Here is a 55,420-nt window from a genome sequence, read left to right as displayed (position 1 = left end):
TTGAAGCTGATGGAGGAGGCCTCCGGGAAATAGCGCACGGGCACCGGGACGTCGCCCATGCGAAAGCCCATGCTGGCGGCCTGGATGAGGAACTGCTGGTCGAAGACGAAGTCGTCCGAGTCGAGCTCCCAGGGGATGGTCTCCAGGACCTTGCGCGAGTAGGCCCGCAGGCCGGAATGCCATTCGCCCAGGTTCTGGCCGGTCATCATGTTCTCGAAGATGGTGAGCGCGCGGTTGCTGACGTACTTGTAGAAGGGCATGCCTCCTTCCAGAGCCTCCCAGCGCGTGCGGATGCGGTTGCCGCAGACCATGTCGCAGACCCCGGCGGCGATGAGGCCTATCATGTGCGGGGCGAGCCGGGCGTCGTACTGGTAGTCGGGGTGGATCATGATGACGATGTCCGCCCCGCGCTTGAGGGCCTCGGCGTAGCAGGTCTTCTGGTTGCCGCCGTAGCCGCGGTTCTTGGGATGGACGAACACGGTGAGGCCCAGCTTGCGCGCCAGCTCGGCGGTGCCGTCCCGGGAGGCGTCGTCGACGAGAATGACCTCGTCGACGCAGCCGGGCGGGATGTCCCGGAGGGTCTTCTCCAGGGTCTTCTCCGCGTTGTAGGCCGGCAGGACCGCGATGGTCTTCATTTCCGGCGCTATTCTACAAATTCCGGCCGGCTTAGAGGTCGTCCTCCACGCCGCTGAACGGCACCCACCAGCTCTTCTCCGTCCCGATCATGGTGCTGTAGCAGTGGAGCATGCCGAAGTTGGCGCAGCGCACGGAATAGAAGTTCAAGCCCCGGTCCGCGGCCAGCTCGCTCTTGATCTCGTCGACCATGACCACGCTGGTCTTGCGCTCGGAGTGGATGCGCTTGATGACCGCCTCCTGGTCCTTCTCGGTCAAAAACGAGTAGAGCGGCGTCACCGCATGCCGGTCCACGAGCTCCACCAGGTCCTCCGGATAGACGTCCTTCTTGGACTCGGTCTCGATGGTCACCACGCTGAGCTGTCCGAACAGCCCTCCGCTCTTCTGCGCGTCGGAGGCCGGGTAGGTCGTGATGCAGGGCACCGCGATCTTGAAGAACACCTTGGGGTCCTTGTCCAAAGACGGAACCTTGGCGGAATAGGCGCAGCTGTAGCGCACCAGGCACTTCTCCTTCGCGACCGGCGTCCTCTTCTCGACGAAGAAGGGGTACTCGAAGTTGACCTTGACCGTGGTGGCGTTGAGCTCCGAGACGTAGTCGGCGATGTTCTGCCTCAGGGTCTTGGTCCCGATGCGTTCCCGGTGCGCGTGCACGACCTTGATGAACCGGTCGATCCAGCCGGCCTCGAACTCGTGCATGATGCGCGCCTCGATCGAGATGACGGCCACCGTGGCCTGCCCCTCGGGGTCGGCCTTGGACAGGGCCCGGATCGGGAACGGCAGGTCCTTCATGCCCACGTCTACCATGAATCTCTTCTCTGTGTCCATATCAAACCTCCTTTGCGGCGGATCGGCTCAGGCGCGACATGACGCGCCAGATATCGTACTCCAGGACCGCGATTTTGACCCCCGGGCCCAGGCCGCCGAGGTCGCGGCAGATGTCCCGGATGAAGCGGCCGCTGGCCGGTGGGTCGTCGACCGAGAACACAACGGCGTCCGCGCCTCCCAACAAAGCGGCGAAGGCGCCGACGCTCTTGACCGTCTCATAGCGCAGGATCCGGCGGGCCCGGGCCGGCCCCGCGCCGGCGCCGGCCAGCAGTTCCGCGAAGCCGCAGCGCCGGCCCACCAAGGCCCGGATCCCGCTGCGCGCGGACAGGAGCTCGTTGATCTCGCTCAAGGCCAGGCCGGAGGACTGCAGTTCGAAGACCACGGAGGAATCGATGTCGCCGCAGCAGGTGTCGGACAGGATGCCTTCGACGGGAGTGAAGCCGATGGTGGTGTCCTTCGCCCGGCCGGCGGCCAGGGCGGCGGCGTTGGTGCGGTCCCCCAGGCGGATGGAGACCACCCGCCGCGCCGCGGGCCCGAAGAGCTCCTCGGCCCGCAGGCCCGCCCATTGGTGCAGGAGGCCGTCGCCGCCGTAGCGCCGCACGCCCCGACGCCGCAGCTCCGCGGGCACCGCATAGCCGCTGGCCGCGTCCGGCATATCCCAAAAGAAGGCCGTGTCGCAGAGGAGCAGGTGCTCGGCCCGGGGCAGGCGCGACTGCAGCTCCCTCATCAGGGACACGGTGAGCCCGTTGTACTCGGGCGAGTAGCGCACCGCCGCCTCGGCGGCGGCCAGCACCTGCGGCGTCACGCGGCTGACCGGCTCGCGCAGAAGCTCGCCCCCGTGGCGCAGCCGGTAGCTGACCGATTCCACCGCGCCGCCTTGCAGGGCGGCCGGCAGGCCCCGGCCGACCCGCCGGCCCGCGGCCGTCTCCTGGCACCAGCGCACGGCCGGCGGTTCAGGGTCGAGCATGAGGCGCATATCGTCCTCCCAGGAGCCGCAGCCCCTCCCAGCAGATGACCAGCTCCTCTTCCGTGGGCACGGCCAGGACCCGGACCCGCGCTCCCGGCCGGCTCAGGACCGAGAGCTCGTCTCCCACGGCTTTCCGGTTGGCCTCGGCGTCGAGCTCGACGCCGCACCAGCCCAGGCCCGAGCAGACCTCCTGGCGCAGCAGCCAGTTGTGCAGGCCGATGTCGTCCGTGAAGACCAGGACGTCGAGGCCGCCCAGCACGGCCACGTAGCTGCCGATGTACTTCTTGAGCCGGTGCACGTACATGTCGAAGGCGAGCCGCGCCTTGGGGTCTTGGTCCAGGCGCGGGATGAGGTCGCGGATGTCGCTGGAGAAATCCGACACGCCCAGCAGGCCGGAGCGCTTGTTGAGCAGGTCCACCAGGTCGTCAGCGTGCTCGCCGTAGACGCCCATGATGTAGGTCGCCAGCAGTGGGTCCACGTCCCCGCTGCGGGTGCTCATGACCAGGCCCGGCAGGCCGGTGTAGCCCATGGAGGTGTCGCAGGAGCGGCCGTCCTTGACCGCCACCACGCTCGAGCCCCCGGTGCCCAGATGGCAGGCCACGATGCGCGAGCCGGCTAGGGGCAGGCCCAGATGCTCGGCCGCGGCCTTGACCACGTATTGGTAGGAGAGCCCGTGGAAGCCGAATTTCCGGAAGCCGAACCTTCGGATGACGCTCTTGGGCAGGGGATAGGTGTAGGCGTGCGGAGGCAAAGACGAGTGGAAGCTGCCGTCCGTGGTGACGAACTGCGGGGTCTGCGGCAGAAGCTTGCGGCAGCGGCGGATGACGCTGAACATGGCCGGGTGATGGATGGGCATCAGGGGTATCAGGGCCCGGAGCTCCTCGATGAAATGCTCGTCCACCCAGGCGGTCTTGAAATGCCCGCCGCTGTGGCCCCAGCGATGGCCGACGTAATCGACGCGCAGGCCCCATCGCGCGAGCTTCTCCACGACCAAGGCGGCCGCCTGGCCGTGGGAGGCCAGAGGGGTCTCCACCCGCTCGTTCCGGGGCCCGCCGTGATACTCCAGGAAGGACGGCGCGCTCCCCTTGACCCCGACCCGGTGGGCCTTGCCGGAGAACACCGGCGCGGCGTCATCCTCCGAGCCCGCCGCGAAGACCTTGAAGGTCAAGGACGAGCTGCCGCAGTTGAAGACCAGCATGTTCACGGCATCCTGCCTTTTCATGGTCTCACCCTTGCTCTATCCGGCCTTCCACCAAGCGCACGATGGCGTTGCGCAGTTCCCCGGGGGCGAACGGCTTGGCCAGGACCGCGTCGCCCTGGCCCTCCAGCAGGCGGCGCCAGGCTGCCTCCTCATTCATGGAGGTCAGGAACAGGACCGGGATGTGCCGGAACTCGGCGCGGCTGCGCAGGCGCCGGGCCAGGCTGACGCCGTCCTCTCCTGGCGCCTGCGGGTTCAGGATGACGAGGTCGGGCTCATAGGCCTCCACGGTCTCCATGAACTCGGAGCCGTCCGGCAGGGCGATGAGCCGGTAGGACCGGGGCATGGCCGCGGCCACCTCCGCGCGCACGGACGCGTCGTCGTCCACGGCCAGGACCACCGTCGCCACCGAGGGCAGGCTGCGGATCTTCACACCCATAGGATAGCGCGGCACCTGGTATTTGTAAAAGCGATATTTATGATATATCCTATCGGTTATGTCGATGATGCCTTTCAACTTCAACCAGCTCTACTATTTCTGGATCATCACCAAGGCGGGCAGCATCTCCGCGGCCACGCGCCAGCTCCTGCTCAACCAGTCCACGCTGAGCCAGCAGCTCCAGCAGTTGGAGCGCTCCGTGGGCCGGCGCCTGCTGCTGCGCTCCCGGCGCGGGGTGACCCCGAACACGGAGGGGCGGGTGGTCTTCGAGTACTGCGAGCGCATCTTCGGCCAGGCCGAGGAGCTGGCCGGCCGGCTGCGCGGCGGCGAAGCCGCGGCCACGCGCTATCTGCGGCTGGGCTTCTGCCGCTCCATCTCGCGCGAGAAGGTCCTGGCCGTGGCCCAGGCGGTCAAGGAGCGCGAGCCCGGGATGATCGTGAAGATCGCCTCCGGCACCCCCGAGGGGCTGGAGGACAAGCTGCGCCGGCGCATGTTCGACATCGTCCTTTCCAACGTGGACTTCTCCCCGGCCTTGGGCCCGGATTTCCGCAGCCGCTTGGTGGCGAGCATCCCGCACTTCTTCGTGGCCACGCCCGCGCTCAAGGCCCGGGGCCGGAGCTTTCCCCGGATGCTGGAGGAGCTGCCGCTCATGGTGCGCGCCGAGGACAACCCGCTGCACAAAGACGCCATGGATTTCCTGCGCCGCAACGGGGTCCTGCCCAGCATCCAGGCCGAGGTGGAGGACCCGGACCTCATCCTGGCCATGGCCCTGCGCGGAGAAGGCGTGGGCTTCCTGGACCCCTTCACCATCCAGCGCCACCTGGAGCGGGGCCGCCTCGTGAAGCTCCACGAGCGGTCCTTGGGGATACGCGAGAACCTGTGGCTGCTGTGCAGCCGGCATCCGCACTCCAGCGCGCCGGTGCAAGAGGCGATGGACGCGCTCCTGGGCGGGTTCCGGCTGGACTGGCGCACTCTGCGCTCCGGGACCAGCGGCCGAGACATATCTTGACAGCGCCCCCTTCCCGGGGCTATATCCATTGTTGAAGCTCCCTAATTCAGGAGGTGGGGATGCCCCTCTGGCCGGCCGCCTTGCTTCTCCTTTCCGCCACGGCCTTCGCGGACCAGGCCCAGGACGCCCTGTGCCGGCTGGCCGGCGGGTCCTGCGACAAGGTCCGCGCGAAAGTGGCCGCGGTCCCGGGGGCTCTCGTGGCCACGGCGAAGCTTCCCATATCGCCGGAATGTCCGCAGGCGGCCGCGCAGCAGCTCGCTCAGGCCTCTGAGCGCGCCGCGGATGCCGCGTCCTCCTGCCTGAACCGGCTCAATCCCGCCATGTCCGGCAAGATCCAGAAAGCCCTGGCCCGGAATAAACTGCGCCTGCTCTGCGGCGACGAGACCGGCACGGAGGGCGGCCGCATCGAGCGCTATCAGGACGGCTCCGTGGACCTGGTGCTGCCGCTGAAGACCCACGCCATCCAATATCCCCTGGACGCGCGCATATTCCACGAGCTGATCCACGCCGTGGACCCCGGCGCCCAGTACATCGTCTCGGCCCAGGTCCACGCCCGGCCCGGTTCCCCGGACGCGGTCTACGGCTGCCAGTTCGCCTGCTTCGGGGGCGTGGGCACCGACGAGGTGGACCGGCTGCGCAACTACCAGTCCCAGGGCTCGGTGAGCATACCGGAGCTCGAAGACTACTCCTGCGCGGGCAAGGCGGATCAGAGGGAGTGCCCCACCTTGCGCCGCTACGCCTATCTCTGCAAGCTCGGCAAGCCGATGATCGACGAGGAGGCCCTGCGCAAGGTCCGCGCCAAGGACCTGCCCGCCTGCCTTGTGGAGAAGCTCATGAACGACTGCCCGGACAAGGCCTGTGTCACTTTGCGCGGGCGCTTCGAGGCCTCCAGCTCGGAGTCGGGAGGCAAGCCGCCTCCCGAGATGCTGAAGTACATGCTCGACGTGGGCGGCGCCTTGGGCGCGGCTTTGGGACCGGACCAGGACGAATCCGGCCTGGCCACGCCGGACGCGAAAGCCCTTTTTAAGTCAGCGAAGGCCAGGGGCTATCACAAGGCCTGCATGAGATAGCCGCCTAGCTCGGCCCGAGGCAGCGCCGGATGGCGGCCTCGGCATACTCGTCGAGGCGCGCCTGCAAGGCCGCGGAGAGTCCCATCTCGCTCTTGACGGTCTCCGGCTCGATGCCCATCAAGGTGATGGGGGGGATGCGGTACTTCAGCTCCCGGGCGAACTCCAGGACCTTGAGCAGGTCGCCTTCATGCGTGGAGAACCCGGCGAGCTGCTTTCTGGTCTCCACGTCCTCCGGCCTGAAGAACTCGTAATCGCCGGCCTTGCGGCCCATCTTCGCGCTGTCCACGATGAGGATATGCTCGCTGTCCTTCTCCAGGTAGTTCAGGAGGTTCACCATGTTGCCGGAAAGGTCGATGGCCCGGAAGCCTCGCTCCAACCCCCCCTCCGCGATGCGCTCGACGATGCGCAAGCCGATGGAATCGTCGAAGGCCGCGTAGGTGCCGACCCCGATGAGATAGCGCAAGCCCGACCTAGCGGTTGACGTGCACCACCTTCGCGGGCGGGAAGCCGTTGAAGTAGGTGGACGAGGCGTGGCTGTAGGCCCCGATGTTCGGGCTATAGAGGAGCTCCCCGAGCTCCAGGTCCGCGGGGAGGCTCTCCGACATGGAGATGACGTCCAGCGCGTCGCAGGTCGGGCCGAAGACGCCGCAGATCTGCGCCGGGCCCTTGCGGAAGGACTTGAGGTGGTAATGGCAGTGGTCGAAGATGATGCCCGAGTAGGTGTGGTAGACCCCGTCGTCGACGTAGTAGCAGACCTTGCCGTCGCGCAGCGCCTTGCCCAGGATGGTGACCACCGAGGTCGCCGCCGTGGCGATCATGAAGCGGCCCGGCTCGGCCAGGATCTCGATGTCGCGCGGGAAGAGCCGGTCGAGCTCGGCGTTGATCTTGGTGGCCAGCATCTTGAAGGGCTTGACCGTCTCGTCGTAAGGCGCCGGGAACCCGCCGCCGATGTCGAGCACGTTCATGCGCGTGTAGCCGCGCTCGCGCGCCTCCTTGAAGATGTCGGCGGCCAGGTTGATGGCCTGCACGAAGTTCTCGAAGTTGGTGGTCTGGCTGCCCACGTGGAAGCTCAGTCCCTCCACCACCAGCCCGGCCTTGACCGCGGCCAGGATGAGGTCCACCGCTTCGCCGGGCGCGGCCCCGAACTTGGAGGAGAGCTCCACCATGGCCCCGGTGTTGGGCACCCGGATGCGCAGGGCCAGACCCGCGTGCGGCGCGTACTTCTTGATCTTGTAGATCTCCTCGACGTTGTCGTAGGTCACCAGCGGCTTGTAGGGGTCGAGCTGGCGCAGGGTCTCGTTGGCCTTGATGGGGTTGGCGTAGATGATCTTGTCCCAGATCCAGTCCTGGCGCTGCTTGGCGGGCAGGCGCTTGATGTTCTCGTGGACGATGCGGAACTCGGGCATGGAGGCCACGTCGAAGCTCGCGCCCGCCTTGTAGAGGGTCTCGACGATCTCAGGCAGGGGCTCGGCCTTGACCGCGTAGTAGGCTTGGACCCGGGGCAGGTACTTCTTGAAGGTGGCGTAGTTGCGCCGGATCTCCTCGTGGTCCACCACGAAGAGGGGCGTGCCGTGCCGGGACGCGAGCTTCTGCAGCTGTTTGCGCGGGATCATCTGTCCTCTCTCCTTTGAGACCTAGTCGCCGTCCGTGATCAGGAAGTTCTTGAACTGCCAGGGGTCCTTCCGGTCCACGGCCGGGTTATTGAAGCCCAGGAAGGCGTTGGTGTAATGCTTGAGCGGCGTCCAATCCGAGCGCTTGGAGATGAACTTGCCCAGGTAGGGCATGGCGGTCTTGAGCACGAACTCGTGAGGCAGGTCGTCGGGGACCAGCACGCCCCGCTCCGGGTTGTCGATCATCCACATCGTGGCGGCCACCACCGAGATGGCGACCTGCATGGTGGTGGCGTTCTGGTGCGGCACCAGGCGGCGCGACTGCTCGATGGAGAGGTCGCTGCCGCACCACCAGGCGTTGTAGGGATGCCCCATGAGCAGCGCGCCCAGGATGTCCGAGCCCTTGATGATCTCGTCGTTCATGATGCGGACCTTGGGCTGGAGCTGGTAGTCGTAGCCGCGCAGCTCGTTGAGCGAGATGATGGCGTTGTCGCTGGGGCAGTAGGCGTAGTGCACGGTGGGGCGATACACCGCCTTGCCGTTCTTCCAGACCGTGAGGTGGTCGGAGATGGTGAAGGCCTCGCCGTGGCGCACCACCATGCCCCGGATGCAGTAGTCGGGAACCCAGGTGGAGACCCAGGTGTTCATGCCCATGCGCGCCAGGCAGATCTGGTTCTTGGGGCCGCTCTTGTGCTGGTAGGCCATGGCCGGCAGCTCTTTTTCGTGCGTGCCCCAGCCCATCTCGGCCGTGGTGACGCCCTCCTCGCGGAAGCCTTCCACGCTCCAGGTGTTGACGAACTCGTCGACCTGCTTGGGCACGTCGGAGATCTGCGTGTCGCGCTCGCTGACGTGGATGACCTTGACGCCGAGCTTCTGGGCCAGGACGTTGAAGGTCTGGTCGCTGACGAGCTGGCGCAGCTCCTCGGCGGCCTTGCCTTTGACCTTGCGCTCGGCGAGCAGGTTCTTGGCGATGTCGAGCAGGCCGTACTTGGTGAAGTGGGAGATGAGTCCGGGGTTGGCGCCGTGCTCGAGCACCGCGGTGGGACCGGGCCGGTCCCACTTGGCCATCATGCGCCGCACGTTCATGTGCCGCCAGTAGAGGGTGCGCTCGGTGGGGTGCTTGTTCTCGGCGCCGGCGTAGGGGTCCCAGACCTCGGTGGAGGTGTTGATGTAGAGCACGCCGCGGTCGTGGCACCACTGCAGGAGCACGAGGGCGTCGATGTTCCAGGCCAGGTCGATGAGCACGTCGCCTTCCTTGAGATGTTTGCCCAGCAAGGGGCTGAGGTTCTGCTTGGTGACGCGGTTGCGCACCCATTTGACGCCTTTGGCGATCGAGGGCTTGAGCGCGGCTTTGCGGTCCTCGAAATCCATCACCGTGACCTGCTTGGGCGAGACCTTCAGGAGCTTCATCAGGATGGGAAGGGCGCATTGCGCCACGGCGCCGTAGCCTACAAAAAGGACTTTCTTATCGAACTTGTTCATGGGTGGAAACTCCTCGGCTTTTCAGGTTCGCTGGCATGATAAAACAGCGTCATGAATAATAGCATGAATGAGCCGCGCTCATCGAATGCGCCGGGCGGGCGCGTTCCCGGAATGGTATCATGATGATGATGAGAGCCGCGCCAGCCGTTGCCGCCGCGTTTTTGGCCGTCCTTGTCGGCGTCACGGGCTGCACGCATTACACTCTCAAGCCCGAGCCGGTGTCGTCCATGCCCCGGTCTTCGGAGCCGCCTCTGCCTCTGCGCGTGGGCCTGGTGCTCGACGAACAGCGCTCCGCTTTGGCCGTGAACGACCCGTTGACCACGCAGCAGATGCTGGAGCGCGAGGGCTATGCCTTCGGGCCGAAGTTCGCGCAAGCCCTGCGTCAGTCGCGGCTGTTCCAGGACGTGCGCTTCCCGCTGCGGCTCTCCCGGGAAGCTTACGCGGACGTGGACTTGGTCATCTCCGCGCAGTTCGGCTACAAGTTCAACCAGGACCCCTGGCAGGCGCCGAAGATCGTGCTGTGCGTCTTCACGGGACTCATCACGGGAGCGATCATGTCCGAGACCAGCCACCATCTGGCCCAGGGCGTGCTCTCGGTGGAGGACGCGGCCGGCCGGAGCGTCCGCTCCTACGACGAGACGGTGGACGTGGAGGCGAAGTCCATGGTCTCCATGTTCGCGGAGATGAAGACCATGAAGGTCGGCCCTCCGGCCGCGGCTGACAATGTCATCGCCAAGCTGGTCCAGCGGCTCATAGACGACCGGGCCTTGTTCAAGGCGCGGCCCGCCGCTCCTCCGGCCGTGCCTGCGCCTGTTGCGGCGCCGCCCGTGGCCGCTGTCGAGCCGACCGCGCCCGCGGTCGCGGCCGAGCCTGCCCATCCAGCGGTGGCTGTTTCCGCCGCGTCCGAGACCCCGCCGGAGGCCGCGGCGCCGCCGGTCCAGGTCCCGGTCCAGCCGGAGCCCAAGCCGATATCGTCAGAGACGTACGACGATCAGCTGTTGCCCTGACCCTGTCTTTCCAACTGCGCCAGGCGCCTGCGGTTCTTCTCGCTGGGCTCGAGTTCGCAGAGTCTGCGGCCGTGCTCCACGGCTTTGGGCCAGTCGCGGGCTTCCTCGTAGATCTCGGCCAGGCGCGCGTGGGCCGCGGCATTCTTGGGATCCCTGCGGAGCGCCTCGATGCATTCGCGGACATCGCGGTCGAAGCGGATGGTCCGAAGTTGCGCCGCGGTCTTGAGGTGGTGGGTCTTCCAGGCGTAAGCCGCGGCCAGGGTCGCGGCCACGATGAAGGGTAGGAGGGCCATGGCGATGTAGGAGCGGCTGGTCCCGGTGATGATGGCGTAGGCGAAGATGCAAGTGACCAGGAGGCCCGAGCGGAACACGACCTTCAGGAGGTCGGGGTCGGCCGGCACGGGACCTTCGGTCATGCGCTCGATGCGGTCCACGGCGTAGACGGACACGGCGGAGAGCAGCCCCGCGCAGGCCAAGAAGAGCACGGCCTGCCGCCTAGAGTCCTTCGGTGGGGGCTTTGGGCTCGCCGTAGGTGATCATGACGCCGTTGCCGGGGGTGCCGTCGCAGGCGCCTTCGCAGGTGAGCTCGATGAGGGCCAGGCGCGTGCGGAAGATGCTTTTGCTCTGGTAGTCGGGGGCCTGGGTGATGATGTATTTCTGGGAGCGGACGACGAGGTCGGTGGCCTGGGCTTCGGGAGCGCCGTATTTGTCGCTGAGCAAAGCTTTGACCTGGTGGTAGGTGTCGATGTACTGATCCTTGGCGACCTGGACGGGGTCGAAGAGCACGGTGACGTCGTGCAGGCCTTTGGCGCCCATGCGGTAGGTGACGGCGGCTTTGAGGCCGTTGATGGTGGTGTCTTCGAGCCATTGGCGGTCTCCCGCGGCGGTTGCGGCGGGCCGGGCGATCTTGAAGGCTTTCTCGTTCATGCCCCAGCTGGTGTTCTGGTAGACGGTGGGGCCGGCGCAGCCGGCCAAAGCGGCCAGGGCGAGGGCGGCCAGCGGGGCGGCGAGGATTGGTCTGCTCATGGGCGGTATTATAGCTAAACCTTCTGCATTGCCGTCATACAAAAAGCCGTCCAACCCCGCGGCTTCGCATAAAGTGGAAAAACGAGTCCACCTTGCCTGAGATAAGCTTCTAAAGTAGAATTTGACTGTTAGAGTCCTCTCGAACTGGCAAATCACAGTTCAGCAGACTCACATGTTGGGCATATCATGAACGAAGAGAAGACCTCATGCTGGTGCAATTGGCTCCCGGGATCGGCATGATCCCAGTCGGGACTGCTGCATGGGCATTCCTGGAGAGCCCTACGGAGAGAATCAGACAGCCGGCGGCAGATTGGGTTGCTTTTTCGGGGTTTCCCGGAAGAGTTTGGACGGACTTCGGTCGAACCAGGGTCAAGAGATGCTTTACTCAACGCCACTGATGGCTCGGGGGCGCGCTAGGATTGGTTTGGTGCCACTCCTTATTGACGCGTATGTTGCTGCTGGCCTGGCCTATGGGGCTTGGAGCATGCATAGTCTGCTCTATTGGCCTCTTTCCGTTGATGAATTCAACAACATGACAATCGGATGGCTCTTGAGCCGGGGGCACTCCCTCTACCGAGATATTTTCTCTAATCACTTGCCGCTGGACTTCTTCCTCCCAACGCTCTCGGCGGAACTTTTTGGAGGCAGCTTTCTAGCGTTTCGTATCATCCCCTTCCTGGTGTGGGCCTTCATCGCGGTCGCTCTTCACGCATGGATTAGGCGACGATATCCTCCGGAGTTCTGGCTCGCATGCCCGCTCTTCGTCTTTCTCAGCGCTTTTTGGATGCCCCTCTGGTGGGGCCAGATGCTTCTTGTGGAGAACCTGTGGGCCCCAGCCTGCGTCGCGATAACAATCATCTGGGGATGGCCAATCTTGGGGGCGCGTCTGCGAGCTTCGACGAGGAGCGTTGCCGCGAGCGCGGGGCTCTGGGTTGTCGCCGCGTCTTCGACGTTAGTCGCGGTTCCAGCATGTGTTCTGCTGAGTCCTTCCTTCAGCGGACTCAAGAAGAATCTCAGACGCTGGGCCGCTGTGTGGGCCCTGGGGACTGTCGGGGTGCTCCTGTTCTGGTGCCTCAGCTACGCTTCGCTTGGAGCCCTTTGGCAACAGGCGGTTCGTTTCAACTTCGCGTATTATCCCGCAGCCGTTGGGAGCCGAGCCGATTCCTCGGTCGGCGGCTGGATTGCCGGCAATGTCTGGGACACGCTGTTGTTCCTTATCGATATGCGCTTCTGGACGGAACCCTATGCGTACTGGGAGGCCATCATTAAGGCAGTTTGGTGGGGTGCCGCAATCTATTGGGCGCAACAGCGCCGTTGGGGACTTGCGGCATGGTGGATTCTAGCAATGTTCACCTTCCGAACTCGCCCGACGGTCTTCCTTGCGGAGGCTCCCTTCCACAGCGCACCTTTCTTTCTGATGGGGACCATGCTGCTTTCCTTGGCGCTTAGCGCGGTCCTGAATCGGCTGGCAAGATGCAAGAAGATGCAGTGGAAGATTCTTGGATTGGCTTGTCTTGCCGGGCTCCTAGCGCCGACACTTCTGTCAAAGCCCAGGCGCGAGTTGCACCAGCCGACTTATGAGACAGGATTCATGGCGCTCCGAGCTATCAGCGAAACGATCCGCCGCGGGACCAGGATCGACGATCGTATTGCCTCATTCCCAACCTCGCCGCAGATCTATTTGTTGTCGGAACGAGAACCTGCAGTGCCGAATGTAATGTACCTTCCTATGCAGGCCCAATGGACACCTCAGCATAACGGGACCCTTGATGCATTGCGTTCGGCAGCGCCAAAAGTCATCTTCATGCAGTCCGAGACCAGCTGTCCCGAGCTCTGGACACACTATGCGGCCGATATCGAGGCTTGGGTTCGATCTAGATATCAGGAATATCCACTGGTCTATCGCTTCCTGCGGCCCACTCGTTTTGGGGGCTTACAGGAAGGGGAGGTGCGCATCCCCGGTCTTCTTGTCCGCAAGGACTACTTCACCATTTTCTCTGCCAGGCAGCGGGTAATGGAGGGCGGCCCAAAGACCTAGCGGATGCCCAACATTCGGCTCTGCGGGCGCGCGCAGTTTCGGCGCAAAGTGGGGTGGCCAATGCGGCGCGCACATAGCGCGCGCCGCAGGCCGTCGCGTAACGGTCTTTTCACACATGGAGGGCCAATGAAATCTGCCAAATATCACAAGGGGCTGAAAAAGCTGCTTGAAATGGAGGGCGAAGCGGGCAGCGCTGTCGTTGAAAAAATGAAGCAGATCTCCCCTGATTTCACGCGGTATCTGCTGGAATTTGTATTCGGAGAGATATATGCAAGGCCTGGATTGGACATCAAAACAAAAGAAGCCGTTACGCTTGCCGGCATGGTCACCTTGGGAGCCGCGTTGCAAGTGAAAGTGCATGTGAAGGCGGCTCTGAATCTTGGCTTTACGGAGCAGGAGATCATCGAGATGATGTTGCAGTTGGCGCCGATAGTCGGCTTTGTCCGGGCGATGGACGGCCTTATAGCAGCGAAACAAGCATTCGACGAGTCAAAGGCTAGCCCTCAATAGCATGGAAAGAATGAAGACGCTCTGCCTCATGGGAACTTTGGCGCTGCTCTCGGGCTGCGTCCCGTCTTTGCACCCCCTGTACACCGATAAGGACATCATCTCCGATCCCGCTCTCCAGGGCGAATGGAGCACGGGCGAAAAGAAGGACAGCTGGAAATTCGTGAAAGAAAACGACAAGCTGTTCACCGCGACCTATACCGACGAGAAAGGAAAGCCAGGCAGATTCGAGGCGCATCTGCTGAAGATCAAGGACCGCATGTTCCTGGACCTCTTCCCAAGCGACCCCGAATTGAAAGAGAACGAATACTTCAAATGGCACCTCTTCCCCGTCCACACATTCATCCGCGTCTATCAGATCGAGCCGACCCTGAAGATGGCCATGTTCAACCCGAGCTGGTTCGTGGATTTCCTGGCCAAGTCCCCCCAATCCCTCAAGCACGAGATCGTAGGCGACAGGATAGTCCTGACCGCCCAGCCCAAGGAGCTGCAGGCGTTCCTCATCAAGCATGAGGACAGCAAGGAGATCCACTTCGAGCCTATAGAACTGCGAAGACGGGCCAATTGATGAAGAGCGTGCGCGAACGTGAAAGGATCACGCGAGGAGACATCGCATGGCGATAAAGATCAAGATCGTCAATGGGAAAGATTTTCTTGAGGTGACCGCCGATGGACTCATCAACCTCGATACAAGCAGAAAGCTCCTCGTAGCTGTAGCGGCAGCGGAGACCCCCCCGGCGGATTACGAGCTGCTTGTGGACTTCCGTGATACTCAGTCCGCGTTGTCAGTGACCGACATATATCAACTGGCGGGCGAGCTCGTCCGCCATGGGAATGCCTTCAGCAGGAAAGTGGCTCTCCTCGTCCAGCCGGGAGTCAACTTCGATCAGGCGCGCTTCTTCGAGACCTGCGCGTACAACCGCGGCTTTTCAGTCAATGCCTTCACGGACTACGAAAAGGCCATGCGCTGGATCCTGTCACCGGAATAACGGATGAAGTCTAGCGGATGAACTTCACGTCCAGGAAGTGCGTGGAGCAGGAGATGCACGGGTCGTAGGCCCGCACCAGCATCTCCAGACGCAGCTCCATCTTCTTCTCGTCCGCGTCCTCTCCCAGCAGCTTCGGCACCAAGGCCTCGAAGTCCTTCTGGATGTTGGCGTGGTTCTGGTTGGTCGGGATGATGCAGTTGCCGCCCAGGCACATCCCGTCCTTGTCGTACTCGTACTCGTGGAACAGGATGCCGCGCGGCACCTCGGTGGCGCCCGCGCCCTTGGCGAACCTGGTCGGCTTGGCCAAAGGCTCGTCCTTCACGCCGTTCTTGATGAAGTGGTCCACCAGCGCCAAGGACTCGTGGAAGCTCTCCACGATCTCCACCACCTGCGCCACGGTGTTCATGTACGGGTTGGTGCAGATGCCCTTGAGCCCCAGGTCCGCCGCCACCTTCTTGGCCTCGGGCAGGAGCTGCTCGTGGTTGTTGTTGAAGCGCGCCAAGGCGCCCGCCGCGTAGCTCCCCAGCCGGTTCTTCGTGTACTTCGCCGTGGAGACCGCGGTCAGGTACTCGTTGGTGCACGTCTTGTAGTCGGCGACCTTGTAGGTCTTCTTGTTCCCGTCCGGCAGCACGGTCTGGATATCCCCGTCATAGAGCGCGTAGCCGCTCTGCGAATGAAGGGCCATGTACTCCGTGGGCCGGTCGAAGGCCGGGATGGCCGGGGCCAGAGCCGCGATCGTCTTGAGGGTCTCCTCCAGGTCGGGCACCGCGGCCAGCATCTTGGCCTTGAGCTCCTTGAGCTCCGCCACCGTGGGGAAAGCGGAGAAGCCGCCCGGGATGGCCTTGGTCGGATGCGTGGTGCGCCCGCCGATCAGCGAGCCCCACTCGTGGCCCAGGCGCTTGAGGCGCAGGGCCCGGGCCACCACAGGCCCGTGGGTCGCGACCAGCGGGAACACCGAGGGAGCGCCTAGGAAGTCCGGCGCGGCCAGGAAATAGACGTGCAGCACGTGGCTGTCGAAGTTCTCCGCGTGCTTGAGCAGCGAGCGCAGCTTGAAGGTCTGCTCGGAGACCTCGATGCCCAGGGCCGACTCGGTGGCCTTCAAAGAAGCCAGCGTGTGGCCCACGGAGCAGATGCCGCAGATGCGGCTGGTGATCCGGGCCACTTCCGTGTAATGCCGGCCCCGGACCATGGCCTCGAAGAAGCGCGGCGCCTCGGGCACCTGCCACTCGCACTTCTGGATCTTGCCGTTCTTGACGTCGACTTCGATGTTGCCGTGGCCCTCGACGCGGGTCAGGTGGTGGACGGCGATGGACAGGGTCTTGCTCATTTCACGTCTCCTCTCTGGTTGGCCGTGAACATCCGGGTCTTGGTCTGCGCCCAGCCCTTGGGCATGCCGGCCCGCTTGTCGAGCACCTTGACCAGCGAGTCGTGGTTCGGCTTGTCCACGAAGCCCCGGCAGGCCTCGCAGGGGATGCCGTCGGCCGGGCAGGGCGCGCCGCAGCCGGCCCGCGCGGTCTGGCCCAGGCAGTAGTCGCCCACGTCGAAGCGGCAGATGGTCTCCCGGCGCTTGCACTCCACGCACACCGGGTAGTTCGGGATGACCGGGTCCTTGCCGTGCAGCAGGTGCGAGACGATCTGCAGGACCTCGTACTTGTTGACCGGGCAGCCGAAGGCGTAGTAGTCCACCTTGATGGCCTGGTCCACCCCCACCGCGATCTGGCTGTCCAGGTGCGGCAGCGCCGCGTCCTTGCCGTAGACGAACTTGCGGTAGTCCGAGGTGTGGTTCTTGAGCGCGTTGATGCCGGCCGTGGTGGCGCACTGGCCGTAGGCGATGACGATCTTGGCGCGCTTGCGGATCTCCTCCAGGCGCGGCCGGTCGGCCTCGCGGGAGAAGCTGCCCTCGATGAAGGCGATGTCGATCGGGTCCTTGGTCTTCTCGGACATGGCCTCGCGGAACTCCACCACGTCCACGTGCTTGAGCAGCTCCAGGAAGACCGGGTCGCCGTAGTTGGTGAACTCGATCTGGCAGCCTTCGCAGCAGGTGAAGTCGAAGAACGCCACTTTGGGCTTGGCCATCTTAGATCGCCTCCTCGAGTTTCTCGATCTCCGAGAACGGGAAGACCGGGCCGTCGGTGCACACGTACTTGTCGTTGATCTGGCAGTGGCCGCACTTGCCCACCCCGCACTTCATGCGCCGCTCCAGGTCCAGGTAGATGTTCTGCCGCGCGACGCCCAGCTTCTCGAGCTCGCGGATGACGAACTTGAACATGATGGGCGGCCCGCAGATGACCACGCGCGTGCCCGGGTCGATCTTGGTCTTGCTGAAGAGCGTGGTGATGACGCCCACGTTGCCCTTCCAGGACGGGTCGCCGCGGTCCACGGTCTCGTGATACTCCACGTCCTTGGACTTGCGCCAGTCGGACAGGTCCGCGAGGAAGAGCTGCTGCTGGGGGTCGCGCGCGCCGTAGAAGAGGATGAAGCGCTGGAACTCCTTGCGCCGGTCCAGCGTGTACTGGATGAGGCTGCGCGTGGGGCACAGGCCGATGCCGCCCGCGATGATCAGCAGGTCGTGGCCGCGCAGGTTCTCCAGCGGGAAGCCCTTGCCCAGGGGCCCGCGGACCAGCAAAGAGTCCCCCTGCGCCAGGCGGTTGAGGGCCTGGGACACGCGCCCCACGGAGCGCACCACGATGTCGAAGGTGTTGGTGCGGGTGGGCGAGGAAGCCAGCCCGAGCGGGATCTCCCCGTAGCCCATTAGGCCCACCTCCAGGATCTGGCCGGGCTCGAACTTCATCTGGCTCTCGTCGGCCAGGCGCAAGGTGAAGATGCGCTCCATCTCGGTGGTCTTCTCCACCCGGATGATCTTGGCTTCCTTGGGCAGGAAGATGTTGTCCTTGACGTCCTTGGCGACGGCCTTGCCGCCGCAAGTGCAGGTGGTGGTGGGCATATCAGGCCTCCGGGATGCTGTTGATGACGGTCGCGGGGTCGGCGATATCCGCGGTGCACGCCGCGGAGCAGCGCCCGCAGCCCACGCAGGCCGGTCCGCCGAGCTTCTCGTTGAGATAGGCGGCCTTGCGCATGAAGCGGTGGCGGAAGCGCTCCGCGCGCTCCTCGCGGAAGTTCTCCTGGGCGCCCGCGCCCAAGGAGATCTTGGCGAAGTCCTCGGTCAGGCAGGAGTCCCAGGTGCGGGTGCGCCCCCCCGAATCCTGGTCGATGTGCCACCAGTCCTGCACGTCGAAGCAGTAGCAGGTCGGGCAGACCGTGTTGCAGGAGCCGCAGGAGAAGCAGTCCTGGGCGAACTTGGTCCAGAGCTCCTCGACCCCGAAGGCGGCGCGGACCTTCTTTGCGTTGGAGGCCGAGGTCCCCTTGAGCTGCTCCGGGCACTGCTTGGAGATCTCCTCGTTGGCCTGGCGCGCGCCCGCAATTTGCGGCTGGGAGGCCTGGGCGAACCGGCCGTGCTTGAGCAGGGCCTCGCCCTTGGCGGTGACGGCCTCGTAGACGTGGCCCCCCGCGACCTTGGTCAGCCAGGCGTCGTGGCCCCGGGGCTTGACCTCGGAGCCGATGGAGGCCCAGAACGCGCGCGGAGAGACCTTCTGGATGCTGGAGATCACGATCGTCGCGGCCTCGCGGTGCGCGAGGTAGTTGCGGTCCTCGTTCTTCTCCCGGAACAGCGTGTCGGTCATGTCCAAAGCCTTGACGTCGTAGAAGTGCACCCCGAAGAGCACCTTCTCGACCGGCTCCACGCAGCCGGAGACGCGCGCGCCGTCGAAGAGCAGGAGGTGCTGCTTGGGCGGGAAGAACTCCTTCTTGGGCGGCAGGATGGTCACGTCGTAGTCCAGGCGCAGCTCCTCCGGGCCGGAGAGCTTGGCGAAGACGAACTTCTCCTGCTGGCGGCTGGTCTTGGCCACGGGGCCGATCACGGTCTTGGCCCGGATGAGGTCGGCCACAAAGGCCGCGAAGTCTTGCTCCTTGATGAAATGGAAGCTCATAGGTCCCCCGCTGAAAAGTATGACGCAGGTCATTATATTAATTTTTCTAATAGATGGGACGGAAAGATGCCGGACGGGCGCGGCCACCGCGCCTAAGGCCCCGTCGCCGTCCTTGCCCACAGCTGGCCCAACATCTCCCAGTACCACAACCCGCAATTCTTCCCCGGAGCCGCGCTGAGAGCGTCCCGCCAGTCCCCTCTCTCAATCGCGGGAAGCCGCTCAAGGTCGCGGAACCACAACGCGCCCAAGAGCCCTTGGGCCTGCCACTGTGCGATCCGCCGCTGGATGGTCCTGGAGGAGCCGAAGCGTCCGGGCAGCATGCGCCAGGGGCGCCCGCTGCGCAGCCGCCAAAGGATGGCCTCCCAGCAGAGATGGTCGTCCCGGCGAGGCCGCCCGCCTTTCCGGTCACGCCTGCGCCATGGGATCTTCCGGGCGGGCAGGATGGCGCGCAGGCCAGTCCAGCGCTCCGCCGGGATGCCGGACCTCGGCCGGGGACCTGACTCCACCATGTCCTCCCGCTGTTCTTTGAACTCTCGAAGAGGGTTTTGTCGCATCTCTCTATTACATACGAATGAGAGACCCAGAAGTTCCCTGCCGGCGGAATCACGACAAAACCCTCGTCGGGAATCCCAGAAACCGCTGGAGAGTGTATACCGGCCCCATCCCCGCCGAGAGATCCCGCCGGGCGCGCCGTCAGCTCACTTGAGCCTGAGCCACTCCCGGCCGGCCTTGTCGCCCAGGGCCGAGAGCTCCGGCGCGAGCGCGGGGCTCTGCTCCACGTGCTGCAGGCGCGCCGCGCGCTCCACCTCGGGCCGCAGGTAGGAGAAGAGCTCGGCCGTGGTCACGGCGCCGTTGCGGTCCGCGTCGGCCCCGCCGTGCAGGCCCTTGAGCAGGAAGTAGGTGAATATCCCGTGCTGGGCCTCGGGATAGGAGCCGCTGATCTGGCCGCCCTGGGCCGCGGAGAGCACCACGCTGTTCGCGCCCGGGACGGCGAGCTTGACGTTGACCAGGGGCCTGACGCCTCGCGCCAGAAGCGAGCGGCCGCCCGCCCCGGAGAAGCAGCTGTCCAGGACCACGGTCACGTCCCGGGCGGGCAGTCGGGAGAGGTCGTCGTAGAGCTGCTTGAGCGCCAGAGCCGTGGTCTGCACGTAGTTGGGGCTGCCGTCGTAGGGGATGATGTAGCCTTCGCCCGTCACCGGGTCGGGTGAGCCGTGCCCCGAGAAATAGATGAAGACGCGGCTCTTGGCCGTGACCCGGTCCTTGAGCCAGGGCCCCAGGTAGGTGGCCAGGTCCGTGCGCGTGGCCCGTTCGTCGGCCAGGTGCACGACGTTCTTGGGGTCGAAGCCCATGGCCTGGGTGAGATAGTCGTAGACGGACTGGGCGTCGCGCGCGGCGAACTCCACGGCCGGGATGTCGCGGTAGCGCTCCACGCCGACGACCACGGCGTAGGCCTCCCGGTCGGCCTTGGTGCGCACCGCGGGCGGGACGTCGACATCCTCGAGCTCGGCCTCGGCCGGCACGCCGACCACCCCCGCGGCCGGCGCCCCCCGGCCCAGGCTCAGCTGCAGGCTCTGCGCGGGCAGGCCGTAGCGGCCCGTGGCCTCGCTCAGGGCGACCGCGATCGGCAAAGACCCGGTCCCCTGGTAGCGCTTCTTGACGAAGAACTCGAACTGCGCGGTCTTGGACTCCCCGGGCCTGATGACCCCCAGGTCGATGGCCGGCTCGCCGGACATGAAGATGTCGGGGCTGCCCAGTTCCAGGGCCGCCCGCACGGCCTGGGCCGCGCCGCCGCCCGCATTGGCCACCGTCACCGAGATCGGGGCGGCTTCCCCGGCCTGGACGCTGCCCCGGCCCAGCTTGACGCCGGCGACCTGGAGGCTGGGCGGCTTGACGGCGCGGGTCTGGAACTCCACGTTGAGGGGGTCGGCGTCGAAGCCGTTGGCCTCCTGGATCGAGAGCTTCAGGCGCGCCTTCTGCGTGCGCAGATCCCAGGAGCCGGTCAGCGCAACCGCGGCGGTGGTCGTGCTCCCGGCCGGGATGTCGCCGAGTTCGACCGCCTCGGGCAGGGCCAGGCCCGGCACGTCGCCCCGCAGGGACGGTACGAGGCGCACCGCGTAGGCCGGGCCGGGGCCGGCGTTGGACACCGTGACCACAAGCTGGGCCGGCGCGTCGGCGCGCAGCACCCCGGCCGAGCGGAAGACCGCGGCCGCGCTGAGCCCGGCCGGGGCCGCGGGCTTGGGCGCGGCGGACGAGCCCGGCGCGGCCGGAGCCGCCAGCGCCACGGCCACATGGTCGCTCGTATAATGGAAGCGGGCCTGACCGTCGACCTTGTGGATGAGGAGCTTGGACACCTTCCAGGCCCAGGCCTCGTTGGTCAAGTAGAAGTCCAGGTCATACTTGCCGGAGGTGCCTCCCATCCCCTCGAACTCGACGCAGCCGAAGACCTCGGTGGGCGAGAGCCTCGTGATGCGGTCCCGGAAGACGCGCGCGAGCTTGAGATAATGGTAGCTTCCGTCCCGGTCGTCCTTGACCACGAAAGCGCCCCGGTTCTTCCGGGCTTGGTCCGCGACGAACTCGGTCACGATGCGCGTGAACTCGTCGCCGAATTCCACGAATTCGGGGGGCCGCCGCGGGCCGTAGTCCACGTAGAGGCCGCCCGGCCGCGGCCCGGGGGCGAAGGCCTGCGCCGGCAGGCGCGGCCCTGGCGCGACCACGATGGTCGCCGCGCCCTGAGCCGGGGGCGCGGGCGCGGGAAGGTTGACCTGGTCGGGATCATAGATGGCACCCGGCGGCTGGTTCCACTGCGACCAGACCTGGGGCCGGGGCGGGCGGTCGCGACGGCCGTCGAGTCCCGGGTCGTTCTGCGCGCGGCCCGCCAGCGGGACGGCCAAGCAGGCCGCGGACAGGATGCGGACGGCCAGATTCCGCGCTCCAGGCATGCCCAAGTTTAACAGAAGGCCCCGTCCCTGTCCAGCCGGGACCCGCGCCCGGTTTTGTTATACTTGGCCGAGATGGTCTCCGCTCTCGGCGCGCTCTACCGCCCCGCCCCGTTCGCCCCGCCCCTGCCGCGGGCCGAGGTGCCGAGCACCTACCGGCGCTACCGCTGGCAGATGATGGCCTCCGCCTTCTGGGGCTACGCTGGCTTCTACATCGTGCGCAAGAACTTCTCCTTGGCCAAGCCCTACCTCATCCACGACCTGCACCTCAGCACCGGCGACGTGGGCCTCATCGCCACGGGGCTCTCCTTGGCCTACGGGGCGAGCAAGTTCGTGATGGGCAGCCTCTCGGACCGCTCCAACCCCCGCTACTTCATGGCCACCGGGCTCATCCTCTCCGGCCTCATCAACCTCTTCTTCGGCCGGCTCTCCTCTTTGGCGGCCATGGTCTTCTGGTGGTCCTGCAACGGCTGGTTCCAGGGCATGGGCTGGACCCCGTGCGCGCGCACGCTGACGCACTGGTTCTCGGACCGGGAGCGCGGGACCAAGTTCGCGCTCTGGAACACGGCGCACAACGTGGGCGGCGGCATCGCCGGGCCCATCGTCAGCCTGGCCATGGCCGTCTTCGCCTCCTGGACCTGCGCCTTCTACGTGCCGGGCGCGCTGGCCATCCTCATGGGTCTGCTCATCATCGTCTTCCTGCGCGACACGCCGCAGTCCCTGGGCCTGCCGTCCATCGAGGAGTTCAAGGACGACTATCCCGACACGGGTGTGGCCGACCGCGAGCGGGAGCTCTCCTCCAGGGAGATCCTCTTCGGCTTCGTGCTCAACAACCGCCTGCTCTGGGTGCTGGCCTGCGCCAACGCCTTCGTCTATGTGGTGCGCTACGGGGTGCTGGACTGGGCGCCGACGTATCTCAGCGCGGTCAAGGGCAGCTCCCACGACCTCAGCCGCTGGCAGTTCTTCCTCTTCGAGTACGCGGGCATCCCGGGGACCTTGCTCGCGGGCTGGCTCAGCGACCGGTTCTTCCGCGGCCGCCGGGGCCCGGTCTCCATGCTCTTCATGGGCCTGGTGGCCGCGGCCGTGGTGGTCTACTGGAAGAACCCGGCCGGCCGGGCCTGGGTGGACGCCCTGACCCTGGCCTGCGTGGGCTTCTTCATGAAGGCGGCGGGCACGGCCGCGGGGTTCACGGGCTTCTTCGGCTACGTGTTCGGCGCCACCATCGCGGAGCTGGGCATCGGCCGGGCGGTGCAGCGCTGGGGCTGGGACGCGGGCTTCTGCATCATCCTGGCCGCCTGCGCCCTGGGCGCCCTGCTCCTGGGCCTGACCTGGCGCGCGCACGACCGCGGCGAACCGGAGCCCGCTTAACCTTCGCTCGGAGGAGCGGTTGCGGCCTCCGGGCACGATATCATAGCATCCTACGACTCCATCCCAATGGAAGCGAGGCGGACCATGAACCCATCTTCAGCCCAGTCGTCGATCCTGCGCCTGCTGGCGCCCCTGGATGGCCGCATCGTGCCCCTGGACAAGGTCCCGGACCCGGTCTTCGCCCAGCGCATCGTGGGCGACGGGGTGTCCATCGACCCCACCAGCTCCGTGGTGCTGGCCCCCTGCGCGGGCGAGGTGCTCCACGCGCACGCGGCCGGCCACGCCCTGACTTTGCGCGGCGAGGAGGGCCTGGAGATCATGATCCACGTCGGCGTGGACACGGTCCAGCTCAAGGGCGAGGGCTTCGCGCTCAAGGTCCGCCTCGGCGACCGGGTCGCGGCGGGCCAGGAGCTCCTGCGCTTCGACGCCGACCTGGTGGCGCGCAAGGCCAAGAGCCTGCTCACCCAACTCCTGGTGACCAACGTGGACCGCGTCGGCGCCTTGACGCATCCCGACGGGGACGTCAGGGCCGGCCGGGACGCCGCTTTGGAGGTCAGCCTGCGCGCCGCGGCCCCGCAGCAGCAGGCGCAGGCCGGGGTCCAGGCCAGCTCCGACGCCATCCTCATCTCCAACCCCACCGGCCTGCACGCGCGCCCGGCCGCGCTTTTTGCCCAGGAGGCCAAGCGCTTCCTGAGCTCGGTGCGCGCGCGCCGGGGCGACTCCGAGGCCAACGCCAAGAGCCTGGTCTCCATCATGGCGCTCAACGTCAAGCAGGGCGACAAGGTGATGCTGGTCGCCGAAGGGCCCGACGCGCGCGAGGCCGTGGCCGCTCTGTCGCGCCTGCTGGCCGGCGCCCTCGACGAGCCGAGCTCCGCGCCCCCGCCGCCCCGGCCCCAGCCGGCCCCGGCCAAGCCCAAGGACCCGCGCGCTTTGGGCGGGGTCTGCGCCGCGCCCGGGCTGGCGCTGGGCCAGGCCTTCCAGTTCCGCCGCGCCGAAGCCGAGGTCGTGGAGGCCGCGGAGGACCCGGCCGCGGCGCGCTCGCGCCTGGCCCGCGCCGTGGAATCGGCCAAGGCCGAGCTGGAGGCCCTGCAGACCCGCTTCGCCGCGGAGAGCGACAAGGGCAAGGCCGCCATCTTCGGCGCGCACCGCGAGCTGCTCGACGACCCCGAGCTGCTGGCCATCGCGGAGGCGGCCCTGGCCAAGGGCGCCGGCGCGGCCGCGGCCTGGAAATGCGCCTACCAGGACTTCGCCAGCCGGTTGAGCCGGCTCAACAACGAGCTCCTGGCCGGCCGGGCCGTGGACGTCAAGGACGTGGGCTGGCGCGTGCTGCGCCTGCTCACGGGCGCCGCGCCGCAGATCCGGGAGTTCCCCCAGGACTGCATCCTCCTGGCCGAGGACCTGACCCCCTCGGACACGGCCAGCCTGGACCGCGGCCGGGTGCGCGGCATAGCCACCGTAGGCGGAGGCGGGACCTCCCACGTCGCCATCCTCTGCCGGGCCCTGGAGCTGCCGGCCCTGGCCGCTTTGCCTCCCGCCCTGCTGGCCGTGCCGGACGGCGCGCCGCTCATCCTGGACGCGGACCGGGGCTTCCTGCTCACCGAGCCCACTCCCGCGGAGACCGACAAGGCCCTGGCGTCCCGGAACGCCGCGCGCCGCCGCCAGGAGGCCGACCTGGCCGCCGCGGCCGGCGACGCGCGCACCAAGGACGGCCGCCGCGTGCGGGTCGCGGCCAACGTGGGCAAGGCCGCCGACGCGCAGGCGGCCGCGCGCCTGGGCGCGGAGGGCGTGGGGCTGTGCCGCTCCGAGTTCCTCTTCCTGGAGCGCGAGCAGGCCCCCGGCGAGGAGGAGCAGCGCGAGGCCTACGCGGCCATAGCGGCGGCCTTCCCGCGCTCCGAGGTCATCATCCGGGCCCTGGACGTGGGCGGAGACAAGCACCTGCCCTACCTGGCCATGGCCAAGGAGCAGAACCCCTTCCTGGGCGAGCGCGGCATCCGCCTGCTGCTGGAGCGCCCGGAGATCCTGCGCACCCAGCTGCGCGCCCTGCTGCGCGCCTCCCAAGCCGGGGGCATGCTCAAGGTCATGTTCCCCATGGTCGCCAACCTCTCCGAGTTCCGCGCGGCCCGGGCCATCCTCGACGAGGAGGCCAAGCTGCTCGACATCCCGGCCATCCCTTGCGGGGTCATGATCGAAGTCCCCTCCGCGGCCCTGCTCAGCGCCCACCTGGCCGCCGAGGCGGCGTTCTTCTCCATCGGGACCAACGACCTCACTCAGTACACCTTGGCCATGGACCGGGGCAACCCGAAGATGGCCGCGCGCGTGGATGCCCTGGACCCGGCGGTCCTGCTCATGATCCAGCGCACGGTCGAAGGCGCCCTCGTCCACGGCCGGCACGTGGGCGTGTGCGGCGGCGCGGCCGGCGACGTCCAGGCCATCCCCCTGCTCATCGGACTGGGGGTCGAGGAGCTCAGCGTCAGTCCCTCGGCCGTCCCCGCGGTCAAGGCCGCGGTGCGGCGCGCCGACTACGCCGAGTGCCGCAGGCTCGCCGGCCAGGCCGTGGCCCTGGGCTCGGCGGCCGAAGTGCGCGCCCTGATCGCGCGCCAGGAGGTGGCGGCATGAACATCTTCAAGAACGCCTTCGGGTTCCTCCAGAAGATCGGCAAGTCGCTCATGCTGCCGGTCGCGGTCCTGCCCGTGGCCGGCATCCTGCTCGGCGTGGGCAGCGCGGGCTTCACCTGGATGCCGGACCTGCTCTCCTCCATCATGAAGGAGGCCGGCGGGGTCATCTTCGGCAACCTGCCGCTCTTCTTCGCCATCGGCGTGGTCCTGGGGCTGACCGAGAACGACGGGGTGGCCTCCATGTCCGCGGTGGTGGGCTACGCGGTGATGCTCGCGACCATGGGGCTGATGGCGTCGCGCCACGGCGTGGACGTCAAGCCCATCATGGGCATCAAGTCCATCGACACCGGCGTCTTCGGCGGCATCCTCATCGGCGCGGTCACGGCGGGCCTGTTCAAGCGCTACTACCGCATCGAGCTGCCCCCGTACCTGGGCTTCTTCTCGGGCAAGCGCTTCGTGCCCATCGTGACGGCCTTCGCCGCCGTGGTCCTGGGCATCGTGCTGAGCTTCGTCTGGCCGCCCATCGGCCGCGGCATCCGGACCTTCTCCGAGTACGCGGCCTACGGCAACCCGACCCTGGCGGCCGCGGTCTACGGCGTGGTCGAGCGCCTGCTCATCCCCTTCGGCCTGCACCACATCTGGAACGTGCCCTTCTTCTTCGAGATCGGCAGCTTCACGGACCCGGCCGGCGCCGTGGTGCACGGCGACATCACCCGCTTCTTCGCCGGCGACCCCACGGCCGGCATCCTGGGCGGGGCCTACCTCTTCAAGATGTGGGGCCTGCCCGCGGCGGCCATCGCCATGTGGCACGCCGCCAAGCCGGAGCACCGCAAGCGCATCGGCGGCATCATGGTCTCGGCGGCGCTGACCTCGTTCTTGACCGGCATCACCGAGCCCATCGAGTTCTCCTTCATGTTCGTGGCGCCCGTGCTCTACGCCCTGCACGCGGTCCTGGCCGGCGCCTCCCAGATCCTGTTCTCCGTGTTGGGGGCCAAGCTGGGCTTCACCTTCTCGCAGGGCTGCATCGACTACGTCCTCTACTTCGCCAAGGACACCAAGCCCTGGCTGGTGCTGGTCATCGGGCCCGTCTACGCCTGCGTGTATTACGCCCTGTTCCGCTGGGCCATAGACGCCTTCGACCTCAAGACCCCGGGCCGCGAGGACGCCGAGGAGGCCGTGGCCGAGGGCGCGGTGGGCGACCACGCCCGCCGCCTGGTCCTGGCCTTCGGCGGACGCTCCAACATCAAGGCCCTCGACGCCTGCATCACCCGCCTGCGCGTCAGCGTGCAGGACGCCACCAAGGTCAACCAGGCGGCGCTGAAGTCCTTGGGCGCGGCCGGCGTGGTCATGTCCGGCGACGCGGTGCAGGCCATCTTCGGCACCCGCTCCGAGAACCTCAAGACCGACATGGAGCTCTACATCAAGGGGGCCGGCCCGGAGGCGGACCTGCCCGCCGCGGACGCGGCGGCGGCCCCGGCCGCGGAGGCCGCGCCCGAGCCGGCGCGGGACCCGCAGGCCGCGCTGATGGCCGGGCGCATGCTGGCCGCGCTGGGCGGAGCCCAGAACCTGCTGCGGGTCGAGGCCTGCGCCTTCACCCGCCTGCGCGTCGAGTTCAAGGACCCCGCGCGCCTGGACGCGGCCGCGCTGGCCGCGGCCGGGGCCTACGGCGTCATGCGGCCCAAGGACGGCGTGGCCCACGTCCTAGTGGGCTCGGCCGCGCCGCAATGCGCCGCCGAGATGCGCGCCCTGCTGGCGGGCTAGCCGGCTCATGACCGGGCTGAGGCGTTTCCCCGCGGGCTTCGTGTGGGGCTGCGCCACCTCGGCCCTGCAGATCGAGGGCGCCACGGCCGAGGGCGGCCGGGGCGACTCGGTCTGGGACGCCTTCTGCCGGGAGCATCCGGAGCGCATCTTCGCAGGCGCCTCGCCCGAGCCGGCCTGCGGGCACTACCGGCGCTGGGCCGAGGACGTGCGGCTCATGGCCGAGCTGGGCCACAACGGCTACCGCCTCTCCATCTCCTGGCCCAGGCTCTTCCCCGGCGGGGGCGGCCGCCTCAACGCGGCGGGCGCGGATTTCTACGACCGGCTCTTCGACGCCCTGCTGACCGCGGGCATCGCGCCCAACGCGACCCTGTACCACTGGGACCTGCCCAGCAAGCTCGGGGAGTCCGGGGGCTGGGAGGATCCGGACACGGCCGCGCGCTTCGCCGACTACGCCGCCGCCTGCGCGCGGCGCTACGGCGACCGGGTCCGGCTCTGGGCCACGGTCAACGAGCCGGCCTGGAGCGTGCTCAACGGCTACGTGACGGGCCTGCATCCCCCCTGCCGCAGGCGGGACTACGCCGGCGCCCTGCGCGCGGCCCAGGGCCTGCTGCGCGGCCACGCCTTGGCCGCAGCGGCCCTGCGCGCGGAACGCCGGGACGCGGCCGTGGGCATCGTGCTCAACCTCTCGCGCATCCACCCCGCGACGGACTCCGCGGCGGACGCGCGGGCGGCCGAGCTGGCCGACGGCGTGGTCAACCGCTGGTTCAGCGAGGCGGCGCTGCACGGCCGCTTCCCGGAGGACGTCCGGGAGCTCTACTCCCGCAAAGGTTTGCTGCCCCCGGGCCTGGAGGAGACGGCGGCTCTGCTGCGCGGCGCGCCCCCGGACTTCCTGGGGGTCAACTACTACTATCCGCAGTACGCGAGCGCCGACGCCCCGGGCACCCGCTTCCACCTCAACACCTCGGGCCGCCCCGAGGAGGACTGCGAGTTCTCCATCGCGGGGCTCTTCCGCTTCGTGAAGAACCCGCGCGGCCGGTTCACCGCCTGGGGCTGGGAGATCGACCCCGAGGGGCTCTACGACCTGCTCCTGCGCGTCCACCAGAGCCGCCCCGGCTTGCCGATCTACGTGACCGAGAACGGCATCGGCCGCGTGGAGAGCCTGGACAACGGCACGGTGGACGACGCGGAGCGCATCGACTTCGTGCGCGCGCATCTGGAAGCCGTGCATCGCGCGATCGCGGCCGGCGCGGCGGTGCGCGGCTACTACATGTGGTCTTTGCTGGACAACTTCTCTTGGATCAACGGCTACCGCAAGCGCTACGGCCTGCTCTTCGTTGACCGCTCGACTTTGGACCGCTTCAAGAAGCGCAGCGCCCTATGGTTCGCGGGCGTGGCCCGCGCCAACGCCCTCTGACCGAGTTCGGGGACACAATACTTAATTCCGCCGCGGGTCCTGCCGCCCCGGGAGGGAACAAAACCCGCCCCTCGCTCGTATATGTAGTATGTTCCGGGTCCACGCCCTACGCGTCGCGGCGCGCCGCTACTTCGGCGCCCTGGCCTCTGCGCCCCTACGGCCGGCCGCCGATGACGCCCGCTGCTGGCGCCGCTCGCCGCACACCGGCCTGCCCTGCCTGCTCCCGGCCGGCCACGGCGGCGGGTGCTGGCGCTGGGAGGCCCGCGCCTAGCGACCCGGCAACTGGTAAGTAGTATTATATTCGCATGCGCGCGTTGCTCGCCGCCGCCTGGCTTCTCGCCGCGGGTTCCGCCGCGGGCTCCGCCTCCGGGCCGAAGGCCCTGGGGGAGGATCTCGCCGTGCTCGGCTGGAACAACGCCTGCTCCGTGGCCATCCGGCATATCGGCTACGGCACCACCGGCGCCGACCTCTTGGAGGAGCCCCTGCGCACCCGCATCGGCACCCTCACCATCCCGCCCGGCGAAGACGCCTCCCATGGCGCCTGGGCCGCGGACTGGACGGGCTCCCACACCTGGAACAAGGTCGCGGCCAAGAAGGCCCTGCAGGAGCTCACAGACGCCGGCTACAAGCGCCCCGGCTTCCAGGAGGATATCCGCATCCCCCTCGAGGGTCCGCCGCATCCCTTCGAGGAGGTCATCCTCTCCACCGCCGCCTTCGGCCTGCGCGCCCAGCTCAAGCGGCCCGGCGGCGATTGGCGCTGGGAGCAGGTCCGCTACTCGGCGCTGGGCGATTGCGGGCTCTTCATCTTCACCCGGCGCCCGGCCGGCCGCCCCTTCTATCGCTACTCCCTGCTGCGCTTCTACAACCCCTCCGCGCGCATCCAGCGCGCCCAGGCGCATATGACCAATTCGCGCCTGCTCTTCGAGGCCAGCGACCTGGAAGGCGCTTTGGCCGAGACGGCGACCGCGGCGCACCTGCAGCCGGACCTGGCCGCCAACCGCTATCGCCACGCCGCTTTGCTCTGCCTCTCGGGACAACTCAACGAGTCCGTGGCCGAGCTCGACGCGGCGGTCCGCCGCGATCCCAAGCTGGCGGCCCGGGCGCGGTCGGACCCGGACTTCAGCGAGGTCTACGAGTTCCCCCGCTTCCGCGACCTCGTGGGCGACGCGCAGGACTACGTCCCCGCGGACCCCAGGACCAGGAGCCGCCGGCCATGACCTTTCTCGACACCCTCGCCCTGCCCGAAGACGCCCGCGCCGGCGCGCTGCGCGCGGCCCTGGGCCGGCGCATCCTCGTCCTGGACGGCTCCATGGGCAGCCAGCTCGCGACCCAGGGCCTCAAGGCTCAGGACTTCGGCGGAGCGGGACAGGAAGGATGCTTCGACATCCTGCCCGTCACCAAGCCCGCCGTGGTGGCGGCGGTCCACGAGTGCTACCTGGAGGCCGGGGCGGACATCATCGAGACCTGCTCCTTCGGCGCGCTGCGCCACGTCCTGGCCGAGTACGGGATCGCGGACCGCACCCTCGAGCTCAACCGCGCCGCGGCCGCGCTCGCGGCGAGATCCGCCCGCGGCCACGCCACGCCGGACAAGCCGCGCTTCGTGGCCGGCTCCATGGGCCCCGGCACCAAGACCATCACTTTGACCGGGGGCATCAGCTTCGCCGCGGTGGCCGCGGCCCACGGCGAGCAGGCCCAGGGCCTGATCGAAGGCGGCGTGGACCTGCTGCTGCTCGAGACCCAGCAGGACACCGTGAACATCAAGGCCTCGCTGTGCGGCATCGCGGACTGCTTCCAACGCCTGGGCCGGCGCGTCCCGGTCATCCTCTCGGCCTCCATCGAGGCCTCCGGCACCATGCTCGGCGGCCAGACCGCCGAGGCCCTGGCGGACTCCGTAGCGCACTGGGGGCTCTTCGGCCTGGGGCTCAATTGCGCCTTGGGCCCGGACCGCATGACCGACCACGTGCGCACGCTCTCTGCGCTGACCCCGGGCTTCACCGCCTGCTACCCCAACGCCGGCCTGCCCGACGAGGAAGGCCGCTACAGCGAGACGCCGGAGTCCTTCGCGGCCAAGATGGAGCGCTTCTGCGCCGAGGGCTGGGTCAACATCGTGGGCGGCTGCTGCGGCACCACGCCGGCGCACATCCGCGCCGTGGCGCTCACGGCCGCCAGGCACCAGCCGCGCCGGGCCGCGCCGGCCCGGCGCTGGGCCGTCTCCGGCCTGGAGTCGCTGACCGTGGACGAGGACAAGCGCCCGGTGCTCGTGGGAGAGCGCGCCAACGTGGTCGGCTCCCGGCTCTTCAAAGACATGATAGTCAAGGAGGACTTCGTCGCTGCCGCCGACGTCGGGCGGCGGCAGGTGCGCGGCGGGGCGCAGGTCCTCGACGTCTGCCTGGCCAACCCGGACCGCGACGAGGGCAAGGACATGGCGCGCCTGCTGGAGCGCCTGGCCTCGGCCGTGCGGGTTCCCATCATGATCGACTCCACCGACCCCGCGGTCATGGAGGCGGCCCTGCAGCGCTGCCCCGGGAAGTGCATCATCAACTCGGTCAACCTGGAGGCGGGCGAGACGCGCTTCGCCGCGGCCGCGCCTTTGGTCCACCGCTACGGCGCGGCGCTCGTGGTGGGAACCATCGACGAGGACAAGGCCCATGGCATGGCGCTGACCCGGCAGCGCAAGCTGGCCATCGCGCGGCGCAGCCACGAGCTGCTGACCCGCAAATTCGGCGTCCCCGAGGAAGACCTCTACTTCGACTGCCTGGTCTTCCCCGTGGCCACGGGCGACGGCAAGTACTACGGCAGCGCGGCCGAGACGGTGGCGGCCCTGCGCCTCATCAAAGAAGCCCTGCCCGGCAGCAAGACCGCGCTGGGCGTCTCCAACGTCTCCTTCGGCCTGCCGCCCGCGGGCCGCGAGGCCCTCAACGCCGTGTTCCTGCACCGCTGCGTGCAGGCGGGCCTGGATCTGGCCATCGTCAACACCGAGAAGCTCTCCCGCTACGCCCAGCTCCCGGCCGAGGAGCGGCGCCTCTCGGAGGCCCTCCTGGACTGGAAGGGTCCCGGGGACCCCGCTTTCCCCGCCGGCTTCGACGCGGTCGCCGAGTTCGTCGCGCATTTCCGGCAGGCCAAGCCCAAGGCCCCGGCCGCCGGACCGCTGCTGCCCGCCGCGGACCGGGTGCGCTTGGCGGTGGTGACCGCGAGCCGCGAAGGGCTGGAGGCGGCGCTGACGGAGCTCCTCCAGGACACGGCGCCGCTGGCCATCATCAACGGCCCGCTCATGGCGGGCATGGCCGAGGTGGGCCGGCTCTTCGCGGCCAACGACCTCATCGTGGCCGAGGTCCTGCAGTGCGCCGAGGTCATGAAGGCCGCGGTGAGCCTCCTGGAGCCGCGCCTGGCGGGCAGCCGCGCCGCCTCGCGCGGCACCATCGCTTTGGCCACGGTCAAAGGCGACGTGCACGACATCGGCAAGAACCTGGTCCACATCATCCTCAAGAACAACGGCTACGAGGTGGTGGACATCGGGATCAAGGCCTCTTCCGAGGCCATCCTGGAGGGCCTGCGCCGAAGCCGCGCCCAGGCCCTGGGCCTCTCGGGCCTGCTGGTGCGCTCCTGCCAGGAGATGGCCATCGCCGCCGCGGACTTGGCCGCCGCCGGTGTGGACATCCCCATCGTGGCCGGCGGCGCGGCCCTTTCGCAGCGCTTCGTGGCCGCCAAGGTCGCCCCCGCCTACCCGAACCCGGTCTTCTACGCCAAGGACGCCATGGTCGGCCTGGCCATCTTCAACGAGCTTTTCGATCCATCCAAACGCGTTGCCTGCGAACAGCGCAACCGGGAGGAGCAGGAGAAGCTGCGCGCGGCCGCGGGGACTGCTCCTGCCGCGGTCCCGCCGTCCAAGGTCCCGGAGCGGATTTCACATGACGGGCCCATCCCGACACCCCCGGACCTGGCTCTGCATGTGGTGGAAGACTTCGACTCGGACGAGGTGTTCCGCAACCTCGACCCGCAGATGCTCTACGGCAAGCACCTCGGACTCAAGGGCGCGGTCAAGAAGCTCTTCGCGGCCAAGGACCCCAAAGCCCTGGAGCTGCGCCGCCGCATGGAGGAGCTCTGGGCCGAATCCCGCTCCCGCGGGCTGCTGCGGCCCCGGGCCGCCTACCGTTTCTGCCCCTGCCAGGCCGAGGGGGACTCGCTGGTGCTCTACTCCGCTCCCGACGGCAAGGAGGTCCTGGCCCGCTTCGACTTCCCCCGCCAGGTCTCGGGGGAGCGCCTCTGCCTGGCCGACTTCGCCGCGCCCGCGTCTTCCGGCCGGATGGACACCGTGGCCCTGTTCGTGGTCACGGCCGGCACGGGCGTGCGGGAGGAGGCGGCGCGGCTGCGCGACGCCGGCGACTATTTCAAGTCGCACGCCTTGGGCGCCCTGGCCCTCAACGGCTCCGAGGCGGCGGCCGAGGTCCTGCACCAGCGCTTGCGCGCCCTGTGGGGCATCGGCCCGCGCGGGGAGCGCTTCAGCTTCGGCTATCCGGCCTGCCCGGCCCTGGAGCCCCAGGCCCGGCTCCTGGAGCTCCTGGAGAGCCGGCGCACCGCGGGCGTGGCCCTGACCGAGGGCTTCATGATGGACCCGGAGGCGAGCGTCTCGGCGTTGGTCTTCCACCACCCCGAGGCCCGCGTCTTCTCCGCGGCCGTCGCGGCATGACCGACCGTCTGCCCGCCTCCGGCCGCTGCGCTCACTGCGGCGCCGAGATCAGCCCGGCGGCCACCGTCTGCGGGTTCTGCCAGAAGCCCGTCGGCCACACCTGGGTCCTGCGGCCCGTGCTGACGGGACTGATCGTCGGCCTCGTCCTGGGCCTGCTGGCCGCGGGGGCGATCTGGATGCGCGCCGCCATGCGCCGGGCCGCCGCCCAGGAGCAGGCGGCGGCCGCGGACGCCGCCCCGCCCGCGGCTCCCGCCGACCAGGACCCCACTTACACATCTTTGCTGACGCAGGCCGAAGGCGAGGCGGCTCGGGGTGATTACCGGCAGGCGGTGGCCGTCCTCATGCAAGCCCTGTCCCGGCGGCCGGACCGGCCCGAGGCCCGCGCCCGGCTGGAGGCGCTGCGCGCGCAGCTCATGCGGGAGCAGCCGACGTTGGCGGCGCCTCAGGCGCCGCGGGCGCCCCCGCAGGCGCCCCCGGAGCCCGCCGACATGGTCTTCATGCCGGCCGGGCACTTCACCATGGGCGCCGACCAGCCCGGCGGCAGCGAGGACGAATACCCGGCCCACGAGGTATTCCTCTCCTCGTACTCGATCGAGGCCCGCGAGGTCACGGTCGAGCAGTACCGGGATTTCTGCGCGCAGACGAAGCGCGGATTCCCGCGCCAGCCCTCTTGGAGCACGCCCCAGCATCCCGTGGTGTCGGTGACCTGGCACGACGCGCGGGCCTACTGCCGCCACCTGGGCCGGCGCCTGCCGACCGAGGCGGAATGGGAACGGGCCGCGCGCTGCGACGCCCGGGGGCGCTGGCCCGCCGGTTCCATGCCGGAGTTCGCGGAAGCCTTCGCCTGGTTCGCGCTCGACTCCGAAGACCACGCCCACCCGGTCGGGCTCAAGGCCCCCGGCGGCTGCCGGCTCTACGACGCTTACGGCAACGTCTGGGAATGGGTCTCGGACTGGTACTTCGAGCGCTACTACGACAGCAGTCCCAAGCAGGACCCGCGCGGGCCGCGCTCCGGAGACGAGCGGGTCCTGCGCGGCGGCGCTTTCGACAGCCCGTTCGAGTTTTTGTCCGCCACCTACCGGGAGAAGTTCGACCCGAAATACGGGGCGGAGAACCGCGGGTTCCGCTGCGCGGCATCGCCGGCGCCATGACCGCGGAGGGGGGCCCGCCCCTGGTCCGCGTCCCGGCCGGGAAGTTCTGGATGGGCTCGCCCGAAGGCGAGGGCGACGATGACGAGCGGCCCCGCCACCTCGTGCTCCTGCCGGAGTTCCTCATCGACAGGCACCCGGTCACCGCGGCCCAATTCGCCGATTTCTGCCGCCGGATGGGCCGGCCCGCGCCGCAGCAGCCGCCGTGGAGCGCGGACGACCACCCGGTGGTCAATGTCTCCTGGGAGGACGCGCGGGACTACTGCGCCTGGGCCGGCAAGCGCCTGCCCACCGAGGCCGAGTGGGAGCGCGCCGCGCGGGGCGGGACGCAGACGCGCTACTATTTCGGGGACGACGAGGGCGGGCTGGGAGAATACGCCTGGTTCCGGGGCAATTCCGGCGGCCAGACCCACCCCGTGGCCGGCAAGGCCCCCAACGCGTTCGGCCTCTACGACATGCACGGCAACGTCTGGGAATGGGTCGCGGACTGGTACGACCCGGGCTACTACGCCAGAAGCCCGGCCTCCGGGCCGCGCGGGCCGGAGGCCGGCGTCTACCGCGTCCTGCGCGGCGGGTCCTGGAGCCTTTTCGACGTGCTCTGCCGCTGCGCCGCGCGCAACCGCCTGCTCCCGCGGCTCTCGGGCCTCAATCTCGGCTTCCGCTGCGCGCGCGATACCGCTTAAGCTAGGATATACCCGATGAACACGAGACCAAGACTGCTCCGGAAAGTCGCGGCCCTGGCCCACGACATCGTGGCCGTCAGCCGCTTCGTCCACTCCCACCCCGAGGAGGGCTTCCACGAGCGCGAGTGCTCGGAGTTCTTGTGCGCCGCGCTGGCCAACCAGGGCTTCCGCATCGAGAAGCCCCTGCCGCGCCTGCCCACGGCTTTCCGCGCCTCCCGGCGCGGCCGGCGTCCCGGCCCCGCGATCGGCTTCATCGCGGAGTACGACTCCTTGCCCGGCATCGGCCACGGCTGCGGACACAACCTCATCGCGGCCTCGGCCTTCGGGGCCGCGGCGGCCCTGGGCTCCCTCGTCGACGAGACCGGCGGCTCGGTCTGGGTCTTCGGCACGCCGGCCGAGGAGTACGGCAGCGGCAAGGTCCCGATGCTCAAGGCCCGCGTCTTCGCCCCCGCGCAAGCGGTGCTGATGGCCCATCCGGAGACCTTCTGGCTGGTCAACACCGCCTGCCTGGCGCTGGACGCGCTCAAGTTCGAGTTCCGGGGACGCACTTCCCACGCCGCGGCCACGCCCTGGGAGGGCCGCAACGCCCTGGACGCGGTCATCGGCCTTTTCAACGGCATCTCGGCTTTGCGCCAGCAGCTCAAGCCCGACGTGCGCGTGCACGGCATCATCACCAAGGGCGGAGACGCGCCCAACGTCATCCCGGACCACACCGCGGCCGAATTCTATGTCCGGGCTCTGCGGCGCCGGGACCTCGACGAGGTCACGGCCCGGGTCAAGGACTGCGCCCGCGCCGCGGCCCTGGCCGCGGGCTGCCGGGTCAAGATCGTCGACTCCGAACCGCCCCTGGACGACATGGTCAACAACCCGGTGCTGGCCGCCGTGGTGGAGCGCCAGTTGCGCGGGCTCGGCATCAAGGATATCGCGACCGAGGACTCGGTGCCCGGCTCGGCCGACATCGGCAATGTGAGCCACCGCATTCCTACCATATACTTCTACTGCCCGGTCGCTCCCCCGGGCATGGACCTGCACACCAGGGAGTTCGCCCGGCAGGCCGTCACCGACCAGGCGCACCAGGGACTTCTGAAGGCGGTCCAGGCTTTGGCCCTTTCGGGGCTGGAGCTGTTGCGCAAGCCGGCCTTGGTCAAAGAGGCCCGGCAGGCCCTTCAGCGCAGTTCGAGTCGGTAGGATTTGACCCGGAAGGCGGGGCGGTAGGAGAGCTTGGCCTGGGCCAGGCCGGGGTCGCCCATGTCGCTCTCCTTGTTGAGGAAGGTCACGCCGGCGAAGAGCCGCTTGGCGCATTCCCGGTCGAGATACTGGTAGAGGCCCTTGACCTGGTCCGAGGCCTTCTCGAAATGAAGGACCCAGGTGTCGTCGCGCAGCCGCGAGCCGATGCCGAAGCCCCGGACCTTGCCGTCGATGGCGATCATGACTCCCTGGAATTCGAGTTCGGCGAAATTCTGCAATGCCTTGGTGATGGCCTGCCGCTCGCATTCCAGCAGCCCGCTCCAATCCTTGTCCCCGCGTTCGCTGCGCCAGACCTCCAGACAGTCCAGGCAGGCTCCAGCGTTGGCCGGGGAGATGGCGTCCACCTTGGCCCGGCCGGGCTCCACACACTCCCGCTCGAATTGGCGGACCAGGTTGCGCTTCTTGGCGTAGTCTCGGCCGGGGAGCTCGGCCAGGTGCGCGGCGCGGTAGACGTAGTCCTCGTAGTCCGTCTCCTCGGTCACGGTGAAGAGCTTCTCCACCTCGGCGCGGCCGAAGCCGTCGAGGTAGGTCTGGGGCACGAGGTGGTACTCCCGGAAGCCGTGCTCCGCGGCCCGGTCCTTGAGCCAGGCCGGGGGCTTGGGGCCGTTGGGGCAGGCCGGCAGGAGCAGGTGCTTACGGTCGGGGTCGTCCATGCGGCGCTCGCCGAACAGGACGGCGTCCTCGATCTGGATGAAGATGGTGTCGAAGATGCACTGGCTCCAGGAGACCAGGGAGGCCAGCGAATAGGCGGAGAGGGGCTGGCTCTGCGCCGCGAAGAAGGGCTTGAGCCTGGCGTAGTGCTCGGGCTTGAGGAGGTCGAAATCCATGGCTAGCGCCTTTCGCGCACGAGCCGTTCGGTGAGCCACATGCGCATCAAGGTCGAATAGTTCAGCCCTTTCTGAGCGGCGATGTGCTTGATGGCGCTGACCGTGTCTTCTTCGAGCCGCAAGGCGACCAACCGCCTGGGCTTGGGGAAGGAGCTGGCCACGGGCCGGATCGGCCCGCCGGCCTGGAGCATCGAATCCTGGTCGTAGTATCGTCTCAACGCCTGGTCCTTAAAATCCGCCTTCTTCTTGGCTCTGTTCATGTTTCTGGTTGTGCCGTGGCTACCCCAGTCTACATCGTTATACACTGTATGTCCATATGGGACAGCCTCCGCTCCGCAACTGTGTCCGGACACAGCATGGCCCAATAGGGTCCCTGGTCCATCCTGACGGTTCGCGCCGGAGCCGGCTCTAATTCGAGCCGAACCGCATCGAGTCGTGCCGCTTCATCTTCCTAAAGCCCAGCTTCGCGTAGAAGGGCCAGGCACCGTCCGCGGCGATCAGCCCGACCCAGCCCAGGCCGTCGACGCGCAGGCGCAGGGCCAGGCGCCGCACGAGCTGCGCCCCCACGCCCCGGCCCCGCAGGCCGGGCCTGACGAAGACGTCCTGGATGTAGCCGTCGTTGGTCCGGTCGCTGATGGCCCGGCCCATGCCGACCAGCCGCCCCCCCGAACGCGCCGCCAGGAAGCAGTGGCTGCCCATCACCATGCCGCAGATGCGCTGAGGCGTATCGGTCGGCTCCCACCAGCCCGCGGCCTTGTAGAGCCCCGCGATCTCCTTGAGCGCTTTCGCGCTCGGCCGCCAAACCCATTCGTAGCGGATCACTTGATGAGCCTCCTCTTCATTAGGAAGATGGCCGCGTAGCAGACCGCCGGCGTCAGGACCACGAGATAGGCGACGCTGCCCCACAGCCGCGCCGGCAGCGACCCGAAGGTCGCGGCGCGCATGATCTCCACCGTATGCGTCAGCGGCAGGCACCACGCCGCCGCCTTGAGCCCGCGCGGCAGGCCGTCCAACGGGAAAAAGGTGCCGCTGAAAAGGAACATCGGATTGATGAACAGGAAGGTGGGCAGGTTCAGGTTGTCTATGTAGGGCGAGACCGCGGCGAAGAGCAGGCCGAAGCCCGCGAAGAGCAGCCCCGCCAAAGCCGCGGCCGGGACGACCACCAGGCTCGCCGGGTACGCGGCCAGACCCCAGACCGAGATCACCGCCAGCACGGCCAGCCCGGCGAAGAACCCCTTGGTCGCGCCCCACAGGATCTCCCCGGCCAGTATGTCCTCCATCAGCAGCGGCGTGGTCAGCATCGCGTCGAAGGTCTTCTGATAGCGCATGCGGATGAAGGAGCCGTACATGCACTCGAAGATGGCATGGAAGAGCACCCCGACTGCGACCATGCCCGGCGCCATGAAGGACAGATAGTCCGTCAGCCGGCCGTGGAACCGCACCTTTTCCACATAGGCGCCCAGGCCCACGCCGAAGGCGAACAGGTAGAGCAAGGGCTCCAAGAGCGGCGGCAGGATCAGCGTCTTCCAGGAGAAGAGGCTCACGTCCAGGTTGCGCCGCCAGACGTAGCGGACCCGATAGCTGATGTTGCCCAGGAGGCTCATTCGCGCAGCTCCCGGCCGGTGAGCTTGAGGAATACGCCCTCCAGCGTGCCCTGGCCGCCCAGATGCTTGTCGATGAGCGCCCGCGGCGCGCCGCTCTCGATGATCGTCCCCTGGTCCACGATGAGCAGGCGGTCGCAGAGCAGCTCCGCCTCCTCCATGTAGTGCGTGGTCAGGATCACGGTCGTGCCCGCGGCCTTCATGGCCCGCACCTCATCCCAGATCTGGTGCTTGGACTGCGGGTCCAGGCCCGTGGTCGGCTCGTCCAAAAGCACGATGGCCGGCTCGTTGACCAGGCTGCGCGCGACCAAGAGCCGCTTCTTGAGGCCGCCGGAGAGGTCGTCCACGCAGACTTTGGCCTTGTCGCGCAGATGGAAGCGGTCCACCAAGGCCTCGGCCCGGCGCAGCGCCTCTTCCTTGGGGATGTCGAAGCAGCGCGCATGCGCCGCCAGGTTATAGAGCACCGAGAAGTCCGTGTCCAGGTTCGCCTCCTGGGGGCAGACCCCCAGCATGGCCTTGATGCGGCGGGGGTGCTCCCGGGCGCTCAGGCCGGCCACCGTGAGGTCGCCCTGGGTGATGGGCAGGACGCAGCAGAGCATGTGCACCGTGCTGGTCTTGCCCGCGCCGTTGGGGCCCAGAAGCCCGAAGCACTCCCCCGGGGCCACCTCGAAATCGATGCCCCCCACGGCGGTGAGGTCGCCGTAGCGTTTGACCAGGCCGCGGGCCCGGATGATGGGTTCCACGACCTGAGTCTAGCAATCTCTAGCGCCCTTGCGCAGAATTGCTAGAATGGCCGCATGAGCCAGATCGCGGTCTACCCGGGCAGTTTCGACCCCCTCACCAAGGGGCATCTCGACATAATCCAGCGCGCCTGCCGCCTCTTCGAACACGTCATCGTGGCGGTGTCCAACAACCCCGTCAAGAAGGCCACCTTCAGCGTGGCCGAGCGCATACAGATGGTGGAGTCCGCAATCCGGGACCTGCCCAACGCGGACGTGGACACCTTCGCGGGCCTGCTGGTCGACTACCTCAAGGTCAAGAAGTCGCGCCTGCTCATCCGCGGCCTGCGCGCGGTCTCGGACATGGAGTACGAGTTCCAGCTGGCGGACATGAACCGCCGCCTCTACCGCGAGGTGGAGACCGTCTTCCTGATGCCGGACGAGCAGTACACCTACCTGTCCTCCTCCATAGTCAAGGAGGTGTGCGCGCGCGGCGCCTCCGCCGACGCCTTCGTCCCGCCCGCGGTGGCGCGCATGCTGCGCCGCAGGTTCGCGGTCAAGGGCAAGGGCAGGAAGTAGGGGGGGCCGCCGCCGCCTGCCGCGGTGTCCCACGGATGATAAGAAGACCGGTCACGACCGCCGTCGCCGTCCTGGCTTTGGCCCTGTGCGCCGGCCTGGGCCTGGTGTTCCTCAACGCCTACCGCAAGGGCATCACCATCCGCCTGGGCGAGGGCGGCCGGCCGGGCCTGCCGCCCCCGCCGCCCACCGCTTCGGCCCTCCCGGACGAGCAGTCCCAGCGCTACACCAACGAGCAGATGCACGCCATGCTCCAGCAGGAGACCTCCCAGCTGGGCATCCAGCGCTTCGTGCCGCGCGGCGAGACCGAAGAGGAGCCCACCCAGGGCTTCCTGGGGCCCCGCTTGGGCGGCCCCGGCTCCCGCGCCCAGGCCGAGTCCGCCATCCGCGAGCTCGCGCGCCTGCGCCGCACCGTGGACGCCGGCAAGAAGAAGCCCGTGCCCCTCGCGGGCCGGGTCGTGCCGGTGCTGGCGGCGCCCGAATCGGGCGGCGCCGCCGTCGAGCCTGAGCCCCGGGCGCCCAAAGCCCCCCGCAAGCCCAAGGCGGCGGAGCCCGCGCCCCAGCCCCAGGCCATAGGGCCGGGAGCCTGGTCCGGGCTCTACGGCGGAGTCGAAGAAGGCACGCTCACCATCTCCGACGCCAAGTCCTGGGCGGACCTCTGGGGCCGCCTGTCCCGCAAGCCCGCCCCCCGCCTCGACTTCTCCCGCCAGCAGGTCGTGGGCGTGTTCCTGGGGCCCCAGCCCACCGGCGGCTTCCGCGTGGAGATCTCCTCCGCGGTGACCGCTTCGCCCACGGCCGTGGTGGTGAGCTACCGGGCGCTCTCCCCCGCCGCCGACCGCACGCCGCCCGAAGGCGCGACCGCGCCCTACGCCCTGCGCGCCATAGAGCGCACCGACCGGCCCGTGCGCTTCGAGAAGTCCCCATGAAAAAACCGGCCGCGCCCACGGTGGCCTACCCCTTCAAGACCGGGATCTATCTCAACATCACCAACCGCTGCCCCACGGCCTGCCGCTTCTGCATCAAGCGCCTGCTCAAGTGGCGTTTCGAGCGCTGGAACTTCCGCCTCTCCGGCGGCGAGCCGAGCGTGGCCCGCATCCTGGAAGCCTGCGCGCAGGCCGCCGGCCGCCGCTCGTTCTCCGAGATCGTGTTCTGCGGCTACGGGGAGAGCACCTACCGCCTGCCCGACCTGCCCGAGCTCTGCGCGGGCCTGCGCCGCCAGCACCCGGGCGCCCGCCTGCGGCTCAACACCGTGGGCCTGGGCAGCCTCATCTGGGGCCGGGACATCGCCCCGGAGCTGGCCCGCCTCATCGACGCGGCGGCCGTGAGCCTCAACACCGCGGACCCCGAGCAGTGGCTCGGCCTGATGGCGCCGCTGGCGCCTTTCCGGGAGAAGGGCTATGCGGCCGCGCAGGAGTTCGTGCGCGGCTGCGCGGCCGCGGGCCTGCAGACCACGGTGACCGCGGTGCGCCTGCCGGGGGTGGACATGCCCGCGGTGCGCCGCCTGGCCGCTTCGCTGGGCGCCTCCTTCCGCGCCCGGCCCGCGCTGTGAGCATGGACGAGCGGCCCGAGCCGGAGGCGAGCTCTTTCGCGCGCTCCTTCGACCTGGCCGCGGAGGTGGGCTTCTACTTCCTCTTCTCTCTGTTCCCCTTCATCCTCTTCTTGATGACCATGATCCGGCACCTGCACTTCCAGGTGGACGCGGCCAGCCTGATGGCCGTAAGCCGGGACTTCCTGCCGGATTCCATCTATAGTCTCATCATACCTCCCGCGGTCAAGACTTTGGTCTCGACCAAGGGCCGTCTGGCCCTGCCCGCGCTCTTGGCCTGCCTCTGGACCGCTTCCGCGGCGGTCTCGAGCCTCCTGGCCGCGATCAGCCGCATCAACGGCCTGCGGCCCACCGTGAGCAGTTATTGGAAGTCGAAGCTCCTGTCCTTGCTCTTCACGGTGGTCTTCGGCGCGCTCCTGGCCGTCGCCCTCTTCCTCTTGTTCCTCGGGCCGTGGCTCCACGCGACGCTGACCGCGCACCTGGGCTTCGCCGCGTTCTGGCGCACGGCGCTGGTCGCGGCCCGGTGGGCCATGGTGCTGTCTTTGATGCTGCTGACCGTGAGCGCGGTCTATCGCTTCTCCCCGGGCGCGCGGCGGCACCGGATCACGCCCGGCGCGCTCTGCGCCGTGGCGGGCTGGGTCCTGGCCTCCAAGGCCTTCGCCCTCTACATGGCCTACTCGGTCCGGCTCAACGCCTTCTACGGGAGCATGGCCACCCTCCTGGCCCTGATGAGCTGGCTCTACCTGATGGCGCTCATGGTGCTCCTGGGGGCGCGGCTCGACCGGGAGCTGGCGGTCCGGAAGGGTTGACTCAGCGCGGGACGAGGCGGCGCAGCAGGGCCTCGTATGCGTCCAGGGCCGGGCCCCAGGAGGAGTCCTTCTCCATGGCCGTGCGGCGCGCCCGGGCCAGGAGCGCCGGGTCGCGATAGGCCTTGACCGCGGCCGCGATGGTCTCGGCCAGGGCGGCGGCCGTGGGCGCCTGGATGAAGAACCCGTCTCCGCGCTCCGCGTTCGCGCGCAGGTCCGTGACCGTGTCGGCCAGGCCGCCGGTGCGGGTCACCAAGGGCAGGGTCCCGAAGCGCTGGGCGATGAGCTGGGACAGCCCGCAGGGCTCGAACCGGGAGGGCATGAGCAGGAAATCCCCGGCCGCGTAGACCAGGTGCACCATGATCTCGTCGAAGGGGTGCACGGCCACCTGCCCCGGGTGAGCGCGCGCGAGTTCCGCGGCCTTGGCTTCGAGCTCCTTGTCGCCCGAGCCAGTGATGGCGAGCTGCCCGCCTAGGCGCAGCACCGCCTCGGCCGCTTCCACGACCAGGTCTATGCCTTTCTGCTCGGCCAGGCGCGAGGCCACCACGAAGAGGGGCGCGTCGGGCTTCCGGTCGAGGCCCAGGCGGCGCTGGAGCTCGGCCTTGTTGGCGGCCTTGCCCGCGGCCGCGTCGTCCGTCCCGTACTGGCTCACGATGTGCTCGTCCGTGCGGGGGTCGTTCAAGGCGGGGTCCACGCCGTTGAGGATGCCACTGACGCCGTCGGGCCGGGCGTTGAGCGCCCCCTCCAGACCCATTCCGAACTCGGCCGTGCCCCGGATCTCCTTGGCGTAGGTGGGGCTGACTGTGGTGACCGCGTCGGCCAAAGCCACGCCGGCATGGAGGAAATTGGTGTCGCCGTTCCTGCCTACCGGCCCGGAGTCCACATCCTGGGCCGAGAAGCCGAGCTTGAGCGCGGCGTCGCGTCCGAACACGCCCTGGTAGGCGATGTTGTGGATGGTCAGCACCGTGCGGGTGGCGGCGAAGAAGGGGTCGGCCTGATAGACCAGCTTCAGGAACGCGGGGATGAGGGCCGCGTGCCAATCGTGCGCGTGCACCACGTCGGGCCTGATGCCCAGGGCCTTGGCCGCCTCGAGCACGGCCCGGGAGTAGAAGCCGAAGCGCTCGTCTGCGTCCGCGCCCCGGCTCGCGTCGTAGGCGTCGTTGGGGGAGTCGGCCATGCCGGCCGTGTAGCCGGAATAGGGCCCGCCGTCGCGGTCGTAGTAGCCGGCGTGGTGGATGAGCACCACGCGCACGCCTTCACGCTCTCCCTGCAGGAGCAGGGCCCGCTCCATCCTGCCGTTGACGGGGACGAACACCTCGCCCGCGGGCTTGAGGTCCAGACCGTCGCGGCGCAGCTGGCGGTAATCGGGGAGGATGAGGGTCACGTCGTGGCCGCGGGCCGCCAGCCCGCGCGAGACGGCGTCCACCACGTCGGCCAGGCCGCCGGTCTTGACGAAGGGCACGGCCTCGGCGCCGGCCACGATGATGGAGAGGGGCCTGGCCTTGGTCGCGCCGTCGAAAGCGGCGCCGAGCTGCGCGGCCTTCTCTTCAGCGGGCGGGGCGCGCTCACCGTTGGCTCCCGGGGGCGCCGCCGCCTGCCGGGCTGCGGCGAGCGGGGCCGGCGCTGGCTCGGCCGGCGCCGCGGGAGCGATGAGGGGTGCGGACTGGGGGATGGCGGCTGGCGCGGGCTGGAACTGGGGCGCAGCCCGGACCATGGCGGACGGCGCGGGCTGAAACTGGGGCGCGGCGGCGTTCTGCCGGACCACGGGGCTCGGCGCCGCATGGACCGAGACCGAAGCGTCGAGGCCGGACGCGGAGAGCGGGGTCAAAACAAGTCCTTGGCCCTGGTTCTGCGCGGCCAGCACCGAGCCGGCAGCGGCCGGGGCCGCGTTGACGGGCAGACCGCGCTGGACTATGGCTTCGACCGCCGCGGCAGAGGCGCCCGCGGGAAGCAGGCCGCAGGCCAAGAGAAATGTCAAGGAATAAGTCACGCGAGATGTCATCTATGATATTGTGCGCGCGCGGGAGCTTTCGCTCCAGGGCAATAGGGCCTGGGGAGCGGGGCCAATCCGCCTAGGCCCGGAGACCCGGCAAAGCCTTGCCACCGAGCCTTCCGCGGGTCATGGCACGCAAGCCGACAAGGCGCGCCCGGGCGCCGGCCTCCGGACAGCGCGGGCTTCAGCGTTCTGCGCTGGATCCTCGTCCGATGGCGGTGGAGCGGCCGCGCGCTCTTGCCGGGGAATGGAACTTTTTTGCCGCTCAATCGTATAGATACTATGTCCGGACACAGTTCAGCAAGAAGTATGGCCCGGGCCGATAGGCAACAGCCGCGGCTGGGGGCATAGGCAGCACGCGGCCATTGGGAGACAGGGGGATCATGGACCTCAAACAGCTGGACGACGATGCGCTCTTGGCGCAACTCAAGATGCTAGTCCGCAGAGAGCAGGAAGACGTGTCCCAGATCATCGCGCATCTCGCGGAAGTCGACAGCCGGGAATTAATCTTGGAACGGTCCTTCCCATCCCTGTTCGCCTACTGCGTCAGGGAGCTCGGCTACACGGACGCCGCCGCCTATCTGCGGATCCGCGCGGCCAGGGCGGCACGGCTCTTCCCTCAAGTGATCGACCTGCTCCGTGCCGGCGAGCTGTCCCTGGAAACCATCCTCCGCCTGCATCCCCATCTGGATGGGCCGGATGGCGCTCGGCTTCTTGCGTCAGCCCGAGGCAAGAGCAAGCGGGATGTCGAGACCCTGGTCGCTGGTCTATCCCCCCTGCCAGACAGGCCCGACTTCGCCCGCGTCATTTCGGTCGGCCCAAGGCCCCAGGCTCGGCCCGACACGGATGAAGAGTCCCTGTTCGCGCCCTGCGCCCAGGAGTCTACAATACCCTCTCAGTCCCCGGGACAGTCTGGGTCGGACGGAGAACCCCTTCCGGTGCCCCCGGCACAGCCCCGGCCGGACGGAGAACCCCTTCCGGTGCCCCCGGCACAGCCCCGGCCGGACGGAGAACCCCTTCCGGTGCCCCCACCGCCGGTGGCGCCGCCAGCCCTTCAACCGCCGCCAGGCGGACCAGCAATCATCAAGCGCGTCCAGTTCGCCTTCACGGCCGACGAGGAACTCCTCCTGCTGCTGCGCCGCGCTCAAGAGGTCCTATGGCACAAGTATCCGTCGGGGCGGTTCGAGGACATCTTCCGCGACGCGCTGATCGCCTTGCTCCAGAGGAAGGACATGGATGTCCGCGTCTTCGGCAAACTGCCGGAGGGCGTGGTCGCCAAATTGCCGGAGGCAAGGAACCGTCAAAAACGCGGCCCCAACGCGCTGCGGCTCCCCGAAAACCTTGTTTGATGCCCGAGAGCGGGGGCATGGTGTCCGGCTCAAGCCCGCGATGATCGAGATGCCTATCACGAAGGTCTTGCGCGTGTCCGGCCGGGCAGGGCTCGGCCGGCGCTAGGCCTTGCGCCGGACCCTGAGGGTCAGCCCTTCCTCGTCTTCGACCTTCACCGCGGTCCCGGCCGGGATGTTCCCCTCCAGGCTCTCCGCTTTCCACAGCTCGCCGCCCAGCGCGACCGTGCCGGCCGGGTCGAGCGCGGTCTGCGCCACTCCGAGCCGGCCGATCATTCCCTCCGCGCCGCTCTTGGAGCGCTTGCGGAAGGCCTGCGTCGCGATGAAGAGCAAGCTGGCCACCAAGGCCACCAGCGTGCCTAGCGTGCTGACGATGATGCTCATGGAGACGGCGACGCCACCGCCGCTGTTGCGGAAGAGCATCAAGGTCCCGAAAAGGATGGACGCGGTCGCGGTCACGGCCAGGAGCCCGTAGCTGTGCACCTTGAGCTCCAGCACGTAGAGCAAGAAGCCCAGCATGATGAGCAGGACCCCGGCGAAGCTCGCGGACAAGGTCTGGAATGAGTAGAAGGCCATGATGAGCGAGACCACCCCCACGATGCCGGGCAGGATGAGGCCCGGGCTATAGAGTTCGATCAAGAGGCCCGAGACGCCCAGGGTCATCAGGATCATCGCGATGTTCGGATCCGCCACGGCCGCCAGGACCTTCTGCCGGCCCGTCATCTCGAAACGCACGGTCTTGGCGCCCTTGGTGCGCAAGGGATGCCCCTTGAAATCGGCCAGCTCCTTGCCGTCCACGGCCGCGAGCAGCTCGTCCAGGCTCTTGGCCTCCAGGTCCACAACGCGCTCGCGCACGGCCGCCGAGGAGACGATGGAGGTGCTCTTGGTCACGCCCTGAAAGGCCCACTCGATGTTGCGGCCCCGGCGCCCGGCGATGGCCTGCAGGTAGGCGGCCGAGTCGTTGACCATCTTGCCTTCCATCACGTCGTCCTTCATCTGCGCGCCCTTCTCCTTGCCCGGCATCGCGGGCATGGTCCCGAGCTGCACCGGGTGCGCCGCGCCGATGTTGGTGCCCGGGGCCATCGCGGCCACGTGCGCGGCCATGGTGATGAACACCCCCGCCGAGGCCGCGCGGGCCCCGGCCGGAGCCACGTAGACGATCACCGGGACCGCGGAGGCCAGGATCGCCTTGACGATGTCGCGCATGGACAGGTCCAGCCCGCCCGGCGTGTCGAGCTCGATGACCAGCGCGCCGCAGCCCCGGCGCTCCGCGGCCGCCACGGCCCCCGCCAGGTACTCGGCGGCCGACGGGTTGATCACGCCGGAATACGCGGCCACCAGGACCTCGGGCGGCGGCGCGGGTTTGGACGGCGACACGGATTGGGGCGGCGCGGCAAGGGCCAGGCCCGACAGCACGGCCAGGACAGCGGTCTTCAGCATAAGCTCACTCCGTCACAGCACCGTCTTCATGCGCGAGGGCGGCCAATACAGGAACCAGGCGCGGCCCTTGAGGTACTTCTCCGCCACCGGACCCCAGTAGCGCGCGTCGCAGGAGCGGTCGCGGTTGTCGCCCATCACGAAAAAGCTGCGCGGCGGGACCCGCACCGGCCCGAAGAAGTCCCGCGGCCCGGAGTAGGGGGGCGAGAATTCCAGCGCCCGGTCGAGGGCATGGGCCTCCCAGAGCTTCTGGTACTGCTCCGGGCCCAGGTCCTTGGCCTTCATGGGCGCGGCCTCGCGCGAGGCCCCGTCGAGGTACTGGGCGTAGGGCTCGTCGGTCAAGGGCTGGCCGTTGACGATGACCCGGCCGTTGCTGACCTGCACGGTGTCGCCCGCCACGCCGATGACCCGCTTGATGAAGTCCTTGCCGTACTGGATGGAGCCGCAGTGCAGCTCCCGCGGGTCGTCCACCGGGAAGCGGAACACGATCACGTCTCCCCGCTGCACCTGCCGCAAGGCCAGGATGCGCTTGCCCGTGAAGGGCACGCGCATCCCGTAGATGAACTTGTTGACGAAGAGGTGGTCGCCCTCCAGCAGCGTGTTGCGCATGGAGCCCGAGGGGATCTTGAAGGCCTGAACCACGAAGTACATGAGCACCGAGGCCAGCAGCACGGCCGAGAACACGGTCTCGGCCCACTCCAGGTCCTCGCCGAGGAAGTAGCGCCGCCCCTCGGGCGCGGAGCCCTTGGCCAGCCCGCGCCAGAAGCCGACGGCGGCGGCGATGGCGCCCGCCGCGAGGCTCGGGTAGAGCTCGGTGGTGGACACCGCCTGGGCCGCTATGGAGATGAACTTGGCCCGGCTGTCGAGCGACATCATGATGACCCAGACCGCGGAGAAGGCGGAGAGCCCGCAGAAGACCCCGTGCCAGAGGCCGGACTTGACGGCCGTGTCCAGGGATTGGGACTCGCTCCAGCGCTTGCTCAGCCACGCGAAGGCGCCCATGGCCAGGCCTACGAAAAAGAGTCGTTCTTCCATTCAGCTCATCCTCTCACTTCTTGTCTTCGTCGAGCCGCAGCACGGCCAGGAAGGCCTCCTGCGGCAGCTCCACCGCGCCGAACTGCTTGGCGCGCTTCTTGCCTTCCTTCTGCTTGGACAGCAGCTTGCGCTTGCGGGTGATGTCTCCGCCGTAGCACTTGGCGATGACGTCCTTGCGCTTGGCGCCCAACGTCTCGCGGGCGATGATGTGGTTGTTGATGCGGGCCTGGATGGCCACCTCGAAGTTCTGGCGGTGGATGAGCTCCTTGAGCTTGGCGCACATCTGCCGGCCGACCTGGTAGGCCTTGTCCTGGTGCACGATGGAGCTCAAGGCGTCCACCGGGTCGCCGTGGATGAGGATCTCCAGGCGCGTCATGTCCGAGGCCCGATAGCCCTCCTCGGAGTAGTCCAGCGAGGCGTAGCCCTTGGACACGGACTTGAGGCGGTCGTAGAAGTTGACCACCATCTCGCAGAGCGGCAGATGGTAGCGGATGAGCATCCGGTTGGCCGCGATGTACTCGATGCCCAGGTACTCGCCGCGGCGCTCCTTGAGGAGGTTGAGGACCCCCTCCTGGTACTCCACCGGAAGCACGATCGTGACCAGGACGTAGGGCTCCTCGATGGTCTGGATGTCGCCGTGCTCCGGGAACTTGGCCGGGTTGTCGATGACCCTCCAGTCGCCCTTGCGGCTCTGCACGCGGTAGACCACGTTGGGGCTGGTGGCGATGAGGCTGAGGTCGAACTCCCGCTCCAGGCGCTCCTTGACGATGTCCATGTGCAGCAGGCCCAAGAAGCCCAGGCGGAAGCCGAAGCCCAGGGCCTCGGAGCTCTCCGGCGAATAGTTGAAGGAGCTGTCCTCCAGGTTGAGTTTCTCGAGCGCCGCGGCCAGGTCCTGGTAGTCGGCCGGATTGACCGGGAAGATGCCCGCGAAGACCACCGGCTTGGCTTCCTTGTAGCCGGGCAGGGGCGCGGTCAGCGGCCGCGCGCCCTCCATCAGGGTGTCGCCGACGCGCACCTGATGGATGTCCCGGATGCCGCAGATGACGTAGCCGACCTCGCCCGCGGAAAGGTGCGCGGCCACGGCCATCTTGGGGACCAGGTAGCCCACCTCCTCCACGGTCACCTCGTGGCTGGTGGAGAAGAAGCTGATCTTCATGCCGGCCTTCAGGGTCCCGTCCACCACGCGCACCAGCAGGATGACCCCGCGGTACACGCTGAAAGAAGAGTCGAAGATCAGGGCGGAGAGGGGGGCTTCGATCCGGCCCTGCGGCGGCGGGATGTCGCGCACGATGGCGTCGAGCACCTCTTGGGTGCCCAGGCCCACCTTGGCGGATATGGCGATCGGGTCGTCCTCGATCTTGAGGGTGTCGCAGATCTGGGCGTGGACCCCCTCCACGTCCGCGGCGGGCAGGTCCACCTTGTTGATGATGGGGATGAGCTTGAGGTCCAGGGCCTGGGCCAAAGTGGCGTTGGCCAAGGTCTGCGCCTCCACGCCCTGGGTGGCGTCCACCACCAGCAAAGCGCCCTCGCAGGCCGCCAGGGCCCGGGACACCTCGTAGGAGAAGTCCACGTGGCCGGGGGTGTCGATGAGGTTGAGCACGTACTCGGTCCCGTCGGCCGCCTTGTGGTTCATGCGCACGGCCTTGGCCTTGATGGTGATGCCGCGCTCGCGCTCGAGCTCCATGGAGTCCATGACCTGGGCCTGCATGTCCCGGGAGGAGATGGTGCCCGTGGCCTCCAGCAGCCGGTCGGCCAGGGTGGACTTGCCGTGGTCGATGTGGGCGATGATGGAGAAGTTGCGGATGCGCGCGGGGTCGGTCATCTGTCTCAGAGCCCTTGCTCGCGCATGAGGCGGCGGATCTCCTCGGAATCCGAGCAGGTCACCGCCTTGGCCACAAGCTTGGCCATGGCCGCGGCGCGCAGGCCGCGCACGGTCTCCTTGACGCGCAGGTACATCCGCGGCGAGATCGAGAGGCAGTCGCAGCCCATGCCCACCAGGAGCGGCACCGCGTGCGGGTCCGAGGTCATCTCCCCGCAGACGCTGACCCATTTGCCGGCCCGGTGCGCCACGGTCACCACGTTCTGGATGAGGCGCAGGACCGCGGGGTGGAACGGGTCGTAGAGATGGGTCACGTGCTCGTTGACGCGGTCCACGGCCAGGGTGTACTGGATGAGGTCGTTGGTGCCCACGGAGACGAAGTCGCAGTGCGGCAGGAAGGCGTCGAGGAGCACGGCCGCGGCGGGGATCTCCACCATGATGCCCAGCTCCACGCTCTTGGGCGTCTCGACCCCCTCGGCCTGGAGCTCCGCGACCGCCTGCGCCAGCAGGCGGCGCACGGCCTGGACCTCGGACACCGCGGAGACCATGGGGATCAGGATCTTGACGTTGCCCTTGGCCGTGGCCCGCAGGATGGCGCGCAGCTGGGTCTTGAAGAGGTCGAGATGGCGCAGGAACAGGCGCACCCCGCGCAGCCCCATGAACGGGTTGGTCTCGTTCTGGGGCCCCTCGAGGCCCATCTGGGTGAGGCGGTCGCCGCCGATGTCCGCGGTGCGGATGACCACGGGATGCGGGGCCATGGCCTTGGCCACCGCGGCGTAGGCCTTGGCCTGCTCATCCTCCGGCGGCGCGGCGGGCCGGTTCATGAAGAGGTACTCGGTGCGGAACAGGCCGATGCCGTCGGCCTGCAGGGCCAGGACGCTCTTCATCTCCTCCGGGTTGTCCAGGTTGATCTCGAGCCGGAAGCGCTTGTCGTCCAAAGTGACCGCGGGCAGGCCCTTGAGGGCCTCCAGCGCCCGCTCCGCTTCGTGCTCCGCCGTCTTGGCCTTCTCGTACTTGGCCACGGCCTCGGGGGTGGGGCTGATGATCACCAGCCCCTGCTCGCCGTCGAGGATCACCGTGTCGCCGGCCTTGATCCGGCGGCTCACGTCCGAGAGCCCCACCACCGCCGGGATCTCCAGGCTCTGGGCCAGGATGGCGGTGTGGCTGGTCTTGCCGCCCAGGTCCGTGGCGAAGCCCAGGATGCGGCTCTCCTTGAGGTTGATGGTGTCGGAGGGCAGCAGGTTGCGCGCGATCAGGACGCACGGGTGGTCGATGTCTCCCAGGCTGCGGCGGACGCGCTTCATGAGATGCGCCAGCAGGCGCTTGCCCACGTCGAAGAGGTCGTGGCGCCGCTCCCGGAAGAACTCGTCCTCGAGCTTCTCGAACTGCTGGTTGACGGCCTCCAAGGCCTCGGAGAGGGCGAACTCCGCGTTGACGCCTTCGCCCAGGATGCGCTTGGGCACGTCGTGGGTGATCAGGGTGTCGCGCAGGATGAGGCGGTGGGCGTCGATGAGCCGGGCGTGGTTCTTGCCCAGGAGCTTGAGCACCTTGGCCTCGGCCGCGTCGAGGTCCCGGTGCGTGGCCTTCTGGGCCGCCTTGAAGCGCGCCACCTCCGAGCGCAGGCGGTCGCGGGAGATCTCCGTGCGCGTGACCACGATCTCCTCGTCTTCGAGGATGTAGGCCTTGCCGATGGCGATGCCCGGGCTGGCTCCGATGCCCTTGATGATGATCATCGCCCGCCCGCCTTCCTGCGCATGCGCTCCTCGAAGACTTTCTCGGCCGCCTGTTCGTCCTCGATCTCCCGATACGCCGCGAAGAGCATCTCGATGCTCTCCAGGGCCTCCTTCTCGTCCGGGCCGGTGATGCGCAGGGTGATCTGGGAGCCGCACTCCGCCCCCAGCAGCAGCATCTGCATGACGCTCTTGCCGTTCACCTCGGTCCCGTCCTTGCAGACCATGATCTCGCTCTTGAACTTCGACGCCGTGGTCACGATCTTGCCGGCCGGCCGCGCGTGCAGCCCCAGCTTCGGCGTCACGGTCAGGGTCTTCTTGACCATCACAGCCACCCCGCCCAGGATGCGGCGCCCCCGGCCAGGACCGCCGCCGCGTAGAGGCGGTAAGGCGAGACCCGGGCCGCGCGCAGCAGCAGGGCCGCCGCCAGCGCGCAGGCGCCCACCAGCCGCTGCGGCGGCGGCGCGGCACGCAGCAGCAGGGCCGCCGCGGCCAGGACCAGGACCAAGCCCGCCGCGCGCAGGATCCGGATCACCCGCTGCACGGGCCAGCCCTTCAGGCGCGCCGCGATCTGGTCGCGCCAATCGTAGCCGAGCCGCAGCAGGCCCCAGCGCATGGTCAGGGCCAAAGCGTTGTGCACGAGCAGGTAGGCCACCACCGCCCACGCGGCCGCCCACGGGGGCCGGTCCCAAAGCGCCAGCGCCACCGCCGCGGCCAGGCCCGCGCAGAGCGGCCGCAGGGCCCCCCAGAACAGGGCGTCGCCCACCCCGGCCAAGGCCGAGGCCGCCGCCGTCTTCAGGGTCTTCAGCCGCTGGACCAGCAGATCGCGGCGCTCCCCGGCCGGCGCCGCGGCCGCTTCCTCCTCCAGGGCGCAGACCATGCCCACGACCAAGGAGGCCATGTAGGGCTGGGTGTTGAAGAACTCGTGGTGCCGCAGGCGCGCCGCGCGGGCCGCCGCGTCCTGTCCGGCCCAGCAGCGCGCCAGCCAGGGCTCCAGGCAGAAGGCCAGGCCCAGGCTCTGCATGCGCTCGAAGTTCCAGCCCCACTGGATCAGCAGGCTGCGTCCGAACAGGCGGCCCTGCATGCCGGCGCTCATCCCGGTCATGCTCTCAACCTAAGGGCGTACAGCGCCACGCCCAGGCCGAGCCAGGGGGCCAGCCTCCAGCCCGACTCCAGGCCGGCGAGCAGGACGCGCGGGGCGCGGAACCAGAGGGCGCCCAGGGACGGGCCGGCCACGCAGACGCAGACGAGCAGGACCGCGAAGGTGGCGGCCGCCTGCTCGGCCAGGGCCCGCCCCAGCATGCCGCCCCAGGGCGGCGTTCCGCCGTCCCGCAGGAGCCTCTCCGCGGCCCCGCAGAGGGCCCCGCGGCGGTAGCGCAGGCCCGTCTCGATCTTCTGGTGCGCCCAGCCCGCGGCCAGGCCCGCGGGCAACGCCGCGGCGGCCGGCAGGGGGCGCGGGCCGCAGGCCATGAGCACGGCGGCGGCCGCGGCCACCGAGGCGCTCAGCGGCAGGCGGTCGCCCACGGGCACGTCGTCGAGGCTCAGCAGCTCGCAGCACAGGCCCAGGGCCAGGCCGGCCTGCGGCGCCCCCAGCAGCAGCCCCAGCAGGGGCCCGAGCACCAGCGGGCGGGAGAGCATGAACTGGCCGACCTGGACCACGTCGAGCTCCACCAAAGCGACGAGGGCCGCGCCGCCCACGGGCGCCAGCCACCCAGCCCAGGGGCTCATGCGCGCCCCCCCAGCAGCGCCGCGATGTCCAGGGCCGGGTCCCCGGGCAGGGCCCGCCCCTCCAGCGCCACGCCGCGCCCCGAGATGGCGCCCAGGGCCGCGCGGTCCTCGTCTCCCAGGAAGATCGCCTTGCCCAGCTGCACCCGTCCCGCGGTGTAGTGCAGCCCGCCCACGTTGACCGCGGCGCAGGCCACGCCCAGCTCCAGCAGGCGCAGGGCCTCGCGGGGCCCGGGCACCAGGGCCAAGGCGCGGCGCGGGTCGGCGGCGTCGAGCAGCCGTTGGGCGGCCCGCTCCACGGGCAGGACCAGCAGCGCGACGCCTTCGGGCATGGCCATCTCCATGAGCATGGTCTGGGTCTCGTCGGCGGCGGCCGCGTCGCAGGCCACCACCACGGCCTGCGCCTTGAGGTGCGGGATCCAGCCGATGACCACCTGCCCGTGGACGAGCCGGTCGTCGATCCGCAGCAGCGCGATGTCCATGGCGTCAGCCCGCCCGCGCCAGGAAGCGCCGGCGCACGTCGCAGACCGATTTCTGCCCGTCGGACAGGACCTTCTCCACCAGGGCCGGCAGGGCGGTGTCCGCCCGGTGGCTGAAGGCCGAGACCAGCATGTAGAGGTTGACCCCGGTGACCATCTCCACGCCCGGGAGGCTGCGCACCAGGGGGAAGGCCAGGTTGCTGGGGGTGCCCCCGGGCATGTCCGTGAACAGGATGAGGCCGTCGGCGCCGCCGAGCTCCGCGACGGCGCGGCGGATGCGCTCGCGCAGCTCTGCCACCGAGACCCGCGGGGAGATGGAGAGGACCTTCACCCCCTCCTCCTGGCGCCCCACGATGGACTCGGCGGCCTCGGCCAGGTAGGCCCCGAACTCGCCGTGGGTGACGATGAGGAAGTTGATCACTGTCTGGGTGCCCTCAATGGCTGATGTCGCGATGGAATTCCTGGATGGAGTGGCCGGAGGAGCGCAGTTTCTGCGCCAGGTAGCGCGTCACGAAGACGCTGCGGTGATGCCCCCCCGTGCAGCCCACCGCGATGGTCAGGTAGGACTTGCCCTCCCGGACGTAGTGGGGCAGCAGGCCGCTGAGCATGGGGACCAGCTCCTCGAGGAACTTGCGCGCGATGGGCTGGGCCAGGATGTAGCGCTGCACGCGCGGGTCCAGCCCGGTCAGCCGCCGCAGCCCGGCCACGTAATGCGGGTTGGGCAAGAAGCGCATGTCCAGCACGATGTCCGCGTCCATGGGCAGGCCGAACTTGTAGCCGAAGGAGACGATGTTCAGGGCCATCTCCCGGGCGCGGGTGAGCTCCAAAGTCTCGGAGAGCCGCTCCTTGAGCTCGCCCAAGGTCATGGCGCTGGTGTCGATGACCTGGTCGGCGATCTCCTTTATGGGCAGCAGGCGCCGCCGCTCCTCGCGGACCGCCTGGTCCACCCGCTTTCCCAGGGGGTGGCGGTGCCGGGTCTCCGAGAAGCGCTGGATGACGACCGGGTCCGAGGCGTCCAGGAAGATGGTGCGGTGGTCCACGCCGCGGCTCTTGAGGCGCTCCAGGATGGCGGGCAGCCCCGCGAGGAAGCGCCCCTCGCGGATGTCCATGCCCAGGGCCACGCGCTTGAGGTGCT

At 68.6% G+C, this 55,420-nt stretch carries 54 protein-coding genes (2 of these 54 only partly in view); 22 read left to right on the top strand and 32 right to left on the bottom strand.

From position 1 onward, the window contains the following. The 5 genes in view from NTY77_15670 to NTY77_15650 are tightly spaced (at most 31 nt apart) and all read right to left on the bottom strand, a layout consistent with a single transcriptional unit that may run on beyond the window. On the bottom strand, nt 1-635 hold the 5' portion of the coding sequence (locus NTY77_15670) for a glycosyltransferase family 2 protein (GenBank protein MCX5796934.1). 106 nt of this gene lie to the left of the window's left edge; only the first 635 of its 741 coding nucleotides appear in the window; its start codon is at nt 633-635; its stop codon lies beyond the left edge, outside the window. Between the two features lie 31 nt (nt 636-666). Continuing rightward, nucleotides 667-1,458 (bottom strand): GTP cyclohydrolase, FolE2/MptA family, encoded by a 792-nt coding sequence (locus tag NTY77_15665; protein ID MCX5796933.1) that lies wholly within the window; start codon nt 1,456-1,458, stop codon nt 667-669. A gap of 1 nt (nt 1,459) precedes the next feature. Then, nucleotides 1,460-2,434 (bottom strand): hypothetical protein, encoded by a 975-nt coding sequence (locus NTY77_15660; protein ID MCX5796932.1) that lies wholly within the window; start codon nt 2,432-2,434, stop codon nt 1,460-1,462. Further along, nucleotides 2,412-3,647 carry an acetate/propionate family kinase gene (locus NTY77_15655; GenBank protein MCX5796931.1) on the bottom strand — a complete coding sequence of 412 codons (1,236 nt, stop codon included), beginning with the start codon at nt 3,645-3,647 and terminating at the stop codon, nt 2,412-2,414. Before NTY77_15655 ends, NTY77_15660 begins: the two co-directional genes overlap by 23 nt. Before the next feature lie 4 nt (nt 3,648-3,651). Continuing rightward, on the bottom strand, nt 3,652-4,056 hold the full coding sequence (locus NTY77_15650) for a response regulator (GenBank protein ID MCX5796930.1): 405 nt from the start codon (nt 4,054-4,056) through the stop codon (nt 3,652-3,654). A gap of 64 nt (nt 4,057-4,120) precedes the next feature. Here NTY77_15650 and NTY77_15645 point away from each other — a divergent pair, with 64 nt between their 5' ends. Then, complete coding sequence (locus tag NTY77_15645) at nt 4,121-5,071, top strand: LysR family transcriptional regulator (GenBank protein ID MCX5796929.1); 951 nt, start codon at nt 4,121-4,123, stop codon at nt 5,069-5,071. A 59-nt stretch (nt 5,072-5,130) separates the two neighbouring features. Continuing rightward, nucleotides 5,131-6,141 (top strand): hypothetical protein, encoded by a 1,011-nt coding sequence (locus NTY77_15640; GenBank protein MCX5796928.1) that lies wholly within the window; start codon nt 5,131-5,133, stop codon nt 6,139-6,141. A 4-nt stretch (nt 6,142-6,145) separates the two neighbouring features. On the opposite strand, the gene NTY77_15635 is transcribed toward NTY77_15640, so the two are convergent. From NTY77_15635 to NTY77_15625, 3 genes are read right to left on the bottom strand one after another with little or no spacing between them, the layout of a single operon-like run. After that, entirely contained in the window at nt 6,146-6,604 is a 459-nt protein-coding gene (locus NTY77_15635; GenBank protein ID MCX5796927.1) for a hydrogenase maturation protease, read from the bottom strand. Nucleotides 6,605-6,611: 7 nt separating this feature from the next. Then, nucleotides 6,612-7,754: a type III PLP-dependent enzyme gene (locus tag NTY77_15630; GenBank protein ID MCX5796926.1), complete on the bottom strand. Its 1,143-nt coding sequence runs from the start codon at nt 7,752-7,754 to the stop codon at nt 6,612-6,614. A gap of 21 nt (nt 7,755-7,775) precedes the next feature. Continuing rightward, the gene (locus tag NTY77_15625; GenBank protein MCX5796925.1) at nt 7,776-9,233 is read right to left on the bottom strand and encodes a saccharopine dehydrogenase NADP-binding domain-containing protein; all 1,458 of its coding nucleotides are present in this window, start codon (nt 9,231-9,233) and stop codon (nt 7,776-7,778) included. Between the two features lie 119 nt (nt 9,234-9,352). Between NTY77_15625 and NTY77_15620 the strand changes: the two genes are divergently transcribed. Continuing rightward, nucleotides 9,353-10,240 carry a hypothetical protein gene (locus tag NTY77_15620; GenBank protein MCX5796924.1) on the top strand — a complete coding sequence of 296 codons (888 nt, stop codon included), beginning with the start codon at nt 9,353-9,355 and terminating at the stop codon, nt 10,238-10,240. Here NTY77_15620 and NTY77_15615 read toward each other — a convergent pair. Together NTY77_15615 and NTY77_15610 are read right to left on the bottom strand one after the other, a co-directional pair. Beyond that, complete coding sequence (locus tag NTY77_15615; GenBank protein MCX5796923.1) at nt 10,225-10,725, bottom strand: hypothetical protein; 501 nt, start codon at nt 10,723-10,725, stop codon at nt 10,225-10,227. The two genes, NTY77_15620 and NTY77_15615, sit on opposite strands and share 16 nt — an antisense overlap. 10 nt (nt 10,726-10,735) lie before the next feature. After that, nucleotides 10,736-11,266: a hypothetical protein gene (locus tag NTY77_15610; protein MCX5796922.1), complete on the bottom strand. Its 531-nt coding sequence runs from the start codon at nt 11,264-11,266 to the stop codon at nt 10,736-10,738. Between the two features lie 484 nt (nt 11,267-11,750). On the opposite strand from NTY77_15610, the gene NTY77_15605 reads away from it, so the two are divergent. The 4 genes from NTY77_15605 to NTY77_15590 all read left to right on the top strand — a co-directional run bounded on the left by NTY77_15605 (nt 11,751) and on the right by NTY77_15590 (nt 14,800). Beyond that, nucleotides 11,751-13,304, top strand: a complete 1,554-nt coding sequence (locus NTY77_15605) for a hypothetical protein (protein MCX5796921.1) — start codon at nt 11,751-11,753, stop codon at nt 13,302-13,304. 126 nt (nt 13,305-13,430) lie between these two features. Beyond that, nucleotides 13,431-13,814 carry a carboxymuconolactone decarboxylase family protein gene (locus tag NTY77_15600; GenBank protein ID MCX5796920.1) on the top strand — a complete coding sequence of 128 codons (384 nt, stop codon included), beginning with the start codon at nt 13,431-13,433 and terminating at the stop codon, nt 13,812-13,814. A gap of 10 nt (nt 13,815-13,824) precedes the next feature. Next, nucleotides 13,825-14,379: a hypothetical protein gene (locus NTY77_15595; GenBank protein MCX5796919.1), complete on the top strand. Its 555-nt coding sequence runs from the start codon at nt 13,825-13,827 to the stop codon at nt 14,377-14,379. Between the two features lie 46 nt (nt 14,380-14,425). Continuing rightward, the gene (locus NTY77_15590) at nt 14,426-14,800 is read left to right on the top strand and encodes a hypothetical protein (GenBank protein MCX5796918.1); all 375 of its coding nucleotides are present in this window, start codon (nt 14,426-14,428) and stop codon (nt 14,798-14,800) included. 10 nt (nt 14,801-14,810) lie between these two features. On the opposite strand, the gene NTY77_15585 is transcribed toward NTY77_15590, so the two are convergent. The 6 genes from NTY77_15585 to NTY77_15560 form a co-directional block, all read right to left on the bottom strand. Further along, nucleotides 14,811-16,127 (bottom strand): Ni/Fe hydrogenase subunit alpha, encoded by a 1,317-nt coding sequence (locus NTY77_15585; GenBank protein MCX5796917.1) that lies wholly within the window; start codon nt 16,125-16,127, stop codon nt 14,811-14,813. After that, nucleotides 16,124-16,876: a hypothetical protein gene (locus NTY77_15580; protein ID MCX5796916.1), complete on the bottom strand. Its 753-nt coding sequence runs from the start codon at nt 16,874-16,876 to the stop codon at nt 16,124-16,126. The genes NTY77_15585 and NTY77_15580 overlap by 4 nt, the downstream gene beginning before the upstream one ends. A gap of 1 nt (nt 16,877) precedes the next feature. After that, complete coding sequence (locus NTY77_15575) at nt 16,878-17,744, bottom strand: FAD/NAD(P)-binding protein (GenBank protein MCX5796915.1); 867 nt, start codon at nt 17,742-17,744, stop codon at nt 16,878-16,880. Nucleotide 17,745: 1 nt separating this feature from the next. Continuing rightward, complete coding sequence (locus tag NTY77_15570) at nt 17,746-18,786, bottom strand: 4Fe-4S dicluster domain-containing protein (GenBank protein ID MCX5796914.1); 1,041 nt, start codon at nt 18,784-18,786, stop codon at nt 17,746-17,748. Nucleotides 18,787-18,878: 92 nt separating this feature from the next. Next, nucleotides 18,879-19,340, bottom strand: a complete 462-nt coding sequence (locus NTY77_15565) for a transposase (protein MCX5796913.1) — start codon at nt 19,338-19,340, stop codon at nt 18,879-18,881. A gap of 144 nt (nt 19,341-19,484) precedes the next feature. After that, nucleotides 19,485-21,725, bottom strand: coding sequence for a caspase family protein (locus NTY77_15560; protein MCX5796912.1), 2,241 nt, complete (start codon nt 21,723-21,725; stop codon nt 19,485-19,487). A gap of 72 nt (nt 21,726-21,797) precedes the next feature. Here NTY77_15560 and NTY77_15555 point away from each other — a divergent pair, with 72 nt between their 5' ends. The 10 genes from NTY77_15555 to NTY77_15510 all read left to right on the top strand — a co-directional run bounded on the left by NTY77_15555 (nt 21,798) and on the right by NTY77_15510 (nt 36,586). Then, nucleotides 21,798-23,090: an MFS transporter gene (locus NTY77_15555; protein MCX5796911.1), complete on the top strand. Its 1,293-nt coding sequence runs from the start codon at nt 21,798-21,800 to the stop codon at nt 23,088-23,090. A gap of 84 nt (nt 23,091-23,174) precedes the next feature. After that, nucleotides 23,175-25,706 (top strand): phosphoenolpyruvate--protein phosphotransferase, encoded by a 2,532-nt coding sequence (gene ptsP, locus NTY77_15550; protein MCX5796910.1) that lies wholly within the window; start codon nt 23,175-23,177, stop codon nt 25,704-25,706. 2 nt (nt 25,707-25,708) lie between these two features. Next, nucleotides 25,709-27,466 carry a PTS glucose transporter subunit IIBC gene (gene ptsG, locus NTY77_15545; protein ID MCX5796909.1) on the top strand — a complete coding sequence of 586 codons (1,758 nt, stop codon included), beginning with the start codon at nt 25,709-25,711 and terminating at the stop codon, nt 27,464-27,466. Between the two features lie 7 nt (nt 27,467-27,473). Continuing rightward, on the top strand, nt 27,474-28,880 hold the full coding sequence (locus NTY77_15540) for a family 1 glycosylhydrolase (GenBank protein MCX5796908.1): 1,407 nt from the start codon (nt 27,474-27,476) through the stop codon (nt 28,878-28,880). 88 nt (nt 28,881-28,968) lie between these two features. Continuing rightward, nucleotides 28,969-29,151: a hypothetical protein gene (locus tag NTY77_15535; GenBank protein MCX5796907.1), complete on the top strand. Its 183-nt coding sequence runs from the start codon at nt 28,969-28,971 to the stop codon at nt 29,149-29,151. A gap of 34 nt (nt 29,152-29,185) precedes the next feature. Continuing rightward, nucleotides 29,186-30,097 carry a hypothetical protein gene (locus tag NTY77_15530; protein ID MCX5796906.1) on the top strand — a complete coding sequence of 304 codons (912 nt, stop codon included), beginning with the start codon at nt 29,186-29,188 and terminating at the stop codon, nt 30,095-30,097. Next, the gene (metH, locus tag NTY77_15525; protein ID MCX5796905.1) at nt 30,094-33,567 is read left to right on the top strand and encodes a methionine synthase; all 3,474 of its coding nucleotides are present in this window, start codon (nt 30,094-30,096) and stop codon (nt 33,565-33,567) included. The genes NTY77_15530 and metH overlap by 4 nt, the downstream gene beginning before the upstream one ends. Then, complete coding sequence (locus tag NTY77_15520; GenBank protein ID MCX5796904.1) at nt 33,564-34,718, top strand: SUMF1/EgtB/PvdO family nonheme iron enzyme; 1,155 nt, start codon at nt 33,564-33,566, stop codon at nt 34,716-34,718. Before metH ends, NTY77_15520 begins: the two co-directional genes overlap by 4 nt. After that, complete coding sequence (locus NTY77_15515) at nt 34,715-35,398, top strand: formylglycine-generating enzyme family protein (GenBank protein MCX5796903.1); 684 nt, start codon at nt 34,715-34,717, stop codon at nt 35,396-35,398. Before NTY77_15520 ends, NTY77_15515 begins: the two co-directional genes overlap by 4 nt. Before the next feature lie 15 nt (nt 35,399-35,413). After that, nucleotides 35,414-36,586 (top strand): M20 family metallopeptidase, encoded by a 1,173-nt coding sequence (locus NTY77_15510; protein ID MCX5796902.1) that lies wholly within the window; start codon nt 35,414-35,416, stop codon nt 36,584-36,586. On the opposite strand, the gene NTY77_15505 is transcribed toward NTY77_15510, so the two are convergent. From NTY77_15505 to NTY77_15485, 5 genes are all read right to left on the bottom strand, one after another. Continuing rightward, complete coding sequence (locus tag NTY77_15505; GenBank protein MCX5796901.1) at nt 36,565-37,473, bottom strand: phosphatidylglycerol lysyltransferase domain-containing protein; 909 nt, start codon at nt 37,471-37,473, stop codon at nt 36,565-36,567. The genes NTY77_15510 and NTY77_15505 overlap by 22 nt on opposite strands. A gap of 2 nt (nt 37,474-37,475) precedes the next feature. Next, nucleotides 37,476-37,733, bottom strand: a complete 258-nt coding sequence (locus NTY77_15500; GenBank protein ID MCX5796900.1) for a CopG family antitoxin — start codon at nt 37,731-37,733, stop codon at nt 37,476-37,478. Nucleotides 37,734-37,881: 148 nt separating this feature from the next. Continuing rightward, entirely contained in the window at nt 37,882-38,295 is a 414-nt protein-coding gene (locus NTY77_15495) for a GNAT family N-acetyltransferase (protein ID MCX5796899.1), read from the bottom strand. After that, on the bottom strand, nt 38,292-39,077 hold the full coding sequence (locus tag NTY77_15490) for an ABC transporter permease (GenBank protein MCX5796898.1): 786 nt from the start codon (nt 39,075-39,077) through the stop codon (nt 38,292-38,294). The genes NTY77_15495 and NTY77_15490 overlap by 4 nt, the downstream gene beginning before the upstream one ends. Then, complete coding sequence (locus tag NTY77_15485; protein ID MCX5796897.1) at nt 39,074-39,817, bottom strand: ATP-binding cassette domain-containing protein; 744 nt, start codon at nt 39,815-39,817, stop codon at nt 39,074-39,076. The genes NTY77_15490 and NTY77_15485 overlap by 4 nt, the downstream gene beginning before the upstream one ends. 54 nt (nt 39,818-39,871) lie before the next feature. On the opposite strand from NTY77_15485, the gene coaD reads away from it, so the two are divergent. From coaD to NTY77_15465, 4 genes are read left to right on the top strand one after another with little or no spacing between them, the layout of a single operon-like run. Continuing rightward, a complete protein-coding gene (coaD, locus tag NTY77_15480; protein MCX5796896.1) occupies nt 39,872-40,372 on the top strand; it encodes a pantetheine-phosphate adenylyltransferase in 501 nt (166 codons plus the stop codon). A 35-nt stretch (nt 40,373-40,407) separates the two neighbouring features. Then, nucleotides 40,408-41,295 carry a protease complex subunit PrcB family protein gene (locus NTY77_15475; GenBank protein MCX5796895.1) on the top strand — a complete coding sequence of 296 codons (888 nt, stop codon included), beginning with the start codon at nt 40,408-40,410 and terminating at the stop codon, nt 41,293-41,295. Further along, on the top strand, nt 41,292-41,918 hold the full coding sequence (locus tag NTY77_15470; protein ID MCX5796894.1) for a TatD family nuclease-associated radical SAM protein: 627 nt from the start codon (nt 41,292-41,294) through the stop codon (nt 41,916-41,918). The genes NTY77_15475 and NTY77_15470 overlap by 4 nt, the downstream gene beginning before the upstream one ends. A 2-nt stretch (nt 41,919-41,920) precedes the next feature. Continuing rightward, nucleotides 41,921-42,724, top strand: coding sequence for a YihY/virulence factor BrkB family protein (locus tag NTY77_15465; protein MCX5796893.1), 804 nt, complete (start codon nt 41,921-41,923; stop codon nt 42,722-42,724). A gap of 1 nt (nt 42,725) precedes the next feature. Here NTY77_15465 and NTY77_15460 read toward each other — a convergent pair whose 3' ends face one another. Further along, complete coding sequence (locus NTY77_15460) at nt 42,726-44,723, bottom strand: glycogen/starch synthase (protein MCX5796892.1); 1,998 nt, start codon at nt 44,721-44,723, stop codon at nt 42,726-42,728. A gap of 374 nt (nt 44,724-45,097) precedes the next feature. Between NTY77_15460 and NTY77_15455 the strand changes: the two genes are divergently transcribed. Further along, a complete protein-coding gene (locus tag NTY77_15455; GenBank protein MCX5796891.1) occupies nt 45,098-46,063 on the top strand; it encodes a hypothetical protein in 966 nt (321 codons plus the stop codon). 102 nt (nt 46,064-46,165) lie between these two features. Here the strand turns inward: NTY77_15455 and NTY77_15450 are convergent, their stop codons facing one another. The 10 genes in view from NTY77_15450 to rapZ are tightly spaced (at most 13 nt apart) and all read right to left on the bottom strand, a layout consistent with a single transcriptional unit that may run on beyond the window. Beyond that, a complete protein-coding gene (locus tag NTY77_15450; protein MCX5796890.1) occupies nt 46,166-47,500 on the bottom strand; it encodes a nodulation protein NfeD in 1,335 nt (444 codons plus the stop codon). A gap of 12 nt (nt 47,501-47,512) precedes the next feature. Continuing rightward, nucleotides 47,513-48,532 carry a signal peptidase I gene (lepB, locus tag NTY77_15445; protein ID MCX5796889.1) on the bottom strand — a complete coding sequence of 340 codons (1,020 nt, stop codon included), beginning with the start codon at nt 48,530-48,532 and terminating at the stop codon, nt 47,513-47,515. Between the two features lie 13 nt (nt 48,533-48,545). After that, nucleotides 48,546-50,354, bottom strand: a complete 1,809-nt coding sequence (gene lepA / locus NTY77_15440; GenBank protein ID MCX5796888.1) for a translation elongation factor 4 — start codon at nt 50,352-50,354, stop codon at nt 48,546-48,548. A 5-nt stretch (nt 50,355-50,359) separates the two neighbouring features. Continuing rightward, on the bottom strand, nt 50,360-52,084 hold the full coding sequence (gene ptsP, locus NTY77_15435; protein MCX5796887.1) for a phosphoenolpyruvate--protein phosphotransferase: 1,725 nt from the start codon (nt 52,082-52,084) through the stop codon (nt 50,360-50,362). Next, the gene (locus NTY77_15430) at nt 52,081-52,407 is read right to left on the bottom strand and encodes an HPr family phosphocarrier protein (protein MCX5796886.1); all 327 of its coding nucleotides are present in this window, start codon (nt 52,405-52,407) and stop codon (nt 52,081-52,083) included. Before NTY77_15430 ends, ptsP (NTY77_15435) begins: the two co-directional genes overlap by 4 nt. Beyond that, nucleotides 52,407-53,186, bottom strand: coding sequence for a PTS system mannose/fructose/sorbose family transporter subunit IID (locus NTY77_15425; GenBank protein MCX5796885.1), 780 nt, complete (start codon nt 53,184-53,186; stop codon nt 52,407-52,409). Before NTY77_15425 ends, NTY77_15430 begins: the two co-directional genes overlap by 1 nt. Further along, the gene (locus NTY77_15420; GenBank protein MCX5796884.1) at nt 53,183-53,809 is read right to left on the bottom strand and encodes a PTS sugar transporter subunit IIC; all 627 of its coding nucleotides are present in this window, start codon (nt 53,807-53,809) and stop codon (nt 53,183-53,185) included. Before NTY77_15420 ends, NTY77_15425 begins: the two co-directional genes overlap by 4 nt. Continuing rightward, nucleotides 53,806-54,288 carry a PTS sugar transporter subunit IIB gene (locus NTY77_15415; GenBank protein ID MCX5796883.1) on the bottom strand — a complete coding sequence of 161 codons (483 nt, stop codon included), beginning with the start codon at nt 54,286-54,288 and terminating at the stop codon, nt 53,806-53,808. The genes NTY77_15420 and NTY77_15415 overlap by 4 nt, the downstream gene beginning before the upstream one ends. Nucleotides 54,289-54,292: 4 nt before the next feature. Then, on the bottom strand, nt 54,293-54,706 hold the full coding sequence (locus NTY77_15410; GenBank protein ID MCX5796882.1) for a PTS sugar transporter subunit IIA: 414 nt from the start codon (nt 54,704-54,706) through the stop codon (nt 54,293-54,295). A gap of 13 nt (nt 54,707-54,719) precedes the next feature. After that, nucleotides 54,720-55,420, bottom strand: the 3' portion of a protein-coding gene (rapZ, locus tag NTY77_15405; protein MCX5796881.1) for an RNase adapter RapZ. 166 nt of this gene lie beyond the right edge of the window; only the last 701 of its 867 coding nucleotides appear in the window; its start codon lies off the right edge, out of view; it ends in the stop codon at nt 54,720-54,722.

This window comes from Elusimicrobiota bacterium (assembly GCA_026388095.1).
Lineage (GTDB): Bacteria > Elusimicrobiota > Elusimicrobia > UBA1565 > UBA9628 > UBA9628.
This window is presented reverse-complemented; position numbering and strand designations above follow the sequence as displayed.

Bases quoted from the DNA above. Each gene is read 5' to 3' on its own strand.
- NTY77_15630 (MCX5796926.1), bottom strand. From the start codon at position 7,754: ATGATCCCGCGCAAACAGCTGCAGAAGCTCGCGTCCCGGCACGGCACG.
- NTY77_15540 (MCX5796908.1), top strand. From the start codon at position 27,474: ATGACCGGGCTGAGGCGTTTCCCCGCGGGCTTCGTGTGGGGCTGCGCC.
- NTY77_15585 (MCX5796917.1), bottom strand. From the start codon at position 16,127: ATGAGCAAGACCCTGTCCATCGCCGTCCACCACCTGACCCGCGTCGAG.
- NTY77_15475 (MCX5796895.1), top strand. From the start codon at position 40,408: ATGATAAGAAGACCGGTCACGACCGCCGTCGCCGTCCTGGCTTTGGCC.
- NTY77_15450 (MCX5796890.1), bottom strand. From the start codon at position 47,500: ATGCTGAAGACCGCTGTCCTGGCCGTGCTGTCGGGCCTGGCCCTTGCC.
- NTY77_15520 (MCX5796904.1), top strand. From the start codon at position 33,564: ATGACCGACCGTCTGCCCGCCTCCGGCCGCTGCGCTCACTGCGGCGCC.
- NTY77_15530 (MCX5796906.1), top strand. From the start codon at position 29,186: ATGCGCGCGTTGCTCGCCGCCGCCTGGCTTCTCGCCGCGGGTTCCGCC.
- NTY77_15420 (MCX5796884.1), bottom strand. From the start codon at position 53,809: ATGAGCCCCTGGGCTGGGTGGCTGGCGCCCGTGGGCGGCGCGGCCCTC.
- NTY77_15595 (MCX5796919.1), top strand. From the start codon at position 13,825: ATGAAGACGCTCTGCCTCATGGGAACTTTGGCGCTGCTCTCGGGCTGC.
- NTY77_15645 (MCX5796929.1), top strand. From the start codon at position 4,121: ATGTCGATGATGCCTTTCAACTTCAACCAGCTCTACTATTTCTGGATC.
- NTY77_15590 (MCX5796918.1), top strand. From the start codon at position 14,426: ATGGCGATAAAGATCAAGATCGTCAATGGGAAAGATTTTCTTGAGGTG.
- ptsP (MCX5796910.1), top strand. From the start codon at position 23,175: ATGAACCCATCTTCAGCCCAGTCGTCGATCCTGCGCCTGCTGGCGCCC.
- NTY77_15415 (MCX5796883.1), bottom strand. From the start codon at position 54,288: ATGGACATCGCGCTGCTGCGGATCGACGACCGGCTCGTCCACGGGCAG.
- NTY77_15535 (MCX5796907.1), top strand. From the start codon at position 28,969: ATGTTCCGGGTCCACGCCCTACGCGTCGCGGCGCGCCGCTACTTCGGC.
- NTY77_15510 (MCX5796902.1), top strand. From the start codon at position 35,414: ATGAACACGAGACCAAGACTGCTCCGGAAAGTCGCGGCCCTGGCCCAC.
- NTY77_15625 (MCX5796925.1), bottom strand. From the start codon at position 9,233: ATGAACAAGTTCGATAAGAAAGTCCTTTTTGTAGGCTACGGCGCCGTG.
- coaD (MCX5796896.1), top strand. From the start codon at position 39,872: ATGAGCCAGATCGCGGTCTACCCGGGCAGTTTCGACCCCCTCACCAAG.
- NTY77_15660 (MCX5796932.1), bottom strand. From the start codon at position 2,434: ATGCGCCTCATGCTCGACCCTGAACCGCCGGCCGTGCGCTGGTGCCAG.
- NTY77_15640 (MCX5796928.1), top strand. From the start codon at position 5,131: ATGCCCCTCTGGCCGGCCGCCTTGCTTCTCCTTTCCGCCACGGCCTTC.
- lepB (MCX5796889.1), bottom strand. From the start codon at position 48,532: ATGGAAGAACGACTCTTTTTCGTAGGCCTGGCCATGGGCGCCTTCGCG.
- NTY77_15655 (MCX5796931.1), bottom strand. From the start codon at position 3,647: ATGAAAAGGCAGGATGCCGTGAACATGCTGGTCTTCAACTGCGGCAGC.
- NTY77_15430 (MCX5796886.1), bottom strand. From the start codon at position 52,407: ATGGTCAAGAAGACCCTGACCGTGACGCCGAAGCTGGGGCTGCACGCG.
- NTY77_15460 (MCX5796892.1), bottom strand. From the start codon at position 44,723: ATGACATCTCGCGTGACTTATTCCTTGACATTTCTCTTGGCCTGCGGC.
- metH (MCX5796905.1), top strand. From the start codon at position 30,094: ATGACCTTTCTCGACACCCTCGCCCTGCCCGAAGACGCCCGCGCCGGC.
- NTY77_15605 (MCX5796921.1), top strand. From the start codon at position 11,751: ATGCATAGTCTGCTCTATTGGCCTCTTTCCGTTGATGAATTCAACAAC.
- NTY77_15575 (MCX5796915.1), bottom strand. From the start codon at position 17,744: ATGCCCACCACCACCTGCACTTGCGGCGGCAAGGCCGTCGCCAAGGAC.
- NTY77_15565 (MCX5796913.1), bottom strand. From the start codon at position 19,340: ATGCGACAAAACCCTCTTCGAGAGTTCAAAGAACAGCGGGAGGACATG.
- ptsP (MCX5796887.1), bottom strand. From the start codon at position 52,084: ATGATCATCATCAAGGGCATCGGAGCCAGCCCGGGCATCGCCATCGGC.
- NTY77_15600 (MCX5796920.1), top strand. From the start codon at position 13,431: ATGAAATCTGCCAAATATCACAAGGGGCTGAAAAAGCTGCTTGAAATG.
- NTY77_15490 (MCX5796898.1), bottom strand. From the start codon at position 39,077: ATGAGCCTCCTGGGCAACATCAGCTATCGGGTCCGCTACGTCTGGCGG.
- NTY77_15425 (MCX5796885.1), bottom strand. From the start codon at position 53,186: ATGACCGGGATGAGCGCCGGCATGCAGGGCCGCCTGTTCGGACGCAGC.
- NTY77_15470 (MCX5796894.1), top strand. From the start codon at position 41,292: ATGAAAAAACCGGCCGCGCCCACGGTGGCCTACCCCTTCAAGACCGGG.
- NTY77_15570 (MCX5796914.1), bottom strand. From the start codon at position 18,786: ATGAGCTTCCATTTCATCAAGGAGCAAGACTTCGCGGCCTTTGTGGCC.
- NTY77_15580 (MCX5796916.1), bottom strand. From the start codon at position 16,876: ATGGCCAAGCCCAAAGTGGCGTTCTTCGACTTCACCTGCTGCGAAGGC.
- NTY77_15620 (MCX5796924.1), top strand. From the start codon at position 9,353: ATGATGATGATGAGAGCCGCGCCAGCCGTTGCCGCCGCGTTTTTGGCC.
- NTY77_15560 (MCX5796912.1), bottom strand. From the start codon at position 21,725: ATGCCTGGAGCGCGGAATCTGGCCGTCCGCATCCTGTCCGCGGCCTGC.
- NTY77_15610 (MCX5796922.1), bottom strand. From the start codon at position 11,266: ATGAGCAGACCAATCCTCGCCGCCCCGCTGGCCGCCCTCGCCCTGGCC.
- NTY77_15500 (MCX5796900.1), bottom strand. From the start codon at position 37,733: ATGAACAGAGCCAAGAAGAAGGCGGATTTTAAGGACCAGGCGTTGAGA.
- NTY77_15665 (MCX5796933.1), bottom strand. From the start codon at position 1,458: ATGGACACAGAGAAGAGATTCATGGTAGACGTGGGCATGAAGGACCTG.
- NTY77_15465 (MCX5796893.1), top strand. From the start codon at position 41,921: ATGGACGAGCGGCCCGAGCCGGAGGCGAGCTCTTTCGCGCGCTCCTTC.
- NTY77_15455 (MCX5796891.1), top strand. From the start codon at position 45,098: ATGGACCTCAAACAGCTGGACGACGATGCGCTCTTGGCGCAACTCAAG.
- NTY77_15515 (MCX5796903.1), top strand. From the start codon at position 34,715: ATGACCGCGGAGGGGGGCCCGCCCCTGGTCCGCGTCCCGGCCGGGAAG.
- NTY77_15505 (MCX5796901.1), bottom strand. From the start codon at position 37,473: ATGGATTTCGACCTCCTCAAGCCCGAGCACTACGCCAGGCTCAAGCCC.
- NTY77_15555 (MCX5796911.1), top strand. From the start codon at position 21,798: ATGGTCTCCGCTCTCGGCGCGCTCTACCGCCCCGCCCCGTTCGCCCCG.
- lepA (MCX5796888.1), bottom strand. From the start codon at position 50,354: ATGACCGACCCCGCGCGCATCCGCAACTTCTCCATCATCGCCCACATC.